General features: G+C 45.7%; 48 protein-coding genes and 1 pseudogene. 25 read left to right on the forward strand and 24 right to left on the reverse strand.

Going from position 1 to position 49435, the window contains the following annotated elements:
• The first annotated feature begins 618 nt into the window (after positions 1-618).
• From QUA16_RS14890 to QUA16_RS14900, 3 genes are all read left to right on the forward strand, one after another.
• A complete protein-coding gene (locus QUA16_RS14890) occupies positions 619-1410 on the forward strand; it encodes an NYN domain-containing protein (RefSeq protein ID WP_333104043.1) in 792 nt (263 codons plus the stop codon).
• A gap of 326 nt (positions 1411-1736) precedes the next feature.
• Positions 1737-2450 carry a ribonuclease III gene (gene rnc, locus QUA16_RS14895; RefSeq protein WP_333104044.1) on the forward strand — a complete coding sequence of 238 codons (714 nt, stop codon included), beginning with the start codon at positions 1737-1739 and terminating at the stop codon, positions 2448-2450.
• A gap of 219 nt (positions 2451-2669) precedes the next feature.
• Complete coding sequence (locus tag QUA16_RS14900; protein ID WP_333104045.1) at positions 2670-3098, forward strand: DUF1824 family protein; 429 nt, start codon at positions 2670-2672, stop codon at positions 3096-3098.
• Between the two features lie 240 nt (positions 3099-3338).
• Here the strand turns inward: QUA16_RS14900 and glgA are convergent, their stop codons facing one another.
• The gene (gene glgA, locus QUA16_RS14905; RefSeq protein WP_333104046.1) at positions 3339-4766 is read right to left on the reverse strand and encodes a glycogen synthase GlgA; all 1428 of its coding nucleotides are present in this window, start codon (positions 4764-4766) and stop codon (positions 3339-3341) included.
• 45 nt (positions 4767-4811) lie between these two features.
• On the opposite strand from glgA, the gene QUA16_RS14910 reads away from it, so the two are divergent.
• Entirely contained in the window at positions 4812-4967 is a 156-nt protein-coding gene (locus QUA16_RS14910; RefSeq protein WP_333104047.1) for a hypothetical protein, read from the forward strand.
• A 244-nt stretch (positions 4968-5211) separates the two neighbouring features.
• On the opposite strand, the gene QUA16_RS14915 is transcribed toward QUA16_RS14910, so the two are convergent.
• From QUA16_RS14915 to QUA16_RS14930, 4 genes are all read right to left on the reverse strand, one after another.
• Complete coding sequence (locus QUA16_RS14915; protein WP_333104048.1) at positions 5212-6036, reverse strand: trypsin-like peptidase domain-containing protein; 825 nt, start codon at positions 6034-6036, stop codon at positions 5212-5214.
• Between the two features lie 358 nt (positions 6037-6394).
• Positions 6395-7366, reverse strand: a complete 972-nt coding sequence (hemC, locus tag QUA16_RS14920; RefSeq protein WP_333104049.1) for a hydroxymethylbilane synthase — start codon at positions 7364-7366, stop codon at positions 6395-6397.
• Positions 7367-7565: 199 nt separating this feature from the next.
• On the reverse strand, positions 7566-7817 hold the full coding sequence (locus QUA16_RS14925) for a hypothetical protein (protein WP_333104050.1): 252 nt from the start codon (positions 7815-7817) through the stop codon (positions 7566-7568).
• A 57-nt stretch (positions 7818-7874) separates the two neighbouring features.
• A complete protein-coding gene (locus tag QUA16_RS14930) occupies positions 7875-8015 on the reverse strand; it encodes a hypothetical protein (protein ID WP_333181199.1) in 141 nt (46 codons plus the stop codon).
• A gap of 20 nt (positions 8016-8035) precedes the next feature.
• Here QUA16_RS14930 and QUA16_RS14935 point away from each other — a divergent pair, with 20 nt between their 5' ends.
• The gene (locus QUA16_RS14935; protein WP_333104051.1) at positions 8036-8491 is read left to right on the forward strand and encodes a type II toxin-antitoxin system antitoxin SocA domain-containing protein; all 456 of its coding nucleotides are present in this window, start codon (positions 8036-8038) and stop codon (positions 8489-8491) included.
• Between the two features lie 34 nt (positions 8492-8525).
• Here the strand turns inward: QUA16_RS14935 and QUA16_RS14940 are convergent, their stop codons facing one another.
• From QUA16_RS14940 to QUA16_RS14955, 4 genes are all read right to left on the reverse strand, one after another.
• A complete protein-coding gene (locus tag QUA16_RS14940; RefSeq protein WP_333104052.1) occupies positions 8526-8963 on the reverse strand; it encodes a type II toxin-antitoxin system VapC family toxin in 438 nt (145 codons plus the stop codon).
• Positions 8960-9196 carry a type II toxin-antitoxin system Phd/YefM family antitoxin gene (locus tag QUA16_RS14945; RefSeq protein ID WP_015176435.1) on the reverse strand — a complete coding sequence of 79 codons (237 nt, stop codon included), beginning with the start codon at positions 9194-9196 and terminating at the stop codon, positions 8960-8962. The genes QUA16_RS14940 and QUA16_RS14945 overlap by 4 nt, the downstream gene beginning before the upstream one ends.
• Positions 9197-9288: 92 nt before the next feature.
• Entirely contained in the window at positions 9289-10380 is a 1092-nt protein-coding gene (locus QUA16_RS14950; RefSeq protein WP_333104053.1) for a hypothetical protein, read from the reverse strand.
• Between the two features lie 119 nt (positions 10381-10499).
• Positions 10500-11060, reverse strand: a complete 561-nt coding sequence (locus tag QUA16_RS14955; RefSeq protein WP_333104054.1) for a hypothetical protein — start codon at positions 11058-11060, stop codon at positions 10500-10502.
• 190 nt (positions 11061-11250) lie between these two features.
• On the opposite strand from QUA16_RS14955, the gene QUA16_RS14960 reads away from it, so the two are divergent.
• On the forward strand, positions 11251-12336 hold the full coding sequence (locus tag QUA16_RS14960) for a T4 RnlA family RNA ligase (RefSeq protein ID WP_333104055.1): 1086 nt from the start codon (positions 11251-11253) through the stop codon (positions 12334-12336).
• Positions 12337-12533: 197 nt separating this feature from the next.
• Here the strand turns inward: QUA16_RS14960 and QUA16_RS14965 are convergent, their stop codons facing one another.
• Positions 12534-12659 (reverse strand): hypothetical protein, encoded by a 126-nt coding sequence (locus QUA16_RS14965; RefSeq protein ID WP_333104056.1) that lies wholly within the window; start codon positions 12657-12659, stop codon positions 12534-12536.
• Here QUA16_RS14965 and QUA16_RS14970 point away from each other — a divergent pair.
• Together QUA16_RS14970 and QUA16_RS14975 are read left to right on the forward strand one after the other, a co-directional pair.
• Positions 12658-13506 carry a phosphatase domain-containing protein gene (locus tag QUA16_RS14970; RefSeq protein ID WP_333104057.1) on the forward strand — a complete coding sequence of 283 codons (849 nt, stop codon included), beginning with the start codon at positions 12658-12660 and terminating at the stop codon, positions 13504-13506. The genes QUA16_RS14965 and QUA16_RS14970 overlap by 2 nt on opposite strands.
• Before the next feature lie 109 nt (positions 13507-13615).
• On the forward strand, positions 13616-14170 hold the full coding sequence (locus QUA16_RS14975; RefSeq protein ID WP_333104059.1) for a Uma2 family endonuclease: 555 nt from the start codon (positions 13616-13618) through the stop codon (positions 14168-14170).
• Positions 14171-14517: 347 nt separating this feature from the next.
• On the opposite strand, the gene QUA16_RS14980 is transcribed toward QUA16_RS14975, so the two are convergent.
• Both QUA16_RS14980 and QUA16_RS14985 read right to left on the reverse strand, forming a co-directional pair.
• Positions 14518-16053 (reverse strand): mercuric reductase, encoded by a 1536-nt coding sequence (locus tag QUA16_RS14980; RefSeq protein WP_333104060.1) that lies wholly within the window; start codon positions 16051-16053, stop codon positions 14518-14520.
• Between the two features lie 16 nt (positions 16054-16069).
• The gene (locus tag QUA16_RS14985) at positions 16070-16801 is read right to left on the reverse strand and encodes a TVP38/TMEM64 family protein (RefSeq protein WP_333104061.1); all 732 of its coding nucleotides are present in this window, start codon (positions 16799-16801) and stop codon (positions 16070-16072) included.
• 77 nt (positions 16802-16878) lie between these two features.
• On the opposite strand from QUA16_RS14985, the gene QUA16_RS14990 reads away from it, so the two are divergent.
• Positions 16879-17907, forward strand: coding sequence for an isochorismatase (locus QUA16_RS14990; RefSeq protein ID WP_333104062.1), 1029 nt, complete (start codon positions 16879-16881; stop codon positions 17905-17907).
• Between the two features lie 297 nt (positions 17908-18204).
• Here the strand turns inward: QUA16_RS14990 and QUA16_RS14995 are convergent, their stop codons facing one another.
• Positions 18205-18369 (reverse strand): hypothetical protein, encoded by a 165-nt coding sequence (locus QUA16_RS14995; protein WP_333104063.1) that lies wholly within the window; start codon positions 18367-18369, stop codon positions 18205-18207.
• 142 nt (positions 18370-18511) lie between these two features.
• On the opposite strand from QUA16_RS14995, the gene QUA16_RS15000 reads away from it, so the two are divergent.
• Both QUA16_RS15000 and QUA16_RS15005 read left to right on the forward strand, forming a co-directional pair.
• Complete coding sequence (locus tag QUA16_RS15000; RefSeq protein ID WP_333104064.1) at positions 18512-19000, forward strand: hypothetical protein; 489 nt, start codon at positions 18512-18514, stop codon at positions 18998-19000.
• A 46-nt stretch (positions 19001-19046) separates the two neighbouring features.
• The gene (locus tag QUA16_RS15005; protein WP_333104065.1) at positions 19047-19193 is read left to right on the forward strand and encodes a hypothetical protein; all 147 of its coding nucleotides are present in this window, start codon (positions 19047-19049) and stop codon (positions 19191-19193) included.
• Between the two features lie 159 nt (positions 19194-19352).
• On the opposite strand, the gene QUA16_RS15010 is transcribed toward QUA16_RS15005, so the two are convergent.
• Entirely contained in the window at positions 19353-20375 is a 1023-nt protein-coding gene (locus QUA16_RS15010; protein ID WP_333104066.1) for a cysteine peptidase family C39 domain-containing protein, read from the reverse strand.
• Positions 20376-21045: 670 nt separating this feature from the next.
• On the opposite strand from QUA16_RS15010, the gene QUA16_RS15015 reads away from it, so the two are divergent.
• From QUA16_RS15015 to QUA16_RS15030, 4 genes are all read left to right on the forward strand, one after another.
• A complete protein-coding gene (locus tag QUA16_RS15015; protein WP_333104067.1) occupies positions 21046-22503 on the forward strand; it encodes a CHASE3 domain-containing protein in 1458 nt (485 codons plus the stop codon).
• A gap of 39 nt (positions 22504-22542) precedes the next feature.
• Complete coding sequence (locus tag QUA16_RS15020) at positions 22543-22962, forward strand: CHASE3 domain-containing protein (protein ID WP_333104068.1); 420 nt, start codon at positions 22543-22545, stop codon at positions 22960-22962.
• Between the two features lie 68 nt (positions 22963-23030).
• Positions 23031-24098: a methyl-accepting chemotaxis protein gene (locus tag QUA16_RS15025; RefSeq protein WP_333104070.1), complete on the forward strand. Its 1068-nt coding sequence runs from the start codon at positions 23031-23033 to the stop codon at positions 24096-24098.
• Between the two features lie 594 nt (positions 24099-24692).
• Positions 24693-27458, forward strand: coding sequence for an HAD-IC family P-type ATPase (locus tag QUA16_RS15030; protein ID WP_333104071.1), 2766 nt, complete (start codon positions 24693-24695; stop codon positions 27456-27458).
• Between the two features lie 143 nt (positions 27459-27601).
• Here QUA16_RS15030 and QUA16_RS15035 read toward each other — a convergent pair whose 3' ends face one another.
• Positions 27602-28021, reverse strand: coding sequence for a hypothetical protein (locus QUA16_RS15035; RefSeq protein ID WP_333104073.1), 420 nt, complete (start codon positions 28019-28021; stop codon positions 27602-27604).
• A gap of 774 nt (positions 28022-28795) precedes the next feature.
• On the opposite strand from QUA16_RS15035, the gene QUA16_RS15040 reads away from it, so the two are divergent.
• From QUA16_RS15040 to QUA16_RS15055, 4 genes are all read left to right on the forward strand, one after another.
• The gene (locus QUA16_RS15040; protein WP_333104075.1) at positions 28796-30196 is read left to right on the forward strand and encodes a CmpA/NrtA family ABC transporter substrate-binding protein; all 1401 of its coding nucleotides are present in this window, start codon (positions 28796-28798) and stop codon (positions 30194-30196) included.
• Between the two features lie 80 nt (positions 30197-30276).
• Positions 30277-31122 (forward strand): nitrate ABC transporter permease, encoded by an 846-nt coding sequence (ntrB, locus tag QUA16_RS15045; protein ID WP_333104077.1) that lies wholly within the window; start codon positions 30277-30279, stop codon positions 31120-31122.
• Between the two features lie 278 nt (positions 31123-31400).
• Entirely contained in the window at positions 31401-33401 is a 2001-nt protein-coding gene (locus tag QUA16_RS15050; protein ID WP_333104079.1) for a nitrate ABC transporter ATP-binding protein, read from the forward strand.
• Between the two features lie 298 nt (positions 33402-33699).
• On the forward strand, positions 33700-34545 hold the full coding sequence (locus QUA16_RS15055) for a nitrate ABC transporter ATP-binding protein (protein ID WP_333104081.1): 846 nt from the start codon (positions 33700-33702) through the stop codon (positions 34543-34545).
• A 130-nt stretch (positions 34546-34675) separates the two neighbouring features.
• Here QUA16_RS15055 and QUA16_RS15060 read toward each other — a convergent pair whose 3' ends face one another.
• The 7 genes and pseudogenes from QUA16_RS15060 to QUA16_RS15090 all read right to left on the reverse strand — a co-directional run bounded on the left by QUA16_RS15060 (position 34676) and on the right by QUA16_RS15090 (position 41719).
• Positions 34676-35005 carry a hypothetical protein gene (locus QUA16_RS15060; RefSeq protein ID WP_333104082.1) on the reverse strand — a complete coding sequence of 110 codons (330 nt, stop codon included), beginning with the start codon at positions 35003-35005 and terminating at the stop codon, positions 34676-34678.
• A 140-nt stretch (positions 35006-35145) separates the two neighbouring features.
• Positions 35146-35469 (reverse strand): annotated as a pseudogene (locus tag QUA16_RS15065) (DUF6745 domain-containing protein); the annotation flags it as partial.
• A 136-nt stretch (positions 35470-35605) separates the two neighbouring features.
• Positions 35606-35899 carry a hypothetical protein gene (locus tag QUA16_RS15070; RefSeq protein WP_006632553.1) on the reverse strand — a complete coding sequence of 98 codons (294 nt, stop codon included), beginning with the start codon at positions 35897-35899 and terminating at the stop codon, positions 35606-35608.
• A 415-nt stretch (positions 35900-36314) separates the two neighbouring features.
• On the reverse strand, positions 36315-38066 hold the full coding sequence (locus tag QUA16_RS15075) for a leucine-rich repeat domain-containing protein (RefSeq protein WP_333104083.1): 1752 nt from the start codon (positions 38064-38066) through the stop codon (positions 36315-36317).
• A 54-nt stretch (positions 38067-38120) separates the two neighbouring features.
• Positions 38121-38513 carry a hypothetical protein gene (locus QUA16_RS15080; RefSeq protein ID WP_333104084.1) on the reverse strand — a complete coding sequence of 131 codons (393 nt, stop codon included), beginning with the start codon at positions 38511-38513 and terminating at the stop codon, positions 38121-38123.
• A gap of 30 nt (positions 38514-38543) precedes the next feature.
• Positions 38544-38702, reverse strand: a complete 159-nt coding sequence (locus tag QUA16_RS15085; RefSeq protein ID WP_333104085.1) for a hypothetical protein — start codon at positions 38700-38702, stop codon at positions 38544-38546.
• 146 nt (positions 38703-38848) lie between these two features.
• A complete protein-coding gene (locus tag QUA16_RS15090; protein WP_333181200.1) occupies positions 38849-41719 on the reverse strand; it encodes a diguanylate cyclase in 2871 nt (956 codons plus the stop codon).
• A 776-nt stretch (positions 41720-42495) separates the two neighbouring features.
• On the opposite strand from QUA16_RS15090, the gene QUA16_RS15095 reads away from it, so the two are divergent.
• The 6 genes from QUA16_RS15095 (at position 42496) to QUA16_RS15120 (ending at position 48336) form a co-directional block, all read left to right on the forward strand.
• A complete protein-coding gene (locus tag QUA16_RS15095; RefSeq protein ID WP_333104087.1) occupies positions 42496-43074 on the forward strand; it encodes a class I SAM-dependent methyltransferase in 579 nt (192 codons plus the stop codon).
• A gap of 322 nt (positions 43075-43396) precedes the next feature.
• Positions 43397-43942 carry an RNA 2'-phosphotransferase gene (locus QUA16_RS15100; RefSeq protein WP_333104089.1) on the forward strand — a complete coding sequence of 182 codons (546 nt, stop codon included), beginning with the start codon at positions 43397-43399 and terminating at the stop codon, positions 43940-43942.
• 71 nt (positions 43943-44013) lie between these two features.
• Positions 44014-45222: an AAA family ATPase gene (locus QUA16_RS15105; RefSeq protein ID WP_333104090.1), complete on the forward strand. Its 1209-nt coding sequence runs from the start codon at positions 44014-44016 to the stop codon at positions 45220-45222.
• The gene (locus QUA16_RS15110) at positions 45197-45382 is read left to right on the forward strand and encodes a hypothetical protein (protein ID WP_333104092.1); all 186 of its coding nucleotides are present in this window, start codon (positions 45197-45199) and stop codon (positions 45380-45382) included. Before QUA16_RS15105 ends, QUA16_RS15110 begins: the two co-directional genes overlap by 26 nt.
• A 423-nt stretch (positions 45383-45805) precedes the next feature.
• Positions 45806-48016 carry a PAS domain S-box protein gene (locus QUA16_RS15115; protein WP_333104094.1) on the forward strand — a complete coding sequence of 737 codons (2211 nt, stop codon included), beginning with the start codon at positions 45806-45808 and terminating at the stop codon, positions 48014-48016.
• A gap of 26 nt (positions 48017-48042) precedes the next feature.
• On the forward strand, positions 48043-48336 hold the full coding sequence (locus QUA16_RS15120; RefSeq protein WP_333104095.1) for a TIGR03792 family protein: 294 nt from the start codon (positions 48043-48045) through the stop codon (positions 48334-48336).
• 237 nt (positions 48337-48573) lie between these two features.
• On the opposite strand, the gene QUA16_RS15125 is transcribed toward QUA16_RS15120, so the two are convergent.
• Positions 48574-48786: a hypothetical protein gene (locus tag QUA16_RS15125; protein WP_333104096.1), complete on the reverse strand. Its 213-nt coding sequence runs from the start codon at positions 48784-48786 to the stop codon at positions 48574-48576.
• A gap of 91 nt (positions 48787-48877) precedes the next feature.
• Entirely contained in the window at positions 48878-49045 is a 168-nt protein-coding gene (locus tag QUA16_RS15130) for a BrnT family toxin (RefSeq protein ID WP_333104097.1), read from the reverse strand.
• Positions 49046-49435: the final 390 nt, after the last annotated feature.

The raw sequence follows: 49435 nt of genomic DNA on the forward strand, positions 1-49435 counted from the left end.
TAGCTTTATTCCTGAACCTTGGCCAAGCCGTTCTCACTTTTCTACGGCTTAAATTTTAAAAACCTACCCCTGAAAGGCTCGCGGGGGGAGGGGGAGAGGGTTTTTGATGTGGGGACGGTCGATCGGTGTCAGCTTGGCCAAAACCTTGGTGAGATGTCTAAGGATGTAAAAAAATTATTTTGAGTTAATACTTGACATCCAATAATTAGAACGCTACAATAAAAGCACAGCTAAAAATATATATCGCATTCAAAATTAAGGAATGTTGATTGAGTCGTCTTAGCTACACGGTTTATAGCACTGGGGCAAGTTTCTAGCACCCCGTTGAGCGGAAAGTAAGTCTAATGTAGTTTTAACAAGTTCATACAAGCTTGAAAAAATCCCAACATTATTGAGTTCCATTTCCCTTCAGCGGGCTGCTACTAAACTCGTTCCAGTTCTGTAAACCCTGTAGCTAAGACGCTAATCAAATCCCTACAAAATTACAGTGTTTTGTGGTAACAGATTGTCCTGTGCCGAGATGTTCATTTTTGAGCAAATCCACAGGCAACGTTCCATTAATGCTAGATGCGTGATATGTCGAGGCTGTCCAGTCAACCTCTTTGAGGAAATAATCAAATGATGGACAATCATTCAGCAATTGGCAAACAAACAAAGCAGTTGCAGCCTGTAGTTTCTATTTACGTCGATCTTCAGAACACACACTTAACTCAAATTCTAGGTAGTCTATTGCTAGAATTTGCCAAATTTGAGGGGATCTTGATTGAGGCAAAAGTCTACTACAATTCACTCTGTCCCGATCAAGTCTCTGCAAAAAACAAGCTGCAAAGCCTTGGTTTTAAATGTATCGATGTTCCCTGTCCTCTAAAAAATAGTGCCGATAATCAATTGATGGTTCACTGTCTTGATGATATTTACAGCAATCGGCCTCCCGATACAGTTATCCTTGTATCAGGAGATGGGGACTTTGTAAACTCGGTTCGCAATTTAAAAGATCGCGGCAAAAAAGTTATAGTCTTTGCTCAGCGAGGTAATGTCAAACAAAAGCTGAAAGAACTTGTAGGTAGTGATTTCCACTTTCTTGATGAATTGCCTAGCTTGATAGCAGCCAAGACTCCGCAGCAAATAGAAAATGTTCAGTGTCATATCACTTGCAATGAGGCGATCGAGTACATGATTGCTGCTATCAAAACAGCATCAAAAAAAGATAAGCGCACATTGTTTAGCTGCATTGATAGTGTAATGCGTAACCTTTTTCCCAAATATCAGGGAGTAACTTCTGTTTGCAAACATCAGGGAAAAACATTTTCACGCTTTAGCGAGTTAGTTGATGCTGCTGTAAAGGATGGAAAAATCCGATGTCAGGATCAGCAATTGTTTGTAATAGAAGCAGACCGATTATCTGCATAAAGTTGCACAGTCCGCCAGGGAATGAATTCCCTGTCTAATAGCTAAAGTCGGTTAAAACCGACTGACATACAGTAAAAAAAACACCATCTTCAGTCCTCTTCAGAGGACTTTAGCTATGAGCCAGGGGTTTTAACCCCTGGCGGAATGACGGACTAACGGACTAATAGTATAACCGCCAAATATCTGTTAAAATTCACCTAACCGCCGATAGCAAAAATCCAGTTTATTTGATAAACTAGATTCTCCAAACAAACCGCTATTTGCGGCTATTTTATGTCCACATAATAACACCCAACTCCAAAAACAATAACCATTACAAAACCCCTATGCCATTAACTAATCAAACACAAGAGATAGAAATAACCCTTCCCGAATTCCACCATGAAAAACTGCTGCGCCAAGCGCTCACCCACCGTTCCTACGTCAACGAAAACCCCACATTCCGCGAAGAAGACAACGAACGCTTAGAATTTCTCGGCGATGCTTTGCTGACTTTTCTCAGCGGCGAATATCTCTATCAGCGTCATCCAGAAATGGGAGAAGACCAACTGACTCGCCGGCGTTCTGCATTAGTAGATGAAAAACAATTAGCCAGATTTGCTACTGAAATAGGTTTAGACTTAAAAATGCGGCTCGGAAAAGGAGCTTATCGAGAAGGTGGGATTACTAATCCAAATTTGCTCAGCAGCACTTTTGAAGCATTTATTGGCGCTTACTATCTCGACACACAAGACATGGATAAAGTTCGCAACTTTGTGCAACAAATGTTTGATTCTGTTCCCGAAAATGTTGTGGAAACTCGATCGACTGTAGACTCGAAAAATCGCTTTCAAGAATGGGTACAGGCCAATGGTGATACGACTCCCCCCAAATACGTGACAGTCCAAGCAGGAGGCACACCCCACAAGCCGGAATTTCTCGCTAAAGTGTATGTCGCAGAGAAACTCTATGGAGAAGGTAAAGGAAAAAGCAAAAAAGATGCTGAGAAAAATGCGGCAGAAGATGCGCTAGCAAAGCTGAAAAAACGCGGACTGATCTAAACTTGAAAACATCGGTAAAAACTACTAGCTTTTTTGTGCGCTTCCGGCGTTGGCCAAGCCCTCGAAAACGATCGCCCGAATTGATTGCCAGAGTGCACAATGGGCTATAATCAGGACTTGGGCAAGTGTTACCGCCGTCGATTGAGGGTTGCAATGACAGAAATTCGTTGACGAGTGCCCGATTGTAGATCGTAATTTTGGGAAATATCAGAGCAATTCATGTCTACTCAAAACCAGACTACCCTAACTGTTGAAGAAGCACAGCAAATCCTCAAAGATTTCACTTGTCTGGATATGCAATCTCTAGCATCGCCGCAGGAAAAACAGGCGCTGCGTCAAGCGATTTTGTTGGTAGCAAGTTTGTCTGATTATCAAATGTTGGGAGTGTGCGCTGCTTCGACGGATGAGGGGTTTTTAGCTTTAGAAGCTTATTTAAAAGCTTTGGGATATCAAGCTGTTTTAGAGCCCAATGCTGTCTCGACCTTTGCTGGTTCGGTTTATATTAAGTTCAATACTTTGAAGGGGTCGTATTATGTTGACGGCTATCCCGGAACTTACCGGGGCGTTTTGGTGTCGTGCCAATCTGCCTCAGAAGATGGAGTTACTGGCACTTACGGTCATTTACCTCTCGATTTATTTATTGATTAATTTGTCAGTTATCAGTTGTCCGTAGTCAGTCGATCGATTAAATTGAATCAAAAACTGACTGAAAGCATCCAGGATACAAGCCCCCGAATTTATCCGTGGGGTCAATGCTTCAATTCTTTAATCTTTAATCTAAAATCGCGCAATCGATTGACTGATGCACCTTACTAAGCTGTAGGGTGCGTCAGCCGATCGCCCTTCGATTCAGTTGAATCAAACAGCGACTGACGCACCTTACTAAGATTAACCCTTACCAACGATCAATTCTGCCTCTGGTGCCGGTGCGGTTTCTTCCGGGGGCAATCCCAAAATATCGCTGTACAAGTGGACGTATTTCCGTGCCGAAATATCCCAGCTAAAATCTTCTCTCATGCCGCGCTGTTGCAGTTCTCTCCACTTATCTTTATAGCGGAAACCTTCCCAAGTTCTGATCATGCAGGTGAACAAGTCGAGGGGTTCGTAGCGATCGAAACAGTAACCGGTACCGGTATTGTCGATCGGGTTGTTGTGGGAAACGGTATCCACTAAACCGCCGGTGCGGCGAACCATTGGCACGCACCCGTAGCGGAGGGCGAGCATTTGGCTGATGCCGCAGGGCTCGAAACGGCTGGGCATCAGGAAGCTGTCGCAGCCTGCGTAAACGCGCCGGGAGAGGGCCTCGTTGTAAAGTAGTTGGGTGGACATCCTACCGGGATAGCGGGCTGTCATTTGCCAGAGTTGGGTTTCGTAGTAGCGATCGCCCGTTCCGAGTACAATAAATTGAGCGTCGGTATAGGCCATGAACAGATCGAGCATTTGAATTATCAAATCCAATCCCTTCTGTTCTACCAGCCTTGTCACCATGCCGATCAAAAAGGCATTTTTATTCACTTCCAAACCGACTTCTTCTTGCAGCGCAATTTTATTAGCGGGGCGCTTTTCAATAGTATCAACACTAAATTGTTGATGGAGGTATTTGTCAGTTGCTGGGTTGTAAGATTCTGTATCAATTCCGTTCAAAATGCCCGATACTTTACCGCCGAGATAAGACAGCAAACCTTCCAAAGTTTCCCCATAAGCTGGGGTTTTGATTTGCTCGGCGTAAGTCGGTGAAACTGTATTTACTCGATCGGCAAACTGTACTGCGGCAGCCATTGTATTGTGACCTTGCATATACCAAGGACACCAAGTCATCTGCTCCAAACGCCAGCGCCACGGCCCTTGATAAGCTAAATTGTGAATAGTAAAAACCGTGCTGATATCGGGGTCTTGGCTCATCCAAACAGGTATCATCCCCGTATGCCAGTCGTGACAGTGAATAATTTGGGGCTTCCAGTGATTCCAGGCAAATTCAGCCGCAGCATTGGCAAAGAAAGTGAACCTCCAATCTTCATCTACACCGCCGTAAACGCGGCGCGGCAAGAAAGATGGATGTTGTAATAAGTATAAAGGTACATCGGTTCCCGGCAAAACAGTTTCAAACACCGAGAAGCTTTGGAACATGGCAGACCCATCCCAAACAGGTTTTTTGGGAACGTCCATTTTGTCGGGGACGAAACCGTAGTAGGGCATGAAGATGCGGACATCGTGGCCCATGCGCCGCAGAAATTTCGGCAAAGCGCCGACGACATCGCCCATACCGCCCACTTTGGCGAGGGGTGATGCTTCGGCGGATACAAATAAAATACGCATTATTTTTTTGTGTTCCTTGAGATTGTTACTCTAGATTAAGTTTAAATGGGGAGTGGCACAATATTAACGCGCCTGCCAAAAACAAGTATAAATCTGAGTTGCTGTAGCGATCGCACTTTACTCAAGAATGCGATCGCCCTTTTTCCATCCGCGTCGCTGTGTGGCGAACAAAAGAGCGATCGATTTTATGATAAATATTGAATAAAATCTGTAGGGGCGGGTTCACCAAAATATTTGCCACCCACAGATAATCTTGATAAACCCGCCCCCACCCAACCAATAACCCCGATCGACCATTTCCCCCACCGTTAAATACAATTAATTCTTAATTTCTGGGTGGGGTGGGGGCGGGTTTTTATCATTTGTCTGTGGTGTCAAATATCTAGGCGAACCCGCCCCTACATTGGTGGTTAAATGTGGGATAAAATCTACCGACAGCTACCGACTAATTCTGAGAATTTTCCTCAAAAGTCTCCTCAAATCCCGCTAGAAAATCATCCAAAGCTTCAGAGGCGATCGCCAAATTAATACTATCGGCATCTTCCAATCCCCAGGTATTCACACCAACCACTTGACCAGCCATATTAATCAACGGGCCGCCAGAATTTCCCGGATTAATCGCCGCATCAGTTTGCAACACCTTCACCTCAGCAACATCTTCTTCATCGTCGCCTTCTTCATATTCCTCTGGTTCGCGAATTGCACTCACAATACCTTGAGTTACAGTTGAAGCAAACTGCCCCAAAGGATTGCCCACAGCAATTACTCTATCTCCCACTTTCACATCCAAAGATAACTCTAGGGGAGGATATTCTTGGGGAGACTCGACTTGTTCCCCTGTGTTCGGGTCGAAGCTAAAATCGCTAATTAAGAGTAATGCTAAATCTTCTTCAGCATTACCAGTAAACACCACCTCTGCCAATCTCAATTTTCCGTCGTGAGTTTCGACTAAAACCTGTTCGATTTCATCTTCTTCATACAAGTAATCTTCATCGGCAATATCTTCTACCACGTGATAGTTCGTGACAATTATGTCCGGCGATACAAAGAACCCGCTTCCAGAAGAAATCTCTTCTTCTGTATCCCAATCCATGACGTAAATTGAAACTACGGAAGGCAAGACTTGCTCGACTACATCCGACAAACTTCCGGCTTGAGTTTTGAACTCTTTCAATTGCTTCTGCAAAGCTTGTTGGTCTGCCTGCATTTTGCTATATAGTTGCTGAACCTTTTTCAATTCCAGCTTTAATTGAATTTCTCTAGCGCTCATATTTGGCTTTTTCCTGAAATAAATTGCTGATTAATTTGGGATGTTTGATTGTAGATTGTGGATGGGGATGTTAAGAATTATAGGACTTACGAAAAAAAACCGGTTTTTACCATAAATCTTGGGCTATACAGCGAGACTTACATCATAAACCGGGTTGCTCAACACTCGTGCGGAGCGTCCTAAATTAGTCAGAAATTTTTGAAATCTATCGCGCAAGTCCTACCTAAAATCCCATCAAACATCTACAATCAGACTGCTACTCTACCTGTGAAAGACAAAGCAAACCGCCTCTTATTTTTATTTTACAAAAGGCGATAGATCGCGTCTCAAAGCATTGACAAAGAGATGCGGCTCGGTTTTATGAACCACGTTGAACTTGGACAAATATTTCCTCCAAAATTGCACTAGCACCCTGTTGGCGCAGTCGGTGAGCGAGGTCAATTCCCAGCATTTCAGCAGTCTCGGCGGCGCCGGAAACACTATCTTTGACGAATCGCTGGCCGTCGAGACTCGATACCATTCCGGTTAAGGTTAATTGACCGTTTTCTATTTTAGTATTGACGCCAATTGGCACTTGACAGCCGCCTTCTAATTCCCGCAGGAATGCGCGTTCGGCATAACATCTTTGGGCGGTTTCCGAGTGTTCGAGAGCTTTAATCAATGCCATGATTTCTGTGTCTCCGGCGCGGCATTCGATGCCCAAAGCACCTTGTCCGACGGCGTGAAGGGAGATATCAGCAGGGATAATTTGGTGGATGCGATCGCCCATTCCCAATCTTTCGAGGCCGGCAACTGCTAAAATAATCGCGTCGTAACCGCCCTCATCTAATTTAGCGAGTCTAGTATTGAGATTGCCGCGAATATCTTTAAATTCAAAATGAGGAAAATGGTGTCGCAGTTGAGCCAGCCGCCGCAGGGAAGAAGTGCCGATTACTGAACCTTCTGGGAGGGTGTCGAGTTGCTTGTCTTTGTGCTTGGAGTGAACTACCAGGGCGTCAGCGGGATTTTCCCGTTCGGTGACGCATCCTAAAATTAAACCTTCGGGCAAATTGGTAGGCAAATCTTTGAGGGAATGAACGGCAAAGTCCGTTTCATTGTTAATCATTCCCGTTTCTAATTCTTTGGTAAAAAGTCCTTTATCGCCAATTTTAGCGAGGGCGACATCAAGAATTATGTCCCCTTGGGTGGACATGGTGTGGACTTCAAAAGTGTGTTCCGGGAAGTGTTTCTGTAGCTGTTCTTGCACCCAGTGGGTTTGCACGAGAGCGAGTTGGCTTTTGCGGGAACCGATGCGAACGGTTCGGGAAGGGGCAGATGTGGTTGGGGACATAAGATCGATCGGAGGATAGCTTGAAATCAGCCAATATATTCACCTGATCTAGCGTACCGCAGGTGGGGACTTTAATTGCTGGTTGGCATAATTCGGGCGATAAAAGAGAAATACCAGATTTTGACCGCCTGTTTGAAAAAAGGATGCAACGGTAGGCAAGCTCCAGACCTTTACATAATAAGCCCTTGCAATCTAAAATCTAAAATCTAAAATCTAAAATGGTATGACTGCCAGTAGCAGTGAGTCTTGATGATGTTTCCCATCCAGCAGTGGGCGTCGCTGGCATGGGGGCGATCGACATTCCGAAGCAAAGCCTGCCGACGATGTATGATTTACTGAGATGTTGCACCATTGTCAATAAGCGTTTTAGGAACGGGCAAGATGCCCGTTCCACAAGAAAATCTACTCTTTGTGGAACAGGCCGGAAAGCCTGTTCTTGAGAATGCTGCAAGATGTAAGATTTACCTAGGGTCGAGCCGGATGAACCTGGTTGACATGAGGAGTTAGCTTAGCGGCAGCGAGAAAGAATTAGCTCAAAGGTTGCGCGATTGGGGAGAGAAATGTAGTTGCGAGGGGAAAAGGGCGATCGTAATTGCGATCGTACTTCTAAAGCCACCCAATAGCTTAGCATCAAAAGTGAATTTGTCAAATTACTAAAATCCTAAAACTATGAAAAGTGCTCTTGAGGTAGCTCGTTACTTTTTATGTCGTGTCGATCGAGAAGCAGGCGATACCATTTCTCCTCTGAAACTGCAAAAGCTCGTGTATTATGCACAAGCTTGGAGTTTAGTCTTTAGAAGCCAGCCGCTATTTTTTCAAGATATTGAAGCTTGGGTTTCCGGCCCCATTGTCCGCGATGTGTGGGATGAGTACAAAGCTTACAAATATAGCGATATTCCAGCTCCCGATAATTTTGAAGCAGAATTTGATGAAGATGAGATCGAGGTACTCGAAGAAGTCTGGAATGCTTATGGAGAATTAAGCGCTAAACATCTTGCTGAATTGACGCAATCAGAGACACCTTGGGTCAACGCCCGCAAGGGATTAGAACCCGCTGAAATATCAACTAAAATCATCTCCCACGAGGATATGAAATCCTGCTATGCACCTTTGGTGGAGGCGTAAGTGCAGCTTCCTTGACAAAAGGGCGATCTACCTTTTAGCCCTCAGCTACGGCAATCAATAACTGAACTTCAATTCCTAAAGTCCGAGCACTGCGAGCCAAAGCTTCATCGCCAGTCACCAAAAGCAACTGATTAGAACTTGCTACTGCTAAATGCAGTGCATCTAAGGTACGCAACGGTACTTCAAAACGGCTAATCCAATCGCGAGCTAAATTGTAATGAATTGGCTCTAAGGGGATGCGAGTATAAAAATTTTCATCCAAGTCAGTTTGAAAATCGAGCGCTATTTGTCTTGCCTCTTCTGCAGAAATTTCCCTCATTCGCAATTTGCGGGCAACTGCTGAAAACAGTTCCACCTCAACTAATTGACTTAGTGCGGGTGTGTCTTCAATCCTCAGCAATTCATCAACAGCATCGCTGAGAGCTTCTGGTAAATAGAAGGGGACAAGAACGCTGGTATCTATATAAATCAATACCGTGCTTCCTCCCTTAGCCTAATGACTGTTGCACTCATCGGCTCGCCCTTGACATTAATGGAGTTTCGGAATGCTTTACGCCTAGCTAACCGCTGCTCCTTGGATAGCGGCGGGACTACGCGAGCTACTACTTGGCCTTCCTGTACGATCGTCACTTCTTCTCCTTTGGCCACCTTTTCCAAGATGGCTTGCAGACTCTGCTTGGCTTCTTCAACGCTAATCGCAGGCATCTCATTAGTTTTTTAGGTACTTTTTAAGTGTACAGCAACGGGATATTTAATGCGAAAAAGGTCGCTCGACCTTTTCCATTTCCCACCACAATTTAACGTTGCCCTGCTTGAAGTGCAGAATTTGCTATCTGGACAACTTCTTGCTGCCGTGCGTTTTTCCTTGTGACTCGGTACAGCACCCCCAGCCTTTGCCACTCAACAAAAGCAGTACAATAAGCACCGCAATTATTGAAATAAATCCCCCTGAATCCGCTCGCCAATTCAACGCTTCTGTAAGTATCCTGCGGCAGTTGCGAAGGAGGCGAAAAGGGTTCATTTCTTTTAGCTTCGATTGTGCCGAAATAACAGGCTCCCGCGCGGCATCCTTTGCCTAAATACATTCCCACAATGTAACCGTGGGCCCCCGCTTGCACATCAAAATCAAGTTGCTGAATGTCTGATAAAGGAAGTCTACTCGGAAGAAAAACAGGCACTCGCGTTTTGCCTTTGATTTGTCTAAAGATGTTACTAGCAGGAAAACGACTGTTAGCTTGGTTTGCACCTGAGTTATCGGGGAGTGGGGGAATTTTTTGCACAAAATTCCTCCACTGCACAACTCTATTTTTAGCAATGTTAAAAGTAGGAATAGAGTATTTTTCTAGCGCAAAAGAAGGGCGACCGTTTTTCAGGTTGAAGCTGCGGCGAATCACTGTAATTTCTGGTTTCCCTAACCCGTAAGCTGTGGCTATGGAACGGGCGAGATTGCAGCTAATTTTGAAGCGTCCCATCTCAATATTGCCATTTTCCGCTTGATAAGACCAATTGTAACCCTCAGAAGCCCGATCGCGATCGCACAGAAAATGAGAAATCTCAAACATCTTGGCAATATGAACATCGTACAATCGCAACTTGCGGCTGCCGGCAGATTTTCCAGTATTGCGATCGGGTACAATAAATTGTATCGGTTGCCAGCTATCTTCAGGGGAATAATTAAACCACCGGATTTCTGTAATGGGGAGTTCAGTCCTTGCTAACGCTGAGTTTGGTGTCAAAGGTGCGTGAAGCGAAGCTATCCCGTTCCCCGCAGGGGTTCCCGAAGGGTAGGGAATCGTCAAAGCAGTCACCACACCAGCAAAAATCGCCGCAAATAGCCATTTTCCCCTCATCCTGATTTCCCCCGAAGTAGGTAAGCGCAAAAAAACCATAGCATCTTGTAAGGGGCGAGTGCGAGTTAATATCTCTCATACAAATCTCTCATACAATAACGGTAAGGTGCGCCGTGCACACCCTACAGATAGAAGTTGTGCGTCCCCGACTACAAAGCTTAACGCTTCCGAGCTAGAATAGCAGAATTTGCTATTAAAATTAAATCAGATTCCCGTCCATTCTTAATTGCTACGGTATACATAAAATTCTGATTTTTCCACTCAAGAGTTGCTGTGCAGTAAGCCCCGCAACCATTGTGAAAAACTCCTTTCACTCCGCCCGCAAGTTGAACATTTTTTAATGTCTTAGTTACCCCTTCTAGTTTTGTAGTAAACTCCCCGCCTTTCTGACCTCGAATTTCCCCAAAACTGCAAGCTCCTGCACCTCGGCAATCTGCTGTATAATCCATAGAAATAGTATAGCTGTCCGCTTCCGCTTGGCTTTGATAGTAAAGCTTCTCCGAAATAGGGAGCCGGCTGGGGATAAAAATTGGTACTTGTGTTTTGCCTTTTAACTGCTGCAAGATTTGACTTACCGGAACATCCGTAGCCGCTACAGCAACAGATTTTGTTTCCGGCGGTCGCTGCGACAATTCCGACGCACCAAAAACTCCCGATACAGGTACTAAAATAGTCAATACACAGGCCGAAGTCGCTAAACGCAATAATTTATTGTTCACTGTGTTTTTCCTTGATGTCGAAACAGTCTAGTTTTTCGGTGAAGCGCCTTCACCTATTTACAACCCTACTCCACAATACAAAACTCACAATAGGCATTCCGGAAAAAAACCACTTTAATTTTGTTTACAAATTCCCTAAAATATGCAGTTACCGATAAAATATAGAAGGAGACAAATTTAGGAATCGAACGTGGAACTACAAGAGTATTTGCGCCAGCACGGATTGGAAACTTTGTCCGAAACTTATCATATCAAAGTTACCCGCCACCGCCAATATCCCGATTTAGTCTGTCTGAAATACTCGCAGATAGAATCTCCCTTGGGCGAAAAGATAGTCCAGCAGTGCCGAGGCATTATTTTAGATTCATCTCAAGATTGGCAGATAGTCTCTTATCCCTACGACAAATTTTTTAATTACGGGGAAGGCCACGCCGCTGCAATTGATTGGAGTCATGCCAAAGTCTACGAAAAACTAGACGGTTCTCTGACTGTACTGTATTTTTACAAGGGAGAATGGAGAGTGCAATCTAGCGGCACTCCCGACGCCGCCGGCGAAGTTAACGGTTTTGGATTCACTTTTGCCGAACTTTTTTGGAAAGTCTGGCAAGAATTGGGATATCAATTGCCACAAGAAACCGACCAGTGTTTTATCTTTGAGTTGATGACGCCTTACAATAGAATAGTTGTCCAGCAACAAAACAATCAAATCGTGCTGCACGGCGTTCGCAACACTCAAACGCTGCTAGAAACAGACCCCAGTATTTGGGCCAATAAATACGGATGGGAATTGGTCGCATCCTATCCTTTAACTAGCTGGAAAGAAGTTATTGAAGCGGCTCAACATTTAGATCCGATGGATTCGGAAGGGTATATTATCTGCGACGCTAACTTCAACCGAGTTAAAGTTAAGTCTCCGCAATATGTCGCGATTTCCCATCTCCGCGAAGGGTTTTCGACCCGCCGCTTGATAGAAATTGTTTTAACTAATGAAGGAGAAGAGTTTTTAGCTTATTTTCCTGAGTGGAGTGAGTTGTATCAACAAGTTAAGGACAAATATCAATCTTTGGTTGAAGAAATCGAGGCAGCTTACCGACAGCATGAACATATCGAAGTTCAGAAGGATTTTGCATTAGCTGTGAAACATTTGCCGTATTCCGGGATTTTGTTTTCTTTGCGGGCCCGAAGAGTTGCGGGAGTGAAAGAAGCTCTCCGTGATGTTACTATTCATAAAATAGAAGAGTTGTTGGGTTTAGATTACATCCATCTAGGTTTGTGAAGAAGAAGGCACGCCACGGATTTTGACACGGATAAGTAGTAGGACACAATTAATTACACAAAAATTTGGGCTACAAGCCTTGTCTAGTAAAGAATCAGCAAAAAATCAGTGTGTAATTAATTCTGTCCAATTACTTACACGGATTAATTATCGAGCGTGAGGCAGATGTTTAAAGAAGAGGGAAGTTCGGCAACGGATTATGTAACGGATGTAACGGATGTCAGGAAGAGGTAAGTATTTAAACAATGCCCAATGCCCAATGCCCAATGCCCAATGCCCAATGCCCAATGCCCAATGCCCAATGCCCAATTACCAATTGCCATGAAAAGAGTTATTGTACTTGTTGGTTTACCTGCTTCGGGAAAATCTCAATTTGCTAGGGACTTGCTGCTGTCTGAACCTGCAAAGTGGGTGCGTAGCAATAAAGATTTGCTCAGAGAAATGGCTCACGCTTCTCATTGGTCGCCGGCGAATGAAAAGTTTATTTTGCAGTTGAGAGATACGATTATTTTGATGGCTTTGGAAAGCGGCAAGCACGTCATTGTTGATGATACTAATTTTGGCCCTCACATCGAGCATATCAAGGAGTTGGTTAAAGGTAAAGCTGTTGTCGAAGTTAATGATTCTTTCTTGCAAGTTCCGGTTGAGGAATGTATTAAAAGGGATTTGAAAAGGCTTAACTCGGTGGGCAAAGATGTGATAATGAAGATGTACAATAAGTACGTGCGGGTTCCCGTTGTGCCGCCGGAATATAACCCGGATTTGCCGGATGCAATTATTGTCGATATGGATGGTACGCTGGCACTTCTCAATGGCAGAAATCCTTTTGATGCTTCTACGTGCGATCGCGATTTACCAAATCAGCCCGTCTTAGATACCGTTCGCAAGTGGCAAACCAGCGCCCATATTATTGTAGTGTCGGGCCGCACAGATGATTGTCAGCCTCAAACTGAAAAATGGTTGCAGCAGTATGAGGTTAATTATGCCGCTCTTTATCTGCGGAAAACTGGAGATATGAGGAAGGATGCAATTATGAAGGAAGAACTTTATCGGCAGCATATTGCAGGGAAATATAATGTTAAGTTTGTCTTGGACGATCGCCAGCAAGTTGTTGATATGTGGAGAGGCTTGGGATTGACGGTATTTCAAGTAGATGAAGGGGATTTTTAAGGCAGGGTTTGTTTGCGCGGGCGCTCTCCCAACCCCTAATGCTACAATCAAAGTAACATTGACAAAAATTTTGTTATGATATCCATTCCCCAAGCACCAAAAAAAAAAAATGACGGTTGAGGAATATCTCGAATGGGAAGCTCGACAAGAGATTCGCTACGAATATGTCAACGGCGAAGTTTTTGCCAGAATGGGCAGTACAATTCCCCATAACGATATTGCACTTAACTTTTACAGGAACTTGCGCCCGCATCTGCGTTCCAGAGGCTGTCGGATGAACGTGTCAGATGTGAAATTGGAAGTCAGTTTTCAAAGCCGTTACTACTACCCTGATGTGATAGTCAGTTGCGATCCAGAAGACATTAATTCGCGCAATTTCATTCAGAATCCTAAAATCATTGTGGAAGTTCTTTCTCCCAGTACAAGTGCTAAAGATCGGGATGAAAAATTCACTTGTTATCTAAAAATTCCGACTTTACAAGAGTATATCTTGATTGATTCACAAAAGATTTTTGTTGAGCGTTACTGTCGGGGAGAGGGGAGAATGTGGCTGTACTATTCTTACACTGCTGGAGAGATTATCACTTTATCAAGCATTGAGTTTGATTTGCCGATCGCACTTTTGTATGAAGGTGTGGGATTTGAAACAGAAACAGAAACGTAAATGGGAATATTGAAAACCGCAATCTCTGTAGGGGCGGGTTCACCGAAATCTTTAACACAAATCCAACAATCTGATAAACCCGCCCCGCCCCCGCCCAATTTTACATCAACATTTTATCCCATAAATTAAGGGTAGATTTGTATTTGCGATGGGTGGGGGCGAGTTTAGGAGATTATTCATTTTCGCCATAGATGGTTGGTGAACCCGCCCCTACGGTTCAATTGTACCTGGTGTTGATTGAATACAGTGGGGGCGGGTTTAGGAGATTATTAATTTTTTCCAGAGATGGTTGGTGAACCCGCCCCTACGGTTCAATTGTACCTGGTGTTGATTCAATACAGTTCAAACTACCGAGTCCAAGCCAGCCAGCGATTGAACAAATTTTTCACAAACGGCGTCAAACGAGTGCGATTGTAAGCATCCCCAGCTTTACGAATTGCATCAGCTTGTGTTGGATACGGGTGAATTGTGCTAGCAATCTTTCCCAAACCAATATTGTTAACCATTGCCAAAGTAATCTCGCCGATCATATCCCCAGCGTGGCGCGCTACAATAGTTGCACCTAATATTTTATCGCTGCCTTTCTTGACGTGAATTTTCACAAATCCTTCCTCTTCGCCGTCAATAATTGCCCGATCGACTTGACTGAAAGGAATTAAAAATGTATCGATATCAATGTTTTTTTCCTTAGCTTCGTATTCGCCCAATCCGACGCGCGCAATTTCCGGGTTTGTGTAAGTACACCAAGGTATCGTCAAAGCGCTGAGCTTTTTGCGCCCGAAAAATAGAGTGTTTTGAATCACCATCCTCGCGGCAAAATCAGCAGCGTGAGTAAATTTATGTTTCATGCAAATATCGCCGGCGGCATAAATGCGGGGATTAGTAGTTTGCAAATTGTCGTTGACAAATACGCCCGTGTGTGTATCGTATTCAACGCCGATCGCCTCCAGATTCAATCCTTCGACGTTGGGCGATCGCCCTGTACTCACAATAATTTCATCTACTGTTACCGATGCTTCCTTACCTTGACATTTATAATAAATTACTTTGCCTGCATTTGTTTTCTCAACGCGATCGATTGTGGATTCTAGTATTAGTTGAATTTCTTCCCGTAGAAAAGCCTGCTGCACGATTTTAGCAGCATCCGCATCTTCCTTATCTAAAATCTGAGCATTTTTGTGCAGCAACACCACTTCGGAACCCAGCCGCCGAAAGGCTTGAGCCAATTCGCAGCCGATCGGCCCTGCACCAATTACAGCTAAGCGTTGTGGCCTTTCCGTGAGGTTAAAGACAGTTTCATTTGTTAGATATCCAGCTTCTTGTAAACCGGGAATTTGTGGTTGTAGCGCCCTTGCACCTGTGGCAATTACTGCTTTTTTAAAGCGGAGAGTTTTACCTGCAACTTCTATGGTATAATTGCTAGTAAAACGACCCGAACCTAAAAAAACATCAACGCCTAATTTGTGCTGGTAGCGTTCAACAGAATCAACATCGCTGATTCCCGCCCTGATGCGGCGCAACCGTTCCATCACAGTGGCAAAATCCACTTCTACACTGTCAGAAACATTAACACCAAATTTACTGGCTTCCCAGATATCGCCAACAGTGCGAGACGAGCGAATTAAAGCTTTTGACGGCACACAACCGACATTCAAACAGTCGCCGCCCATCAAATGTTTTTCAATCAAAGCAACTTTCGCGCCCAAACCTGCGGCACCTGCAGCCACAATTAATCCAGCGGGCCCCGCGCCAATTACTACTAAATTATAACGGCTAGCCGGCTGCGGATTTACCCAATCGGGCGGATGCAAATAGGAGACTAATTTCTGGTTGTGTTCGTCCATCGGGGGGACAGTTACGCGATCGACTTTTGACTGCGACATTGGCAAATTATCCTAATTAAATACTTTCTTCCAAAGCTTTGCTGGCTATGCGAGTGATAAATACAGTAACAGCGACAGTAGCAAGAAAGCTGATAATATTAATCAACCATTTTACTGCGGAATCTTGAGGAGTTGCATACACAGTGGCCGTGCCTATCGCAGCAACCTCTCCCACCAAAGAACCGGAGTAAACGTACATAATTGTACCCGGTATCATGCCAAAGGAACCTAGCACGTAATCTTTCAAAGAAACTTGAGTGATTCCCAGAGCGTAATTCAATAAATTGAAAGGAAATAAAGGACAAAGACGAGTCAAAAAAACTATTTTTAATCCTTGTTGGGAAACTGCGCGATCGAGAGCTGTAAACTTGGGGTGAGATTCCATATATTTTACCACGCGATCGCGGCACAAATAGCGCCCGATCGCAAAAGCAAATACAGCACCTAAAGTGGACGCTGCAAAGACGTAAACCGAACCCCACCACAAACCAAAAATCGCCCCCCCTCCCAGCGTCAGTACCGAACCCGGTACAAACAGCACAGTAGCCAAGTTATAAGTAGCGACAAAAGCCACTGGCCCCCACCACCCTAAATCCTCGATCCGCATTAACAGAGTTCTCAAAACATCTTGAACGTAGGCAGATCTAGTTGCTACAATTAAGAGAGCGAGCAAAAGTGCGATCGAAAAAAACAACACTAGGCGCTTAAATTTTACCCTAGCATAATCTTGGATTCCTGCTTTTGCCATGATTCACCCGCAAATATTTATCAGCATTATACTCCAAACTTAAATTATTACTGTAAACTAGCCTAAAAGCGATCGTCATGACACCAAAAGTCCAACTTCCAATCCCCGAACATTTCGGCCCCAAAAAAGTAGGCGAAGTCTGGCGACTCCCCTACCAAGAACGTGCCGCCCAAGCCAAAGAGTGGGCCAAGCAGCACAGCATCCAGCCAGCATCCAGCGACAAAAATCAGATTTGTTTGCTGATAATAGACGCCCAAAATACCTTTTGCTTGCCAGAATTTGAACTATTTGTTGGCGGCCGTTCCGGTACTGGCGCCGTTGATGACAACCTGCGGCTGTGCGAATTTATTTACCGTAATTTAAATGCAATTACAACCATTGCGCCGACAATGGACACCCACACCGCCATGCAAATTTTTCATCCAATCTTTTGGATAAACGAAGCAGGCGAACATCCCCTACCCGCCGCAACTTCTATTACACTTGAAGATGTCCAAAAAGGCATTTGGAAAGTCAATCCAGCCGTCGCCGATAGCATCAGCGGGGGCAATTTTTCAGCACTGGAAAAACAGGCTTGCCACTACGTCAAAAAACTCAGCGCCGATGGGAAATATCCCCTGACAATTTGGCCCTATCACTCGATGCTGGGTGGCATCGGACACGCGCTGGTTTCTGCGGTGGAAGAAGCAATATTTTTTCATACTATAGCCCGCAACAGCCAAGCACTTTTTGAAATCAAAGGCGGGAATCCACTGACTGAAAACTATTCGGTTTTGCGGCCAGAAGTGTTAGATGGGTTCGACGGCAATCCGATTGCGGAAAAAAATGCTAAGTTTATTGATAAATTGCTCGATTTTGATGCGGTAATTATTGCCGGACAAGCCAAAAGTCACTGCGTTGCTTGGACAATTGATGATTTGTTAACGGAAATTTTGGCGCGCGATCCGAATTTGGCAAAGAAGGTTTATTTGCTGGAAGATTGCACTTCGCCTGTGGTTGTTCCGGGTGTTGTTGATTTCACGGAACAAGCAAATGCAGCTTATCAAAGATTTGCGGCGGCGGGAATGAATATTGTTCAATCTACTCAGTTAATTCTGGGCGATTAAAGACGAATGTTTTCTGTGGAGTTTTCAGTGCAAAAAAAGTCTACATGATTAACCAGATGGGGGAATTTTTGTTCGCTTGGCCCTCGGCTGCGATCGCATTTACAGCGTATTCAAGGTTGATGAAGTATACCCCAAAAACCGGGTTTCTTTACAGTTCTCCCATCCTTACTGATTCTGTTGCTCGAAACCCGGTTTCTCGCCCTCTACATCTACATGGAATATGCTGTAACTCATAGCTTATGATATAGCGATCCTTGCAGGACTCGTAAAAAGATGTAGGGGTAGTGCTAAGAGTGCCTACCCGGCCTCATGGGGCAGGGCAAACGCATCTAAATTGCCGGGAGAATAGTAGTAGTGTTTTGAGGAATAGCCACCGCTATCGGCAGTCAAATCTCTTTTCAATAAACTACAGCTATCGATAATAGTCGCAACAAGCACGGTAAAATTCCCGCTTGTTGACATGATGCGTTTGCCCTGCCTCATGGGGCAACCACGGGGAGTAGGGGTCGGATTGCCCCTACAAGAATTACACAAATGATTTAGGATTGCTATATCATATCCAAAATGCACACTGACTATATAAGTTTAATCAAGGAGTTTCCCGATGATTGAAAGCGAAATTTATAGTGTTGTTATGTTTCGGGATGCAAGTGTGCGAGCAATTTCAAAACTCTCGGTAGCCATCGCCACGACTCTTCTGAGCACAGTTGTAACTGTAACCCAAGCCTACGCTGTTCCCGTCACCTACGATTTCACCATCACTGTTACCAAAGGCGGGTTAGCGGGCAATTCATTCAACGGTTCTTTCAGCTACGATGATGCAAAATTGAAGGGAAAAGGAGTGGAAGAATTGGGAATTACTGAGGGATTAACGACCTGCCTAAATTACCTTGGACGCACTTATCGCGAAACCGATGATACCAGTTATCCTAAATTTCCTACACTCAGATTTGAGGATGGCAAGATCACACAACTAAACTTTTGGATTCAGCCGAATCAGCGAGTTAATTGGTGGAATTTACCTGGATGGGAAGTCAAGCTGTCTGAGCCTAAAATGAGCGATTCAACTGTTCCCAATTGTCAAAAACGGTGAGGCGTGGGTAAGGTGCGATCGACCGTAAAAATATAGGAGGAATTAGATGCTACTGCCTACGCTTACGGTAATTTCATGCAGCCACGCTACCAATGTGCGATCGTCGATTATCTGCCGGGGCGATCGCAAAGATTCGATCGCCCCAGCAGATGATATCATGTCCGATCGAGCGATTAAAAGGGCGGGTTTTTGAGATTGTCAATTATTGGCAGATATTTTCCGTGAACCCGCCCCTACCGTATTATGGGTAATAGACCGGACATAATATGCCTCAAAGATTGTTTGAAAAAAACCGCATGATTCCTCTTCCCTGTCGGTCGATAGTGCCTCTGCGGTTGATGATTTTCAATAACTATTTCCCATCCAATCTGGGGACTTCTTGCAAAAAACTGCCGCTCAACATTAACTCAGTCATCCGGTCTAAGTTGCCGCTGACTTGCAATTTTTTATCTGTTTGAAAGCGCTCGATATCTGCTTTTAAATTGCCACTATTATATCCTAATTTACTTAAATAGTCAATAGCTTGCTGGTTGCTTAACAAGATATCCGCCGAACGGAAAATCGGCACGTATTGATCGCGCCAAATCTGGGCAAAAGTTGCCCTATCTAAATAGAAAATCCTGCCCCGCGCCGGGTCTCCAATGGCAGCTACACTGTCATTCATTCCCAGCAAAGCGACCGCGTGGGGTAGCTTCCGAGGGCCGTCAAACAGCCAAACTGCTAGCACTCCGGGGCGATTAATTTGCTGAATTTGCTCCCAAGTTGGCGTTAGTTCGATCGCATTTACGCCCAAAGCTCTTGCTGCTATAATTAACTGCGGCATGGAAGTTCCCAAGCGACTCGTCCGGGCAAAACGCGCTACACTCGATTCCGTCGCCTCGATTCCCCAACGCCTTAACACTGTTGCTAGGGCGGCGGGGGCGCAACTGCTGTTAGATGTTTGCCGAAATACACCGTTGGGCTGCAAATTATCTATTAAATCAGCGTAAATTGGCGCCATAAAATAGTTTTCAGCGCCTGTAAATCCTCCCAATCCCAAGCAACCAATTAAAATTACTGCGATTACTTGGGGTCGCGCTGTCAACCAACTTATACTAAAGCCAATACCGCAGACTCCCATCAGCATCACTCTGAGCAAAGTCCAAGTAACTCGCATCCCGTGAAAACGCCACTCGATGGGCAAAGCAGGCATTTGAGGCAGATTTAGAGCCAGTAGCAGCAAGGCAATATAAAAACCCAAAAACAGCAGGGCGATCGAGTTTCTGCCCTTAAACAAATCGTTAGCCGTCACTCCGGATCGAACTAACACCCGCCCGAAGCGCATTCCCCAGACAAATAGCACCGAACCCAGCACCAGCGTCACTACTATTTCCATGAACTCAAAATTGTGTTGCTTAACTAGGTTGTAACATTTATGCGATCGACTTGAACCCCAATCAATAGTGGGAGAGAGGAAAAGTGGGGGAGAGAATTTGACGATTTTTCGGTTTGGTTCCTGAATTTCCAGCTACAATCGAATAAACAGGATTTATGCAAAATCAAAGCAGGCAAAACAACCCTTAATCCTAAAGACTTTGACCTGCCTCGCTTGCTCGACATTAAGTTTTGCCAGATTTTTCTTGATGAGTCTGAATCAATGGTTGAGTTGGTAAAGCCAAGAAAGCAAAAAGAAGCGCTGGAAGTTTTTCCACGAAAAAACTTGGTAAGAATTCAGGTCACTGAACTCCTTGCTGGGCAAAGACTTTAGATATGGAGCTTGATACTAAATCAATCTCTATTCTCAATAAACCACGAAAAACTGTCACTTCTCCTCGTTTATTGACAATTAACCACGAAAGACAAAAACCCTTATTTTGCCCTAAAACCCTTGCCAGACAAGCGTTGGAGCCGCAAGTTTTTAGACCTGAATCCTTACAAAACTTGCATTAGTTATGAATTAGTATTAGGGATTAAATAACTACTTTGGTGAAAACCATCAGGAAATTATTGACGCTGCAACTTCCCCCCCACAAAAGTAAACTACGAATCAAGGAGTAGAAAGTGCAATGTGGCACAACATTATTCGGCTTAGTAAAGTAGTTCCGTTGGGCTTCGGCTCCATTTTTTTCTTAATGATTAGCATCGGATTTGCCACTAAATTGAGTATGGATAATTTAGCAGAAGCTATTGAGTTGCAAACGCACACTTATGTAGTCAAGACAAATTTGCAAGCCATAGAAAAAGATTTAGTGGATGCTGAAACAGGACAGCGGGGGTTTATATTCACTGGCAAGGAGGAATTTTTAGAACCTTATAAAAATGGTCAAGTAGCCTTTTATAAAACAGTAACTGAGACAAAAGAGTTAATAAAAGATAACCCTGAACAAGTTAACAAGTTGGATCGAGTTGAAAATTTGGCTCAGCAAAAACTAGAGGAATTAGCGGAAACTATATCCCTGAAAAGGGCTGGGAAAGAACCAGAGCTAAGAGCCTTGGTGATTTCAGGTAAAGGCAAGATATTTATGGATGAAATCAGGGATAAGTTGGCAGAAATGCTTACAGTAGAAGATAATCTACTGGTTCAAAGAACAAAAATAGCAAAACAGTCGGAGCAATTAGCGACGACTGTTTCTATAGGAGGTACGGTTGTTGCTGTAGTATTGGGTTCATTTATTATATTATTTATTTTTGATAAAATTATCCGACCAATCAATCAGGTAGCAAATACGATCGCCAGTTCTTCCACAGAAATTGCGGCCACAGTAGAACAGCAGGAACGCACAGCCGCACAGCAATCGAGCTCTGTAAATCAAACGACAATCACAATGGATGAGTTGGGTGCGGCTTCCCAACAATCAGCCCAGCAAGCCCAAGCTGGTGCGGAATCTGCACGGCAAGCTTTAAAGAGCACTGAAAGGGGAACCCTAGCAGTGCAGCAAACCCTGGAATCGATGAGAATTTTGAAAGAAAATGTCGGGGCAATGGCGGCACAAATTCTGCAATTGAGCGAACAAACCAATCAGATTGGCAATATCTCTACTGATGTCACAGATTTAGCAAATCAAACAAATATGCTGGCACTGAATGCCTCAGTAGAAGCAGTCCGGGCGGGTGAAAACGCCAAAGGTTTTACTGTCATAGCCACAGAAATCCGCAAGCTAGCAGACCAAAGTAAGAAATCAGCCGAGAAAATTAACCGCCTAGTCGATGATATCAAGAATGCGATAAATTCCACGGTAAAGGTGACAAAGGAAGGTACTAAAACAGTAGAAGCAGGAACCAAAATCAGTCAACAAACGGCAGCAGCTTTCTCGGAAGTAGCAAATGCTGTTAATAATGTGGTATTGAACAATCAACAAATTTCTCTAACTGCCGAACAACAAGCAGTGGCCATTCAACAAGTAGTTGAGGCGATGAACAGCCTCAACCTATCTGCAAAAGAAACCGCTAGTGGTATTACTCAAACCAAAGTAGGCACTCAACAATTGAACGATGCAGCCCAAAATCTCAATTCAATTGTTTAGCAGACCCTAGGCTTACTTAACTTAAAAGGAGATATTATCATGTTCACCAACTTGAAGCTGAGAAACCGGATGTTACTCGGATATGCAGTTCCCATTTCTTTATTTGTAGGATTAGTGATACCAGTCTTCTCAAGCGCCAGTAAGGTAGGGGAGTCCTATAGACAAACAACAATCTCAATTACTGCCATAGAAGGGACGGATCGTATGGGTTTTTACCTAGCCCAAATGGTGGGAGATACGAGAGGCTATATTCTGAACAGGGATGAAGATTATTTAAAGGATTATCAGAACAACGTACTAAAATTTCATAAATTAGCAGAATCTCTAGGAAATACGATTGAAAATCCCAGCCAGAAAGAGCGTCTGAAAAAAATAATTGACTTCCACAAAGAATATTATGATTATTCTGGGAAAATGATTATAGCCTTTCTCAGAAAGATGAGGTACTCATGGGCATAGGGCATAGGGCATAGGGCATAGGGCATAGGGCATAGGGCATACCTCACTTTTTTGAGAACCGCTATAAGTTGGTAAAACAAGGAAAGCAAAAAGAAGCGCTGGAAGTTTTTGCAACCAAAAAAGGGGCATTAATTCTGAATGAGTATTACGAAATAAATGGCTCCTTTAATCAAAAAGAGCAGGAAATTCTTGACGCTGCAACTTCCAACGCAGAAGAAACTATCCGCTTTTTAGTCTCTGCCGTTTTGGTTGGGGCAGTCTTAGGCATCACGATCGCCTTGATTACTGCCTTTTTAATCTCTTCAGCTATTGCTAAAACGATTGGTGAAGCAGTAAATGCGATCGCCAGTTCTTCCACAGAGATTGCGGCCACAGTGGAACAGCAGGAACGCACAGCCACACAGCAATCGAGCTCTGTAAATCAAACGACAATCACAATGGATGAGTTGGGCGCGGCTTCCCAACAATCAGCCCAGCAAGCCCAAGCTGGTGCGGAATCTGCACGGCAAGCTTTAAAGAACACTGAAAAGGGAACCCTAGGAGTGGAGCAAACACTGGAATCGATGATAATATTGAAAGAAAATGTCGGGGCGATCACGGCACAAATTCTGCAATTGAGCGAACAAACCCATCAGATTGGCAATATCTCTATTGATGTCACAGATTTAGCAAATCAAACAAATATGCTGGCACTGAATGCCTCAGTAGAAGCAGTCCGGGCGGGCGAAAACGCCAAAGGTTTTACTGTCATAGCCACAGAAATCCGCAAGCTAGCAGACCAAAGTAAGAAATCAGCCGAGAAAATTAACCGCCTAGTCGATGATATCAAGAATGCGATAAATTCCACCGTAACGGTGACAAAGGAAGGTACTAAAACAGTAGAATCAGGCACCAAAATCAGTCAACAAACGGCAGCAGCTTTCTCGGAAATAGCCAATGCTGTTAACAATGTGGTATTGAACAATCAACAAATTTCTCTAACTGCCCAACAACAAGCAGTGGCCATTCAACAAGTAGTGGAGGCGATGAACAGCCTCAACCTAGCGGCAAAAGAAACCGCTAGTGGTATTACTCAAACCAAAGTAGCCACTCAACAATTGAACGATGCAGCCCAAAATCTCAATTCAATTGTCTAAAGGGCGCTTAGTCTTTTGGGCTAGCAGACTAGCAGTTGATAGCATTGAGTCAATCGATTTTAGATTTTAGATTTTAGATTCAAGCATTGACCCCACGGATAAATACGTTCGGCAAGTTTCATCGGATACAGGTTTTTTATTTCTGGACGGATGAATCACGTGGCGGGTATCGTGGATGCTTGATTGTCAAAACGATCGCACGCGAGTGCATCACCAAAGCCAGGGCGATCGAATTTCTGCCCTTAAACAACTCCTCCTGCTCAATAACGAATCCGTGTATCCGTGACTTCCGTGTCGTGCCTTTCTTCAACCACACCTAAAATTGGCAAAATGTCAAGGGATTCGATCGACTTTTCCCCATCTTAGCCACCAAGTCCCAAACAAGATGTAGCGCCGGAAAAAATTCCCCAAATCTTTTGCCACAAACGACCACATCCGTTGTAATATAGATGTAAGTCACAGCCCGTTCAAGCTATCAACAAACAATTAGGCCGCTCAATATATTCACGCTCCAACGAGCGATAAGTTGTATTGAGCGTGCCTATTAAGGAGCGATCAAAGCTCGTCAGACACCCCAAATATTCAGGAAGAATCATGCCATCAAGATCCGCCAACGATGTAGACGTAGCAGAGCAATATTGGCACTACCTAGAAATATCCAAGGTTGCAACAATCTTAGAAACCAACCTGGAAAGCGGTTTAGAACCGACAGAAGCCAACCATCGCCAACAGAAATTCGGGCCCAACGAACTAACGGTTAAAGCAGGGAAACCAGCCTGGTTAAAATTTATCCTGCAATTTAACCAACCCCTCCTGATCATCTTGCTGAGTGCGGGTTTAATCAAAGCACTGATCGGAGAATGGCTAAACGCTAGCGTAATTTGGGGCGTAACAACCACCAACGCTACTATTAGTTTCATCCAAGAAGCTGGAGCCGAGAAAAAAATTGAAGCCTTAGCCCAAGCTGTCACAACAGAAGCCACAGTCATTCGGGGCGGCAAAAAATTAAGAATTCCCTCCAAAGAACTCGTTGTCGGGGACTTAGTAACCCTGACTTCCGGCGACAAAGTACCGGCAGACTTGCGCTTAGTGAAAGTGCGCGACTTGCAAATCGACGAATCGGGACTCACCGGGGAATCTGTTGCTGTCGAAAAAGAATTAGGACAATCGGGAGACTTGGTTCTGCCACAAGAAACGCCACTAGCAGAACGGGATAACATGGCCTATGCCGGCAGTTTTGTCACTTTTGGCCAAGCTAGCGGCATCGTAATTGCGATCGCCAATAAAACCGAAACCGGCAAAATCTCCCAACTATTAGATCGCCACATCGACCTCACCACCCCCTTAACCCGCAAATTCAACCAATTTAGTCAAAACTGGCTGTTATTCGTGTTGGGAATGGCGACCTTGACCTTCGCCGTCAGATTGGGGCGGCCAGTCCCTGCGGGAGTTTCAGCCTTTAAAGAAGCAGTCGAACCCGCTGTCGCCCTGATTGTCGGCGCAATTCCCGAAGGCTTACCCGCCGTCATCACCGTCACCCTAGCCGTAGGCGTTTCCCGGATGGCAAATCGCCACGCGATCGTCCGCAAATTGCCCGCAGTGGAAACCCTCGGCGGCGCTACAGTCATCTGTTCCGACAAAACCGGAACTTTGACGGAAAACCAAATGACGGTGCAAGAAATCTATTCTGGCGGCGAATCCTACTCGGTTACGGGTACGGGATACAGCCCCGAAGGTGAAATTCAACTCAACCAACTGCCAATTACTGTCAGCCAAGCTCCAACTTTGCAAGAATGTTTGCAAGCTGGACTCCTTTGCAACGACTCTCAGTTGGAATTCAAAGACGATAATTGGATTGTCGTCGGAGATCCGACAGAAGGAGCGTTAATTGCTGCGGGCAAAAAAGCCGATTTGAGCCAGCAAATTTTGTCCAAGTCAATGCAGCGGCTGGATTCAATTCCCTTTGAATCTCAGTTTCAATACATGGCGACGCTGCACCGAACTCCCACTGGCAAAATTTTGTACGTCAAAGGTTCCGTAGAATCAATTCTCGGCCGCTGCGGTTCCAGTCTCGACACCCAAGGAAATCCGGTAGAAGTCGATCGCGAACAAATCCACCACCAAGTCGATGAAATGGCAAAGCAAGGCTTGCGCGTCTTGGCTTTAGCGAAAAAGCCAGTACCGCAAAGCCAAAATTCCGTCGATCACTCGGATTTGGAGTCAGGGCTGGTTTTCTTGGGACTCCAAGGCATGATTGACCCGCCGCGGGCAGAAGCGATCGCAGCCGTCCAAGCTTGTCAAACCGCCGGCATCCAAGTCAAAATGATTACCGGCGACCACATCGCTACAGCCAAGGCGATCGCCCGCCGCATGGGATTCCGCAAAACCAAGCATCACAGGGAACTTGTAGCCTACACAGGTGCTCAACTCGCGGAAATGAGCAAGACTGAACTCGGCGAAGCCGTAGAAGCCGGCTCAGTTTTTGCCCGCGTCGCCCCAGAACAAAAACTCCGCCTCGTAGAAGCTTTGCAACTTCAAGGGGAAATCGTGGCGATGACGGGAGACGGCGTTAACGACGCGCCGGCGCTGAAACAAGCGGATATCGGTATTGCGATGGGCAGCGGTACTGAGGTTTCTAAGGAAGCCGCCGACATGATTCTTACCGATGATAACTTTGCATCGATCGAATCTGCTGTAGAAGAAGGGCGATCGGTTTACAAAAATCTGCTCAAAGCAATCAGCTTCATTCTCCCAGTCAACGGCGGAGAATCGATGACAATTTTGCTCAGCACGCTCCTCGGTCGAGAATTGCCGATTTTGTCGCTACAAATTCTCTGGCTGAATATGCTCAACTCGATCACCATGACTGTGCCCCTGGCTTTCGAGCCCAAGTCAGCGGGAGTGATGAAACAGCAGCCCCGACCGGTAAACGAACCTTTCCTCACCGGAAATCGGATCAAGCGGATCATCGCTATTTCTCTTTACAACTGGACTCTGATTTTCGGAATGTTTGAATGGGTACGCCAAGCTCCTTGGGGAACCTTGGAACTGGCCCGCACGATGGCGATTCAAGCTTTGGTAATGGGGAGAATTTTTTACCTGTTGAGTCTCAGCCAGTTGTTGCCTTCTTTGATTGCTAAGTTTAGCGGTTCTAAGGAAGAAGTTAGCGGCGCTCCCGCCCTGGGTGTGGGAATTGTCCTGGCGATAATTTTGCAGATTATCTTTGCTAACTCCCCGTTTGTCAATCGCATATTTGAGACGGCTCCGATGAATCTGGATCAGTGGCTGATTTGCTTTGGTGTAGCGCTACCCATGATCGGTGTTGCTCTGTCGGTCAACCGATTCGATCCGCCCAACTAACAGTACCTGGATTTCAGAAACCGGGTTTCTTGAAGAAACCCGGTTGCTCGGTTTTAGATCACTCGTAGGGGCGGGTTTTACCAACCATCTATGTTTAAAACTCAGCATCCCGTAAACCCGCCCCCTCTTACCGACCAGACAATTTATGGTTTATTAGAAAGGGTGCGATCGCGTAAATAAACCCAAAATAAGAGCATCATAGATAAACCGCAAGAAACTTTCCAAACAAATAACCACCAAGGACTCCACCACGCGCCCGTTTGTACTTCGACAATATCTGAGCCACCAAAAAATAAAAAAATTAGGGTAGTAATCAGGCGATGAATTCGGGTTTTTCCTGATGTATTCACGGCATCAAGAGCGAAACCAACAGCAAAGCACAACCAGATAAATGCTTCAATATAATTGCCCTTTACATAGATTTCCTCTAATAATTTAGATTGTCTTTCAGCTTGTTCTAAAGAAGCCGGAGTTAACATGATTTGCCATGAATAAGCACCACCTATTACGAGAAAAACACAGAGAATTGTTAGTCTTATTGCTGCACCTTTTGTGAGATTCATAATAATGAAAAGCTAATCGCGTCTTACCCACCGATATCCTAACCGTCTTAGCGGTTGCTATATCATTAAAACCAAAAGTAAATTGCCCTCTTATTCACTAAACAAAAATTATGTCTGTATCGTAGACTACAATTAACCATTAACTTCAACAGGACTTACGCACTCCGACAAAGAAACCGGGTTTTTTACCGAATCTGCGGGCTGCAATGGGTCTTTTCGTAAAAAAACCCGGTTTCTGGGCCCCCATGCGTAAGTCCTAAAAAAAAGTAGACATATATTAATAAAGTAAATGTACGATCGCTCAGATGTTTGCCACTTATTGACAATCGATGTGAATGCTGCCCGATCGCCCTTCGCTACAACCCTTACCCAGCAAGTCTTGGTTTGAAGCAGTTTGGATAACCCAACCCGATCGCCCTTCCCAACGGTTCGTTATCGATAGCGCGATCCCAAAAGATTTACTTATCAAATGAATTTAATAATTGTTTTATAATTGGTGCAAGAGTACGGTAAACTTAATTATCAAGCCCAGAAACTGTGCTACTCGCTTTTTGCCAGCTCACAGAACTCGGCCGCTCGAAATATCGATAATCAAAAAAGTCAAATCAGCAGGGATAGTTTAAAGAATTATGCTAGCGATAAATCTTTTGCTCCCTCCTGCCAACCAGCGCTCAAAACAGTTCGCTAAATTTTATTAGCGAACAGAAAAAAAGCGCCTTGAGAAACTTCAGTGATGTCGTTACAGAAGATTATGAATTGCAGCGAGGCTAGACTATGACAAAATTTTCAGAGCAATTTTCTCGGCGTAAATTTATCGTTACAGCAGGTGCATCTGCAGTCAGTTCAATACTGCTCAAAGGGTGTTTGGGAAATCCTCCCGAACCGGGTGCTAGTGCTGGCGGTGGGGCCGCTGCTGGTGGCGGGGCAGTGCCGGTGGCAACCTCAGCAGTTGCTGTTGCCAACGAGAAAAGAGTAGAAGGAATTGAAAGCACTAAAATCGCATTGGGATACATCCCGATCGTCGAAGCAGCACCTTTAATCATTGCTCAAGAAAAAGGCTTTTTTGCCAAATACGGCATGACCGAAGTCACGATTGCTAAGCAAGCCAACTGGGGTTCTGCCAGAGATAACGTAGAAATCGGCTCTGCCGGCGGCGGCATTGACGGCGGCCAGTGGCAAATGCCGATGCCTTATCAAATTAGTAAAGGCCTGATTACCAAAAACAGCGCCCAAATCCCGATGTATGTTCTAGCCCAGTTGAACACTCAGGGAAATGGAATTGCGATCGCGGCCAAACACCAAGGCAAAGGGCTCGGACTTAAACTAGATCAAGCGGCCCAAGACTACATCAAAGGCCTAAAACAAGCAGGCACGCCCTTCAAAGCAGCCTACACTTTTCCCAAAGCTAACCAAGACTTGTGGATTCGGTACTGGCTGGCAGGTAACGGCATCAATCCCGACGCAGATGTCGAACTGCTAACAGTACCGGCCGCCCAAACTGTCGCCAACATGAAAACCGGAAGCATGGACGCTTTCAGCACCGGCGACCCCTGGCCGCTGCGGATTGTCAAAGAAAAGATCGGCTTCTTGTCCGCCCTCACCGCCCAAATCTGGAAAGATCACCCAGAGGAATATCTAGCAATTCGCAGCGACTGGGTAGACAAACACCCGAAAGCCACAGAAGCTTTGCTAGCAGGACTGATTGAAGCACAGCAGTGGTGCGACAAACCAGAAAATCGTGCCGAATTGGTCGCGATTGTTTCCGGCAAAAACTTCTTTGACGTAGATCCGACAGTTTTGATAACTCCCTATGAAGGCAAGTATGTTATGGGCGACGCCCAGCCAGATATCAACGACTTCAAAATGAGTACGCTGTACTGGAAAGACGACATCGGTAACGTTTCCTATCCCTACAAGAGCCACGATTTGTGGTTCTTAACCGAAAGCGTTCGCTGGGGTTTCCTGCCGACAAAAACCTTGGCCGACCAAAAAGCACTCATTGATAAAGTCAACCGCGAAGATATCTGGAAGAACGCAGCAAAATTAGCCGGAGTTGCTGATGCTGATATTCCGAAAAGTACGTCTCGCGGTATTGAGAAGTTCTTTGATGGCAAAGAATTCAACCCGGATCAGCCCGAAGCTTATCTGAGCAGTTTGGCGATTAAAAAAGTGTGATGGGTAAAAGCTTCCCATAATTTAGCCTCAAAAATTTAGTCTCGAAAGAAAACACCGCAGAAACAGAGGAGATAAGCAGGATGGCTGTAAGTACAAGTCGGAGAGGCGGAGTCGATGTCCAAGGAGCTTTGGGCGAATTTTGGAAGAAGAATTCTCAAAATATATTGCCCCCTATCTTGGGATTAATTGGATTTCTGTTGGTTTGGCAATTCCTGTCAAGCACGGGAATTATTAAGTTGCCGGGGCCGACTAGCGTTTGGACTGATGAACGGACGCGGATCTTATTGATGTATCCTTTTATGAACTCCAAAACCTACGGAGTCGGCTTATTTTGGCAGACTTTGGCTAGTTTGGAACGGGTGGCAAAAGGCTACACTCTCGCCGCTGCTGTGGGAATTGGCATGGGGGTTGTGGTAGGTACAAATCCCTTCTTGAACAAGGCTTTAGATCCGATTTTCCAGTTTTTGCGGATGGTGGCCCCTTTGGCTTGGGTGCCCATTGCCCTGGCTGCACTGCAACAAAACGAACCTGCTGCTTTGTTCGTAATTTTTATCACTTCAGTTTGGCCGATTTTAATCAACACGGCTGAAGGTGTCCGCCAAATTCCCGACGATTACAACAACGTTGCGAAAGTGCTGCAACTTTCTCGGAAAGAGTATTACCTCAATATCTTGTTTCCGTCGGCACTTCCTTACATCTTCACAGGATTGAGAATTGCGATCGGTTTGGCTTGGCTGGCAATTATCGCTGCGGAAATTGTGATGTCCGGGATTACAGGTATCGGCTTCTTTATTTGGAACGCCTACCAGCAAAACTACATCAGCGAAATTTTGTTAGCTGTAGTCTACATCGGGGCTGTTGGTTTGCTGCTCGATCGCATGATGGCTTGGTTACAGCAAAAGATTGCTCCTTCTCAAGGAAAGTAGCTAATTCGATGGGTTAACGGTTGACGGTTGACGGTTGACTCTTACAGGAATTACGAACTCAGAGGCTCAGAAACCAGTTTTTTAAACTATTGTTGAGGGATTCAACAAAATATTTGGGTTAGTTTAAAGACCAGTTCTATGCATCCAGAAATGTATTAAGTATTAGCTGTTATATATCAACAGCGAAAAGTCCACATCGAACAGCGAACAGTCAACCGTCAGCAGTCAACAATCAATATCTAGCGAAACAACAAACCTAAAAAAAAGGCAAGAAAATCATGTCTGTTTTGATTGCAGTAGAACAACTAGAAAAAGTCTTTAATCTCTCAGATGGGGGGACATACATTGCTCTCAAAGGCATCGATCTGGAAATTAAAAGAGGCGAATTTGTCTCCTTAATTGGACACTCCGGCTGTGGCAAATCTACTCTGCTAAATATGGTTGCAGGTTTGGATTTGCCCACAGCCGGATTGGTGACAATTGAGGGGCAAAGAATCACCCAGCCCGGCCCCGATCGCATGGTAGTATTCCAAAACTATTCCCTGCTACCTTGGCGGACGGTCAGAGAAAACATTACCCTAGCCGTAGACTCGGTAATGAGCGGCTTACCCAAAGCCGAACGCCTCGAAATCATTCAAAAACACATCGACATGGTGGGCTTAACTCCCCACGCCGAAAAACAACCTGCATTGCTATCAGGGGGACAAAAACAGCGCGTGGCGATCGCCCGTGCTCTGGCCCTGCGCCCCAAACTCTTACTTCTAGACGAACCCTTCGGCGCTTTGGACGCTTTGACTCGCGGCAACTTGCAAGAAAAGTTGATGGAAATTTGCCAAGAGTACGAAATCAGCGCCCTGATGGTAACGCACGATGTGGATGAGGCAGTGTTGCTGAGCGATCGCATTGTCATGCTCACCAACGGCCCAGAATCGAAGATTGGCGGTATTCTCGAAGTAGACATCCCCCGCCCCCGCAAACGGATGGAAGTCGTCTCACACCCCAGCTACTACGCTCTACGTAGCGAAATGATTTACTTCCTCAACCAGCAGAAGCGGGTGAAAAAACTGCGGGCGCGGAAAGTACCCGCGATCGCCCGCCACGGGCTGGAAAAAGTCAACCTCGAACTCGGCTTTATTCCGCTGGCAGCCTGTGCTCCCCTCGCTGTCGCCAAAGAAAAAGGCTTTTTTGCCAAGCACGGGCTCGATGAAGTCCACCTCGTGCGGGAAACAAGCTGGCGCGGCATCGTAGACGGCATCGCCGCAGGTTACTTAGACGCAGCCCAAATGCCCTCTGGGATGGCGATGTGGCTCAGCTTAGGAGGCCACCAAAACAAGCCAATACCAACCGTTACAGCCCTCACCATGAGCCGCAACGGCAACGGTATTACCCTTGCACGGCGCTTTTACGACCAAGGAATCTACAATCTGGCAGATTTCAAAGAAATGCTCCGCAGAACACCCGCGCAAACGCACCGCCTGGGCATCGTTCACCCTTCTTCAATGCACAACCTGCTGCTGCGCTACTGGCTAGCTTCCGGTGGCATTGACCCCGACCATGATGTTGTGCTCAAAAACATCCCTCCAGCTCAAATGATCGTTGACTTGCAGGGCGGCACTATTGACGGTTTCTGCGTCGGCGAACCTTGGAACTTGCGGGCCTCGATGGAAGGAGTCGGCTTTACGGTAGCGACAGATTTGGAACTGTGGCCCGGACACCCCGGCAAAATTTTGGGGGTGCGAGAAGACTGGGCAAATGCTTATCCCAACACTCATATTGCTCTGATCAAAGCTTTGCTGGAAGCTTCTCAATACTGCGGCGATCCAAATCACGCCGAAGAGGTTTCGGAAATTGTGGCGGGAAGGGAATATGTCGCCACGGACAAGAGTTACATCCAACTCGGCGATCCTAATTCTTCTGCTTGCAACCTGGATACTCCCATGCGGGAATACGCCCACCACTTGTTCTACGGAGACTCCGTGAACCATCCCAGCCGCACTGAACAGTTGTGGCACATGGTGCAGATGGCACGTTGGGGCGATACTGTGTTCCCGCGCAACTGGGTGGAAATTTTGGAACGTGTGGTGCGGGTTGGCCCGTTCAGCACGGCGGCGCGAGAGTTGGGAATGTCTGATATTACTCATACTCGTGGTTCTCTTCGCTTGTTTGATGGCACGGTGTTTAGTGGTGACGATCCGATCAGCTATCTCAACAATCTGGAAATCAAACGTGATTTCACGATGGCCCAAGTTATCCTCGATTCCGGCCGCAGAGCTGCTTAGAGTTGCGTCTGACGATGAGCAACTCGATTCCCTCTAGGGCGTGTTTTTAAACCCGGAGCTCCCCCCTAACCCCCCTTAACAAGGGGGGAACAAGAGAGTTCAAAGTCTCCCTAAAAAAAGGCGAAAAAGAGAGTTCAAAGTCAACCCCTACTGCCCAACAACCAGGGGGATTTAGGGGGAGCGAGACTTCAATACAAACGAGAAAAATAGAGGATTTAAGTAGTCACGGGCTCGCAACTCACCATTCAAAATTTCATTATTCGCAATTGCCAATAACCCACTAACAAGTTCCAAAATCATGCTCAACACCACTAAAAACCAGACGAACACCAAAACTCAAATCCAGCCCGGAAAAGGCCGCCGCCAACCTTTCTTGGTGATGGACAATGTTTATAAAGTATATCCAAACGGTTACAGGGCTTTAGAAAACGTCAATCTGAATGTAGCGGAGGGAGAGTTTATTACTCTGATCGGACACTCCGGCTGCGGCAAATCAACACTGTTAAATATGGTGTCGGGTTTTAGCCATCCCAGCCAGGGCACCGTGTCGATTAACGGGCAGCGGATTACGCAGCCGGGCCCCGATCGCATGGTGGTGTTTCAGGGTTACGCTTTGCTGCCTTGGCGGACGGTGTTTGAAAATGTTTACCTTGCGGTTAATGCTGTATTTCCTGAGAAGTCGAAGGTCGAAAAAAATGCGATCGTCAACGAGCATTTGGCGATGGTGGGGTTGACTGAAGCTGCAGAGAAAAGACCGCCGCAAATTTCCGGGGGGATGAAGCAGCGGGTTTCGATCGCCCGCGCTTTGGCAATTCGCCCGAAAGTGCTGATTTTAGACGAACCTTTTGGTGCTCTGGACGCAATTACTAAGGAGGAATTGCAGGAAGAATTGCTGAAAATCTGGAACGATCACCGCTGTACGGTGTTGATGATTACTCACGACATTGATGAAGCGCTGTTTTTGGCCGATCGACTGGTGATGATGACTAACGGCCCGTCGGCGACAATCGGTGAAGTTTTGGAGATTCCTTTCCCGCGTCCGCGCGATCGGGTTCAAATGATGGAAGATCCGGAATACTACAATTTGCGGAACTACGCCCTAGATTTCCTGTTCCGTCGCTTTGCACACGATCACGATGCCTAATCGGTTGGGAAATCAAAGTTAAAGAGGAGAATTATGAGACTTCTCGAACAAGTTTAATTCTTGTGCGGAGTAGGGATTAGGCATCCTGCCGGCCCAAGAGGAGCTTTTTTGCAGAAGTCTATTGAAAAGTTTAAGCCCCAGTGTTCCCCGATGTCAGGGGAACATCGCTGCGGGCGCAATTTTCCCGATCCGGTTGGGTAAACTGAAGCTTAATGGTGGACGAGAAGTTTTTTCGGACGTTCGGATCTTTTTCCGATATTTTACGTCTACCAGCGAAGAGACCCGATTGCCTAGCTGTCGGTAAGCTGGCATGAACTGAGCCCACCTTCGATTCGAGGGTGGGCTTCTTCTTCATGTTATTAACAGTTTTTGGGCGATCGGTGGTTGGTGCATTCCACCCTGGGAACTGGCACACTGCGGGAACGTTTATCGGTGTTTCATGGGTTAAGGCTGTTGTCAATATAAAGGTTTTCAGTTGAGTGAACTACAGATGCTCGGCTAGGGAAACGGCTGAGCCTAAGTCCGGCGCGGGGTTCTGTGACTTTTAACAATTGGTATAAGAGTGATGATTGTAGCAAGACTTTTTTAAATTTGTATTACTCAGGTTTGTACGGAAAACTCCTCTGGGTCAATATCCCAATTTACCCAGCGAATTGCTTCTTTAGCTGATTCTATCTCAGGCGGCACTCGCAAAGCGTGAATGTGTCCCGTGCTCGGACAAGTCATTTTTAACAAATAAACTGGCTTTGCATTACCCACCCCATCAAAATCATCGTCAAACTCGATGCTTAAGAGAGTGTATTCCTGCCAACTGTCTAATTCTGTCACCGCTAGTTCTTGACAAATGCGATCGTAAGTAATTCCCTGAATTAACACTCGCCTAATTTCCGCATTCTGTTCCTTTACTTCCGGTGATTTTTTGCCAATTATCGCGTAAGCCGATTTAACTGTTTCCGCAGCTTGCGAGCGATTTATCGGGCCAGTGGAAAGCGATCTCGCTCTCCATTTTTCCCGATAAACAGGAATTAAAGCTGCTTGTTCTGGCGTTAGTTTTTTAACCTTAGTCTGCGACATACCTCCAACCTTGTGGCTCATATTCCCGCTGAATTCGCACCATCCAATTACCTTCGGGAATTGCGATCGCATGGTGTTCTTCGTGACTCAATAAAGCTGTCGGTGAAAGCACCCGCAAGTACAGAGTGCCGTCTTTTTCGTAAAGTTCAGCTTGTCCCTCAATAATCTGGTGAGAATGTCCGGTGACTTCACCTTCGGCGAGAGTTAGGTGAGGTTTTTTTTCTCCTTCGATTTTCGGTACGGGGGTGAGAATCACGTCGCCTTGTCGGATGGGTTGCATAGGTTTTTTCTAAATTTTGTTTGCTGATTAGTCTTGGACGCACGGGTGGTCAGAAACCGGGTTTTTTACAAAAATACTCGATTAGAGTCCTTAATCTCGATAAAAAACCCGGTTTCTTTGATGTTGATGCGTCCGAGACTGGTAGTGTCGATCGATCTTTTCTACCACTCTCTTATACTACATTAGTAATACAGGAGCGTCAAGGGCGATCGACAAACTATATTCGATAACTGTTTGCTGCACTGACAGGCGTTATGTTTGAGGGTAAAAGTGCGCTCGGAAACAGTCGCCTGGGTGGGGGCGGGTTGATGTAGATTGTCGGTGGGAGTTGGAGATTGTTGGTGAACCCGCCCCTACAAATATTGCGGTTAATTTGAATCGGGGTTTTAACCGCCGACTATTATCGCCCAAAACTTCAAGTTTGCACCGAAAAATCCTCATAATCGACATCCCAATTCACCCAGCGAATCGCTTCCCTTGCAGATTGCATCTCAGGTGGAACCCGCAAAGCGTGAATGAATTCCGTGCTCGGACAAGTCATTTTTAACAAGTAAATTGGCTCTTTTTCAGGAACATCATCATCCCTCTTGAAATCATCAGGATCAAAGCCATCAATATCAGCATCAATTCTGAGCAGCGTGTATTCTTGCCAGCAATCTAATTCTGTGGCTTGCAATTCTTGGCAAATTCTAGCATAACCAATTCCCTGAATTAACACTCGCCTGAGTTCGGCATTGTCTTCTTCTAAAATCCAGGTAGGTTGCCATTGACTAGGGTGAACTTGTCCGTATTTTTCGGGCAAGGTGACGCCGTGGTAGGAATAGAGTTTGTAACCGTCGCTAAATTCGATCGCGCTTTCGCCTTCTGCGTGGAGGCGATTTTGGCTGTCGAAGGAGAGTTTGGTTGGGCGCGAGCACACATAGCAAACATTCTCAAAGGTCAAAATCCAGCCACATTCTACTAAAATCTGTTTCAGGCATTCAAAAGCTTTTTGTGCCTCTGGTTCGAGTACAATGCCCGATGCAGAAAGACAGAATTCAGCAAGAGCGAGAGCCTCCAGCACATATTTCGGAGTAACTATCAACCTTAAGTAGTTCCCATAGCCGGATAATTCTTTATTCAATTGTTGTTTTAGCTGTTCCTCCCATATAATTAATTCCGAAAGTTCCTGCCGCAATTCTGTTATTAAGTGAAATGGGTGCAGCGCATTTTTTACCAGTTTGTCAACTCGCTTTCTCAACTCTGTTTCCGTCGCTATTTTCAGCCTTTGTCTTTGTGCTAACCCTGCTTGGGGGCTGCTGCAAAAAAATATTTCAGGGGCTTGTAAACCGATGGCCTCGTAGGCAGCTTTAAGGGCGGCTGTGGCTTTAGGGTGAGAGATGGGTTTGCTAGAGTTGGCGAGAGTTCCCCACTTTTGACGACACGCTTCGATGAGAGCCTTCTTTTCAGCGATAAAGTTTACATTCAGATATATCAAATTAGTCAGAGATTGCAGGGGTGTGATGTCTGATATTTGATTGCTGTCGAGATCCAGCTCAGTCAAATTAGTCAGAGATTGCAGAGGCGTGATGTCTGATATTTGATTGCTGTACAGATACAGCTTAGTCAAATTAGTCAGAGATTGGAGAGGCGTGATGTCTGATATTTGATTGTCGCCCAGATTCAGACAAGTCAAATTAGTTAGAGATTGCAGAGGCGTGATGTCTGATATTTGATTGTCGCCCAGATCCAGCTCAGTCAAATTAGTCAGAGATTGCAGAGGCGTGATGTCTGATATTTGATTGTCGCCCAGATCCAGCTCAGTCAAATTAGTCAGAGATTGCAGGGGTGTGATGTCTGATCTTTGATTGTCGCGCAGATTCAGACAAGTCAAATTAGTCAGAGATTGCAGGGGTGTGATGTCTGATATTTGATTGCTGTCGAGATCCAGCTCAGTCAAATGAGTCAGAGATTGCAGGGGTGTGATGTCTGATATTTGATTGCCGTACAGCTCCAGATACTTCTTACTTGACACTATCGCTATCGCTTCCTCAATAATGTAAGAAATGCCAGTGCATTCTAACAGCACCTCAACTGTATGTCTTGCTTCTTTTGAAAGGCTGTCTTTGTGCAACCACCATTCGGAAAAGCTGCTGAATTTTGCTGGATTTGGCTGTTGTTCTGACATGGCAATATTATTTTAATTTGTTACGAAAATGAGAAGCTTTTGTCAACTTTTCCTCTAAACTGCAGAAATCCCGCGCCGAAACTCCTTAACCCCTTCAACCCTAGAAGCCATCAGCAAGCACCGAGACAGCAGGTTGATGTCTAAACCGGGCAGAACTTCGCTTTGGTCAATTTTTTCATATCCGTGCGATCGCAAATGATACAGGCCAAATACTCCATCCTCCCAAAACCAAACTTCGGGCACTCCCAAGGCTTCGTAGCGATTCAACTTGCTCTCGTTGCCGCTAGTAAATACAACTTCGATCGAGAGGTCTGCAATGCCTCCCGATGCTCTGCCAATTAAGTAAGATTGGTCTGCTTGTGCGGATGCTTTTCCTTCTTTTTCCTGGGTAAAGCTTCCTGTGGGAGTAAAATCGATTTCTTTTTCTACAAAATACGTACCCAGCAACAGGGCGATGACACCGCTGAAGACTTCATGTTATTGCGAAACTGCCAAGATTTCTACCTCACCTTTGAAATAAAAAAGTCGGATGCCGGGGGAGTCAGAAAACCCCTGCTCGATTAGCTTGAATTGTTGCCAATCAATCCAGGAGTGAATTAGGCGCTGGTCTTTTGGTTTGTCTAATGTTGCTGTCATGGCACGACCTCCTTTAACTATTTTATAGCAATTTGAATTCGCACAATTTTGCAAGCACATTGGTATGGTGCGTAACATGAAAAAAACCTGTTTAAATCGAAACGATCGATGTCTGACGCACCATACAACTTGATTGAACTATTATATTATCCTTGAAATGCGGCAACCGAAACCCGATCGCGTCCTGCTTCTTTCGCCCGATAAAGCGACTCATCGGCCATCGCAATTAGCTCCCCTGGCTGCGACTTCGCCCCCGGAATGCAGCAAGCTACACCCAAACTCAGCGTTACATATTCGCTGACAGCAGACTTAGCGTGAGCTATGTGCAAGCCCCGCACCTGTTGTGCGATCATTTCAGCTACGCAAGTGGCACCTTCAATATCGGTATTCGGCAAAACTACTACAAATTCTTCTCCACCGTAACGCGCTACTAAATCTGCCGCTCGCTTTACCGAATGCTGGATCACCGTCGCCACTTGCCGCAAACATTCATCCCCCGCTTGGTGCCCATAAGTGTCGTTGTAAAGTTTGAAATAATCAATGTCGCACATAATTAAAGACAGCGGTGCTTCTTCCCTCGCCAAACGCCGCCATTCCGTATCAAGGTATTCATTAAAAGAGTGGCGGTTTCTTACCTCAGTCAAACTGTCGTAATTTGCCAAATACTGCAAGGCTCGATTCACTGTTTCTAACTGCTGTTTCTGCTGTTGCAACTGACGGTTGAGCTCCGCCAACTGCTGTTCGGCTGAGTGCGATCGCAACAAATTTCTCACCCTCGCGAGCAATTCCCTATCGTCAAAAGGCTTTGAAATATAATCGTCAGCACCCGCATCCAAACTTTCGATCCGAGATTCCATCCCCGAGCGGGCTGTCAAAAAGATTACCGGAGTAGATTTCAATTCTGGCGTGTTCCGAATCTCCTTGAGCAAATCCAGCCCGTTTTGTCTGGGCATAATTTGGTCACTAACAATCAAATTTGGCTGCAAAGTTTTGGCTTTTTCTAAACCTTCAACCCCGTCCATCGCCACGGCGACTCGATAGTAAGGACTTAATAAAGTTTGGAGGTAAGCCAGCAGAAAATTGTTGTCTTCTACTACCAGCAACAGCGGTAATTCTCTGCTGTCACTTGTTAATTGTTCCAGATGATTTTTGTCGTCAAAACTGTTAGGTTCCGGCAGCGGGGCCAGGGGTGTGGTCCCCCGGACATTTCCCGAACCCCACTCTCCAGAGCCGAACCCCGTCAGTCCAGCCAATTGGGCGATCGCGATCACCAACTGATTCGCTTCCACCGGCTTCGACAAATGCCTCTGAAACCCGGCCTCCAGCGCTTCGGCCGAATCTTCTTCCTCAATGCCTCCCGTCAGCGCCACGGCCGGTAGCAGTTCCCTGTGCTCGGACATTTCCATTGCTCTGATGCGGCGGATTAAATCGCAGCCGTCGGCTCCCGACACCGCCATATCGCTCACCAACACGTCGGGTCGCGACTGTTGCAACTCGGCCATCGCTTCGCAGGCGCTACCAACCGCTGTTACCTTGGCTCCAAATGCTTCGAGGCCAGTTTTGAGAAATTGCCGGATCTCGGCGCTGCTTTCCACCACCAGGACTTGCTTTCCCGCTAGGGGTTTGGAAACCGATCCGCGTCTGTTTTCCCTTTGGGCGATCGCAGCAGTGCGAGCGTCGGGTGCATTTTTGTTGGCAATCGGTAGCAGCACCCCAAAGGTCGCGCCCTGACCGAGGCCGGGACTCGAAGCCCAAACACTTCCCCCGTGCAGTTCCACCAACTGTCGGACAATTGAGAGCCCGAGTCCAAGCCGATTTTGTTCCTTGTTCTGGAAGCTGTCTGCTGGGCGGAAGTAGTCAAAGATGTGCGGCAGAAATTTGGGGTCGATGCCGCAACCGCTGTCGCTGACCCGAATCAACACGCCCGACTCAGTAGACTCGATCCGCACTTGAACTGGGTATGGTGTCGATTCTGGGGTGAATTTGATGGCGTTGGCCAGGAGGTTCCAGACTATTTGCTGCAACCGTTCTGCATCTGCCAAAACGTAGCTGACGGCGGGGTCGAAATGTTTTTCTACGCGGAGGTTTTTGGCATCGGCGGCGGGACGGAGGGTCTCGATCGCAGATTCTATGAGAGACGGGAGGTGAACTTGGCCGAGGTTCAGGCACACTTTCCCTCGCAGCAGCCGCGAGAGGTCGAGGAGATTGTCTATTTGCCTGTTTTGTAATTTGGCGTTGCGCTCGATGATTTCTAAAGCGCGGCTGGTGGTGGCTTCGTTTAAATTGCGCGATCGAGCTAGCTGGGCCCATCCCAAAATCGCGCTCAGGGGCGATCGCAGTTCGTGGGAGGCGATCGCCAGAAATTCGTCTTTTGCCCGGTTGGCTTCGGCTTGGGCTGCTTCCACGGCTTTGCGATCGGTGATGTCGAATCCGATCGCCAAATACTGACAGGGTTTTCCCTTACAGTCCAACAGTGGAACTACTGCTGCGTACACCCAATAATCACTTCCATTCTTGGCTTTATTCTTAATGTCTCCTTGCCAAACTTCACCTTTGGCAACTGTTGATAGCAGATTTTTGATTATTTCCGAAAATTTATATTCCGAATGGAGGATGCCAAAGTGACCGCCGATTAGTTCGGTCTGGGAATAGTTGGATATGGAGCAAAGTTGATCGCTGACATAGTTAATAATTCCTCGCGCGTCAGTCCTCAGCGCCAGTGCCGATCGGTCGATCGCTCCTTTAAAATCTAAAGATTCTTGTAGCGACGAATCTAGTTCTTTTGGCGTAGAAAATTGACCGAGCCGATCGGGCGCTTTGTGTTGCTGGCGATCGGGCTTATCCTTACTCCGTTGTTGGATTTCCATTGCTTCTATTTTCCCCTGACGGCTGACACCTAATCTACTCGCATCCTGATTCATTATCACAATTTTCTTTCCCGCACCGGCGGGTGCAATATTTTGTATCTCTTCATCTTCCTGAAAAATTGGCAGGCACCACATCCACTCTGGAGTCAACTCAATTGTTGTTTATAGTTGGCTAAAGTTTGTCAATCTGAGGACTGATTTTTTCAGATATAGCCGATCATCGGCTGCTGGGTCATTCCTTTTTATCTTGGTATCTTTTATATTTTACTAAGGGGAATCACTGAGAAATTTATGGTGTGGAGCACACACCGACAGTTGCATTCTTGTTGGAAACGGATATCATAACCGTCAACTTTTTTCTCACAATTACTCCTAGTATCTGGCACAAAGTCTCGTCTTCGGCAGGCTTTCGCGTCTATGGCATTCTGCCTCATCTCCACTGAAGGAGATATATGTGCAGGGCTAGACAGTTCCCCAATCACGGGCGGGTTGGGGCGCACAAAGTCCCTGTCTGGCGATCGTCCGTAACTTCTTTTAAATTATTTTCTTCAACATCTTGACAGGTCTGTATATTTTTTGTATTATCAAATGTAATATGCTTTCCGAGAATAGAATCGGCAAACTGCCTAGACGCACTCAACTATTAAAAATTTGAGGAAAATCGTCTGTGAATTTATCTGTGAATTTAGACGCTGTACGCGAGCAATTTGAACAAAGAGCCTTTGATTATGACCAAGAATTTCAAAGGTGGTACCCGCCACGTGATTTATCAGTGGAATCAATCCCAAATCGAAAATCGAAAATCAGAAGAGCCCCCGCATTTATCCGTGGGGTCGCCTCTAAAATCTAAAATCTAAAATCTAAAATCGATTGACGGCTTAATTCCCCGCCTCATTCCGCGCTATGGCGAGCAACACGATGTAATATTGCAGTTAATCCCTTCTGAAACTAATGGTAACATAAAAGTTCTGGATTTAGGCGCGGGAACTGGCATACTGTCGGCTGTGATTCTGCAAGCATTTCCTCATGCAAAAGTCCTAGCCTTTGACATCGCCCAAAATATGCTGAAAACTTGCCAAACTACCTTGTCCACTTTCCGAGAAAGGCTGACCTTGCAGCAAGGAAACTTTGCCGAAGATGATTTCGGCAGCGGTTACGATTTGGTAGTTTCAGGCTTGGCAGTCCACCACCTCGACAGCGCAGGTAAACAACAGCTATTTCACAAACTTTTCCACTCCATGAATCCAGGGGGAATCTTGCTAATTCGAGATATTGTGACAGGTGCTAGTCCCCGGCTGACTGAGCAATACGAACAGTTGTGGCGGCAGTACATGAAAGCTAACGGAGAAGACGATGCAGCCTGGTTTCAAAAATATCGAGAAGAAGATATTCCCTCCTCTGTGGAAGAGCAGACAAAGTGGCTTGCAGAAGCTGGTTTTGCCGACGTAGGATGTCACTGGCGCTATCTCAACTTTGCTATTTTTGGCGGAGTTATCCCAAGGTAGAAGGTATTCGGCAGAATGCCGATTTTTTGATGATTATCAAAATATAAAGCTCGTGAAAAATCGCCGACCCAACACTTTTTTATTCGCAGACGCCGAACCTAATTGTGTAGGTAGTTAAGGACTGACTTTACCGCTATAATTCGCGCGTCAGACCCTTTTTTACGTCCGGGAATCATTTTGTGCCAACCTGTAGAGGCGGGTTCACTCAAGCGCCATCTGGTAGTACAAACATATTCAACAAACCCGCATCAAATCAACGATATAACCCGCGCGTGACATTTTGTAAAAGGTGATTTAAAAGCTCAATAAATAAAGTAGAATTATGAACGATTCTCGCTTAGTAAAAATCAGCCGATATCTCAGCAAACACCTGCGTCACGCGCCCTCGCGCATCGGCATCGAACTCGCTCCCGGTGGCTGGGTTCCTGTTAGCGAACTCCTCGATGCCTGCCAACAAAATAACTTTCCTGTTCAGCTTACAGAACTTAAAAAAGTAGTGGCGCAAAACGACAAGCAGCGCTTTTCATTTGACTCCACCGGCACTCTAATTCGTGCCAACCAAGGACACAGCGTAGAGGTTGACTTGCAGTTAGAACCCGCTGTTCCCCCGGATATTTTATATCACGGAACAGGTAGCACTGCCGTCGAGTCTATTCTCAGCCAAGGAATTAGGAAAATGTCGCGACATCATGTTCATTTGTCGGTGAATATCCAAACGGCGCGCCAAGTAGGTGCAAGACATGGCATCCCGACAGTCTTTACTGTAGATGCCGCAGCCATGCAACGCGATGGTCATACATTTTACTGTTCGGCTAACAAAGTTTGGTTGGTAGATTTTGTGCCGCCCGCTTATCTCAAAATAAGTTGATAAATTTCACTTTTTTTGTAGAATGTGTACCAGAAAAAATGTAAAATAATAGGAAGTAGGAGTTTTGCAAAATGAGTGCGGAAGATATGGGCGATCGCGAAAACAATTTTCATCAAAGCAATTCTCAAAATAGAGGTCTGCTAGGCTCTGGTTGGCGACCTTTTTACCGTCAATTTGATTGGGAACACCTGGCACATTTAGCGTCTAGCGACCCCTTAGAACTAGCTCAAAAAACTTTAGGTGCAGCTAGCGATATTGCCGACGCAATGGGACGACACCAATATACTTGGTGGGCAAATATTTTAAATGTATTCTCGGAAAATACTCGCTACGAAATTGATGAATTTTGGGATTACATTACTCCGCAGCCAGTTTACCCGGATTACCGCTACAAAGACGTTTTAGTTACCGAAACGCCGGTGGTGCAATTAGTCAGCCGCGCTAGCATTCCCATCGACTACGTGCTCAACAAACTCCAAGAGATTACTGTTTTCAAAGTTCTGGATTTGCTAGGGAAACCGGATGCGATTACCCAGTCTTTTATGGATAGACATTTTTCTTATCCCCCGGAGCGATTTATTAGCTGGGAACGCTTGGAAGTTTTGGGTACTGTTTATGCTTCTTGGGCTCGATTCGGCTGCTGGCTGCAAATTGACAGCTACGACAGGGGAAGACGCTGCTACACTCTGATTTGCCAAGATATTGCACCGCTTGTTAGGAAGGCAACTTATAATTTAGCGGTGATTCTGGGCGGGTACAAAAGCCGCGTCGGACAGGTTCACAGCCAGTTCCCAATTCGCACGTTTTCTGCGGAGGTTCAAAGTTTTACCGATACAGTTCAGCAGGCAATTTTGGATCAAAATCAGTTGGCTGTTTTGGTTAGTGGCGAACCGGGGACGGGCAAAACTGCTTGGACGCAAGCGGTAGCAAAGGAAATTTTAGTGCCGCTGGGTTATGTGATTTTTATCTTAGACCACGATGCTGTGGAAAATTTTGTGCCACCGAGTTATTTGGAGCGGATTTGTATTATTATCAATGAGGCTGATAATTTGGCTCAAGATCGATCGACTGCTGAAGCACAACGCACTAACAAAACTGAACATATTTTGAGTTTGCTGGATGGCACTTTGTATCAAAGCGTCATCGACGATCAAGGCATTCAATTTCAGCAAAAACTCGTAGTTTTGATGACTTGCAACACGACGGAAAGATTAGATCCTGCAATGTTACGGAAAGGGAGAGTGGATTTTACCAGTGAATTTACGCACAAATTTGTTTGAACGCTCTCTTGCATTCTCAAGCTATCTGGCGATCGCACTGGCTACACGATCTAATACTATGTTCGATGTGGGATCTCCAATTAAAGAATTGGGAAGGACTGATGAAGTTCATGCTTTGGAGCACGGGCCTACAGTTGCATTCTTTTGGGAACTTGTCTAAAATACCGAACAATCATCAGGAAATCCTCTAAATATCAAAGTTTGGGGGAAACTTGTTTGAGTACCTATAGACCATTGGTGTCAACAATCGCCTAAAACCCTTTTTCTCTCTCGTTTTTTGCCTAGTCTCGCTGCCCTCTTGCGCCCCGGAATAGTCGCGGGAGACAAGAGAGCACTCCAGTCCCCTCCGACTATTCCGGGGGCGCCGGGGCGATATATGCCTAATCGTCAAACAGCAACCGGGCACTAGCTTTGGTCTTAAATTGACACTAATGCCTATAGACATATCCCCATCAAAAATGATATCAATGATGGGTGATACCCTCTAAGGGTATCGTCCGAGAGAGCAAATCAGGGGAAAACAGCATTTTTGGTCTCAAACAGAATTTTTCAAACTTGACAGCTATGGAGGAAATCCCAAACCGTGCAAACTAAGCCAGTTCAGCAAAAAAGTCAGGGACTGGGAAGGTACGTTGACGGGACTTTCCCGATGGCCCAACAACCCGCAGAGGCAGCCGTGTCCGAGAGTAAAGACCGATTTCGGCGGTTTGTGGAGCGCTCCGCCGAGGCCGTGGCAATGGTAGATTGTGAAATGCGCTATCTGTCGGTTTCTCGTCGCTGGGAAACAGATTGGGGGTTGGGCGACGGCGAGGCCATCGGCCGATCTCATTGGGAACTGTTCCCGAATCTCCCGGAATATTGGGAGCAAAATGCCCAGGCTTGTTTGACGGGAGTTTTGGAATACAGCGAGTTTGTGGCAGGGCGATCGATCGCATCTGTATCAGGAAAAAGCGCAAGCGGCTGTGTCAGCGAGTCGGTAAGATGGGTATTTCAGCCTTGGAAAAATAGCGAAGGTGCGATCGGCGGTTTGATTTTGTTTGCATCTAAGATAGCTGAGGCTCCCGCTCAAACCAATTGCTATAATAAATTTCAGTCCGAGGTCAAAAGAAAGCAGTTAGAAACAATACCAAAACTAACTCAAATTGCCCTCGAAAATGCAGCGGATACAATCTTTTTTAGTACCTCAGACGGTCAAATTTGCTACGCGAACAAAGCCGCTTGCCATCTTTTCGGCTACTCGGAATCGGAACTGCTAAACATGAGAGTTAGCGACATCGATTCGCATTTGCCAGCATCGGATTGGCGAGAACACTGGGTTCAACTCAAGCAGCAAACCAACCTCACTTTTGAAACCAGTTATAAAACCAAAGACGGCGCCAGTTTTTCCGTAGAAGTTAAAGTCAATTATTTAGAATACGGCGGGTGCGAATACCGCTGTGCGATCGCCCGCGACATTTCCGCTCGCCTCGCAGCAGAATCAGCGCTCGTACAGGCAAAAGAGCAACTTCAAGCCGTTTTGGACGCCGTGCCGGGATTAGTTTCTTGGGTAAGTTCCGATTTGCGCTACTTGGGAGTAAACCGACATTTAGCTAGCGCTTATAAAATGCCGTCCGAACTATTTATAGGTCAAAAAGTAGGTTTTTTAGATACAAGTCCTAAATTTAACGATTTAGTATACGATTTCTTTGGCAGCCATAAAAAGAAGACATCTCAAGAAGTAACAGCGAGCATCAGAGGAGAAAATAAAACTTATCTAATAGTGGCTCAAAAATACCAGAACAATACGGCGGCAGTATTTGTGGGATTGGATATTACAGAAAGCAAACTGTCTCTTTTAGCTTTGCAAGAATCAGAAGAACGCCTGCGACAACAAGCGGCTAAATTAGAGCAGACGCTGTTAATTTTGCAGCAAACTCAAACTCAACTGATTCAAACAGAAAAGATGTCATCCCTGGGGCAGTTAGTAGCAGGAATAGCGCACGAAATTAACAATCCAGTTAGTTTTATTTCCGGCAATGTCAGCCACGCCACGGGCTACATTCAAGAACTGCTGCGAACGATCGACCTTTACCAAAAGTATTATCCCCATCCCGTGCCGGAAATTCAAGATTTGATTGAAGAATTAGACTTAGACTTCATCAAAAAAGACTTGCCAAAACTGCTAAATTCCATGAAAGTCGGTTCGGAAAGGATTCGCGATGTCGTGCGATCGCTCCGCTTGTTCTCGCGTACCGACGAAGCCCAAATGAAGCCGGCTGATATCCACGAAGGTTTGGACAGCACTTTGCTGATCTTGCAAAATCGCCTGCAAGCTAAAGGGGGACGGCCGGGGATTTCTCTAGTTAAAGAGTACGGAGATTTGCCACGAGTTCACTGCTATCCGGGACACTTAAACCAAGTGTTCATGCACTTGTTGACAAATGCGATCGACGCTTTGGAAGAAGGGGGGAGAAATGCTGAAAATTATGGTAAAATTCAAAATCAGTCTTACTTGGCTTCAGCCCGGTCGAACTCTGAAATATTCAATCCCGAAATTCGGATTCGCACCTCCGTGGTAGGGGAAAACGAAGTTGCGATCGCCATTAGTGACAACGGCCCTGGCATGACTGAAGAAGTCCTCGACTGCATCTTTGACCCTTTGTTTACCACTAAATGTCCAGATACGAGCACAGGTTTGGGTCTAGCAATATCCCAGCATTTAGTAGTAGAAAAGCACGGTGGTAAGTTGCACTGTGTTTCGCGTCCGGGAGAGGGAACTGAGTTGATAATTAAAATTGCGATCGGCAACGATTAATGAGCGATTTATAACAGGCAAATAATATGGTAATCGAGTGGCTAAAATTTCAAGTACCTCCCGAAAAGTGGGAGGCATTTATTCAGCGAGATGAAGAAGTTTGGACGGCAGGATTGAGAAGTTTACCCGGTTTTTTGGGCAAGGAAACTTGGGTAGATCCGGTACAAAATGAGGTGGTGATACTGATTCGCTGGCAAACTAGAGAGTTGTGGAAGTCGGTGTCGCAAAGCACCATAGATGAGCTGGATGCCAAAATGGGCGATTTGCAAATTGCGATCGCCGAAAGTCGCGAATATCAAGTTCGCAAGTTTTGGCATTAGTTAGTCAGCAGTCAGTTGCTCGTGTTAATTTTTGAAAGATTAATCATGGGTTTTACCTTGATTGTACCGCAGACATTGATTTGGTATTTGGTGTGAAGGGCGATCGATCTCGGTAGAATCATCGCAGTGTTTGGTATTTGGTGTGAGGGGCGATCGCACCACCCCTTGCTTTCCACCTATGCAACCACAGATAACCTGGAAACTTTCGGATCTGATTTATTGTGCTGTGTACGCTACCTAGACAGTGACAGACTTGGCAATTTTTGCCAGCAATCGCAACGCTTCATTGACAGAACCTGAGTCTCGAAATATTTCTGCTACGTCTGGATCGAGAATCACAACATTACTTGATTTCATATAGGCTTCATAGTATTTGCCACGGACACCACCTGAAAAATCGTATTCAGGTCTCATCTCGTCATTAATTGTTACTTCAGGTTGCTGACTCATAGCTTTTTCTCTCTTGTCGGGTGGCTAAACGGGCGCTGATTAAACGCAGTTCACCTTCTCGTTCTGTATGGGACACAACAAAAAGGCGCTGTTAATTTGACTGACCGATCGTTAAAAGACGGAACTCACCTACAGAGTGGTTAGGGTCAGAAATTGTAATAGCCAGTGGATCTCCGAAGACAGTGACAGCTTCTTCAAAAGACACACCCTGCTTTTTGGCATTACTAATCGCTTTGTTTGAGTCCCACTGAAACTTCATAGATATATTCTACTCTCAAGCAGAAGAGGGAGGTTGGCAATTGCCTAGCTTACTTCTGTATTTTACTATTTAGGGCAAAATGGCGAAAATCAAAAATGTCAATGTGACTGACTTCTAGGAACTCATAGACTCTGAGGAATGTTGAACTGCTGCTGTAGCGCTGTCATGGCTTTCTCGACTGGGATTCCTTCACCTCGATCGAAGCTTTCGAGTCCTTTGCGAATGCCGATGATAGCTTCGAGGTAGTCGATTCGTTCTATAGCAATCCTAAATCATTTGTGTAATTCTTGTAGGGGCAAACCCCCCGTGGTTGCCCTTTCAGGGGTAGGTTTTTAATGATGACACCGGATTGGATAGTATAGAAACAGTGAGTTTTACACAGCTCCGGAG

The organism is Microcoleus sp. S13_C3 (genome assembly GCF_036700905.1).
In the GTDB taxonomy this organism is placed as follows: domain Bacteria; phylum Cyanobacteriota; class Cyanobacteriia; order Cyanobacteriales; family Microcoleaceae; genus Microcoleus.

Excerpts from the sequence above, each read along its gene's own strand:
- QUA16_RS14890 (WP_333104043.1), top strand. The coding sequence starts at position 619 with ATGATGGACAATCATTCAGCAATTGGCAAACAAACAAAGCAGTTGCAG.
- rnc (WP_333104044.1), top strand. The coding sequence starts at position 1,737 with ATGCCATTAACTAATCAAACACAAGAGATAGAAATAACCCTTCCCGAA.
- QUA16_RS14900 (WP_333104045.1), top strand. The coding sequence starts at position 2,670 with ATGTCTACTCAAAACCAGACTACCCTAACTGTTGAAGAAGCACAGCAA.
- glgA (WP_333104046.1), bottom strand. The coding sequence starts at position 4,766 with ATGCGTATTTTATTTGTATCCGCCGAAGCATCACCCCTCGCCAAAGTG.
- QUA16_RS14910 (WP_333104047.1), top strand. The coding sequence starts at position 4,812 with ATGGGGAGTGGCACAATATTAACGCGCCTGCCAAAAACAAGTATAAAT.
- QUA16_RS14915 (WP_333104048.1), bottom strand. The coding sequence starts at position 6,036 with ATGAGCGCTAGAGAAATTCAATTAAAGCTGGAATTGAAAAAGGTTCAG.
- hemC (WP_333104049.1), bottom strand. The coding sequence starts at position 7,366 with ATGTCCCCAACCACATCTGCCCCTTCCCGAACCGTTCGCATCGGTTCC.
- QUA16_RS14935 (WP_333104051.1), top strand. The coding sequence starts at position 8,036 with ATGAAAAGTGCTCTTGAGGTAGCTCGTTACTTTTTATGTCGTGTCGAT.
- QUA16_RS14945 (WP_015176435.1), bottom strand. The coding sequence starts at position 9,196 with ATGCCTGCGATTAGCGTTGAAGAAGCCAAGCAGAGTCTGCAAGCCATC.
- QUA16_RS14950 (WP_333104053.1), bottom strand. The coding sequence starts at position 10,380 with ATGGTTTTTTTGCGCTTACCTACTTCGGGGGAAATCAGGATGAGGGGA.
- QUA16_RS14970 (WP_333104057.1), top strand. The coding sequence starts at position 12,658 with ATGAAAAGAGTTATTGTACTTGTTGGTTTACCTGCTTCGGGAAAATCT.
- QUA16_RS14965 (WP_333104056.1), bottom strand. The coding sequence starts at position 12,659 with ATGGCAATTGGTAATTGGGCATTGGGCATTGGGCATTGGGCATTGGGC.
- QUA16_RS14975 (WP_333104059.1), top strand. The coding sequence starts at position 13,616 with ATGACGGTTGAGGAATATCTCGAATGGGAAGCTCGACAAGAGATTCGC.
- QUA16_RS14980 (WP_333104060.1), bottom strand. The coding sequence starts at position 16,053 with ATGTCGCAGTCAAAAGTCGATCGCGTAACTGTCCCCCCGATGGACGAA.
- QUA16_RS14985 (WP_333104061.1), bottom strand. The coding sequence starts at position 16,801 with ATGGCAAAAGCAGGAATCCAAGATTATGCTAGGGTAAAATTTAAGCGC.
- QUA16_RS14990 (WP_333104062.1), top strand. The coding sequence starts at position 16,879 with ATGACACCAAAAGTCCAACTTCCAATCCCCGAACATTTCGGCCCCAAA.
- QUA16_RS14995 (WP_333104063.1), bottom strand. The coding sequence starts at position 18,369 with ATGTCAACAAGCGGGAATTTTACCGTGCTTGTTGCGACTATTATCGAT.
- QUA16_RS15000 (WP_333104064.1), top strand. The coding sequence starts at position 18,512 with ATGATTGAAAGCGAAATTTATAGTGTTGTTATGTTTCGGGATGCAAGT.
- QUA16_RS15005 (WP_333104065.1), top strand. The coding sequence starts at position 19,047 with ATGCTACTGCCTACGCTTACGGTAATTTCATGCAGCCACGCTACCAAT.
- QUA16_RS15010 (WP_333104066.1), bottom strand. The coding sequence starts at position 20,375 with ATGGAAATAGTAGTGACGCTGGTGCTGGGTTCGGTGCTATTTGTCTGG.
- QUA16_RS15015 (WP_333104067.1), top strand. The coding sequence starts at position 21,046 with ATGTGGCACAACATTATTCGGCTTAGTAAAGTAGTTCCGTTGGGCTTC.
- QUA16_RS15020 (WP_333104068.1), top strand. The coding sequence starts at position 22,543 with ATGTTCACCAACTTGAAGCTGAGAAACCGGATGTTACTCGGATATGCA.
- QUA16_RS15030 (WP_333104071.1), top strand. The coding sequence starts at position 24,693 with ATGCCATCAAGATCCGCCAACGATGTAGACGTAGCAGAGCAATATTGG.
- QUA16_RS15035 (WP_333104073.1), bottom strand. The coding sequence starts at position 28,021 with ATGAATCTCACAAAAGGTGCAGCAATAAGACTAACAATTCTCTGTGTT.
- QUA16_RS15040 (WP_333104075.1), top strand. The coding sequence starts at position 28,796 with ATGACAAAATTTTCAGAGCAATTTTCTCGGCGTAAATTTATCGTTACA.
- ntrB (WP_333104077.1), top strand. The coding sequence starts at position 30,277 with ATGGCTGTAAGTACAAGTCGGAGAGGCGGAGTCGATGTCCAAGGAGCT.
- QUA16_RS15050 (WP_333104079.1), top strand. The coding sequence starts at position 31,401 with ATGTCTGTTTTGATTGCAGTAGAACAACTAGAAAAAGTCTTTAATCTC.
- QUA16_RS15055 (WP_333104081.1), top strand. The coding sequence starts at position 33,700 with ATGCTCAACACCACTAAAAACCAGACGAACACCAAAACTCAAATCCAG.
- QUA16_RS15070 (WP_006632553.1), bottom strand. The coding sequence starts at position 35,899 with ATGCAACCCATCCGACAAGGCGACGTGATTCTCACCCCCGTACCGAAA.
- QUA16_RS15075 (WP_333104083.1), bottom strand. The coding sequence starts at position 38,066 with ATGTCAGAACAACAGCCAAATCCAGCAAAATTCAGCAGCTTTTCCGAA.
- QUA16_RS15085 (WP_333104085.1), bottom strand. The coding sequence starts at position 38,702 with ATGACAGCAACATTAGACAAACCAAAAGACCAGCGCCTAATTCACTCC.
- QUA16_RS15100 (WP_333104089.1), top strand. The coding sequence starts at position 43,397 with ATGAACGATTCTCGCTTAGTAAAAATCAGCCGATATCTCAGCAAACAC.
- QUA16_RS15105 (WP_333104090.1), top strand. The coding sequence starts at position 44,014 with ATGAGTGCGGAAGATATGGGCGATCGCGAAAACAATTTTCATCAAAGC.
- QUA16_RS15120 (WP_333104095.1), top strand. The coding sequence starts at position 48,043 with ATGGTAATCGAGTGGCTAAAATTTCAAGTACCTCCCGAAAAGTGGGAG.
- QUA16_RS15125 (WP_333104096.1), bottom strand. The coding sequence starts at position 48,786 with ATGAGTCAGCAACCTGAAGTAACAATTAATGACGAGATGAGACCTGAA.
- QUA16_RS15130 (WP_333104097.1), bottom strand. The coding sequence starts at position 49,045 with ATGAAGTTTCAGTGGGACTCAAACAAAGCGATTAGTAATGCCAAAAAG.